This window comes from Mesorhizobium sp. M0184, from assembly GCF_040322215.1.
Lineage (GTDB): Bacteria > Pseudomonadota > Alphaproteobacteria > Rhizobiales > Rhizobiaceae > Mesorhizobium.
The window spans coordinates 1-55,909 of record NZ_JAMYSZ010000015.1 but is presented as its reverse complement, the minus strand read 5'-3'; the positions used below and the strand labels follow the sequence as shown (position 1 = coordinate 55,909).

Below are 55,909 nucleotides of genomic sequence, written 5' to 3'. Positions count from 1 at the left end.
CTGCGGCAGGAAGTAGGCGGAGCCGCCGCCAAGGACGATTTCGGGCTTGACGACGAAGAACATGCCGACAATGTCAGCCTTGTCGGCGCGCAGGCGGGTATGGGCGACGACCGCCGCAGGGGTGGCGTCTTCCACCTCGGCGGTTGAGACAACGCCGATCGACTTGTTGCCGGTGCGCCGCAGCGCCTCTGCGATCGTCTCGACCCTGGGGTCGTCAAGGCTGGCCTTGGTGCGATCCGCATAGACGCCGAGCGCGTTGACAGCCGTCTTGTGGCCCGTCATGTAAGCCGACATCGTGTTGGCGCTATCGGTTGAGATCGCATTGGTCGCGGACGTGCCTATGAAGGCCATGTGATCGAGGTCGTCCATGTTGAGGCGCCCGTTGGCTTTGCCTTCCGTCATGCCCTTCGACATGATGCGGGCGCCGGTGCGATGCGCGACCGAAAGCCCGTCGCCGAGGAAGAAGATGACGTTCTTGGCCTTGGGCGTTGCCGGGGTGCCGAAAACCTGCCAGCTCACCGACTTCATTTCGTCGCCGGCCTTCGCCTCCAGCTTGTAGGTACCAGGCTGCGAAATGCTGGCTGCGCGGATCAACAGCGCCGAAGCGTCGAAACCTTCTTCCTTCTCGATGAATTCGAATTTCTTGCCCAACACGGTTTCCGCCGGCTGGCCGTTGATCGTAACCGTGACTTGGTCGGCGCTAACGACCTTGTCGAACTCGACCTTCACGTCGAAAGGCGACTGCGCCAGGATCGTGGCCCGATCAAGCGGGTAGACCGTCGCTGCCCCCGCAACGGTGTTCAAGCTTGTTGTTATTGCGAGTGCAGCGATAAGACGGTGCATGGCAGGCTCCCGGTGGGTTCACGGACAATGTTCGGCGATGTCCGTGTCAGGGATGTGACATGGCAGGAAACGCGCGCCGACCAAAAACGACGAATTTGCCACGTGTCGACGTCACAGACCACGAACAAGCGGTCATTATTGCGTCCGAGCGGTGACAATCGCGACCCATCTCGCGCGTTTCGAGGCGCATGGTGCGCAGCTCGTCTCGGGCTGTCTGTTCATCGGATCGTCGAAGAGCCGACGTTAGCCGGTGCGGGCCTGCAGATAGGAGAGCATGAGGAACTGTGGGGCGGTCACGCAGCTTTGCTGCGCTGATCGGGTCTTGGATTGTCGTTTGCCATGCCCGGATACCATTCCGCGAAGACTGCTTTGAGACTTCCGTCGAGTGTCCGGGTGCGGCCATTGCTTCGCCCGTTGCCTCGTGGGCGCTCAACGCGAGGTGCAGTCGTGATCCAAAAGGCGCTCGGCCGCTGAGCTTTCCCAATTGGTCAGGATGTAAAATCCCGGTCTTGCGCCGGCGAGTTCGGCGCCAACGACGACGACATTTACGTGATGCATGGCGCGCCGGGCCTGCGGCAGGCCGGAAGCGATGATGCCGACTACGTTGGTCGTTTCCAAATCCGGCTTGTCGACTGCCTTGATCCAATAGCGTTTCCCCATCAGAGCCAAAGGGAGAAGCTGCCACGGACCTTCCACCTTCGGCCCCTTCAGGACAAGTTTCTTTTCCACCGACACCGCAACGCAATCGATATGGATGTGGAACTGATCCTGGGATCGCTCAGTCCTGGAATTCACAGCCATGGCGATGGCCGTTCGTGGAAGGTGACGTCCGAGGCTCGCCGAGACCTTGCTTCGTGCTTTCCACGCCCGATTCCAGAGTTGGGAACTGCCCTGCCAACGGACAGACGGGCTTTCAAGGCCGGCAACAGCCGTAAGTGGCGTCAACAGAAACTCGGTCCGGTATCGGGGTGATTTAATGAGAGCTGATCCAGGCACGCCCTGCCTGGGCAGGATCACTTCCTCGCAGGGGAAAGCGCTGCCAAGATGCGCTGCGGCAAGAGCGCAGGTCTGCACAACCTGCCAGAGCGCGTTGCGATGCGCTGAAGCGGAGCCGACGTCGGTGACCGCCGCAGTCAGCAACGCGATTGTCAAACAGAGCACGGCTGCAGCACGGCAGTGGTGGAACAATGGTAACCTGTGAAGGGATTTTACAGCGAGGGGAATGCCCGAGATGAGGTTTTGAGTCCCGGCGCGCAGTCGGCGAAACCGAAACGGTGAAGGTGGAGCGGCTGGGAGCCTCGCGATGGTTCCGATGGGCGACTGCTCTTCTGCCCGATCACTGGTTTGATGACGTTTCGGCATTAAACCTCGCATCCTTGGCCGTGACCGACGTCAGTTCAGATTCTGCGCCCCGCTCAGCGGCCGGATCGAGATTGCTGTCCTTCCCTACTATGGCCTTGTCAGCGCTTCGCGGCACGTCCTCCATCGCATTCTGAAGCATCGAGCGGGTTTCCTGCAGGTCGAGTTCCTTCTCGGCTTGACGTACGGCGTCGTCAAACTGCTTTCGAAAATCGCCCGCAATCCGATTGAATGTCTTCATCATTGCCCCCGCCGATCGCATGACTTTTGGAAGCTCCTCCGGGCCGAAAACAACCAGCGCCACCACGAAGATAACCAACAGGTGGGTCATGCCAAGTCCGAACATCGGTACGTCCTCTCGCGCATATCGCCGGCAGCGACAACCTCTCCGCGGTTTGCGGCGACCGATCCGGTTGAATGCCTCGACCTACGGCGCCAAATCCAACCATCATAGCCTCTCGCCTGAGCCATTCCAGTATGCGGCCGCGGGAATGTCGTTCATACTACGAGCCATGTGGCACCACTCGTCAACCCGAATATCAGGCGCACGTCTGGTAGGGATATTCGCAACCGTGCTCGCAGCAAGCGGACTCCTCGCTGGGGCCGATGGCACAGGGCCCAGAATATTTGAAGCAGGCGCCTACTCCTTTTCCGACGAACTCGGCGGATTCCGGATCATTGCCGCTTCGGGAGCCGGAACAAGGGCCGATCCCGTCGTGATCACCGAGGAACTCGAGTCGGCAAGCCCGGTAACCCTCACCATACGCGCCATCCGGCCGGTTCAGCCATTCGGTGCCTCCGGCAACTATGCCACCGGGTTCATTTCCCTAAGGATCGTTGCCCTCAACAACAGCGGTCACGCCTGGGTCGAATTCGAGTTCGAGTTGCAGGAGATTCTCAACCAGCCAAGCGATTCCAGCGACGGGCTTTCGTTCGACCAGGCGCGCCGCGAAACGGATGCAATTCGGTCCGATAGTTTCGCCGAATTCAGTCGTGAATTCGAACCTTATGACCATCTTCTGTTCCGGAAAGGCGAGGTCGATCCGCTGAGCACGGTTTCGTTCTCATTCCTGGTGACTGATTTCACGCCGACTGCGCGGCTCTATCTCGTTCAGGACCCGCGCATTCCCTCAACATGAACGTGTCGCGCATCATCGCGGCCGTTGGTTCGAACAACGCTGCTCGTCATGTATGCCGGCAGTTTGGCAGGTGTCGTTGGGCGCGGCATGCCGATGGATTTGCTGGTCATTTTGGTCGCTTGGCCGTGCCTTTGATTCGGGCCACAAAATAGGGACAACAGGGCAAAAACCGACGCGAACGACGATTGAGGATCGTGAGCGCCCGCGGTACGAGTTCTCCGCCGAGTTACTTGTGAAGCGTTCACACTAGCGACAGTTCCGGATCGTGCTATGATCTTGCGCATGAGGACGATCACGGCCTCTTACATTCTGGTTTTCGCGGCGCTCGCTGCAACGCCCGCGCGGGCCGAATGCCAGTGCCTCGCCAACGGCCACATTTTCCATCACGGCGAAATCGCTTGTCTGCAATTGCCGTCAGGTCCTGAACTCGCGCAGTGCGACATGGTTCTCAATATTTCGTCATGGAAAAAAATTCAGGATGGATGCCCCGAGGCGACGGCGCCGTTTGGCTTGCCTGTCAAAGGGGACGAGCAGAAACCAGGCGAAGGCGGAGATAAAGCCAACGATTTGGCTTTATCAACAGCAAACGCCCGGAGCTAAAGCGAAGCGCAGTTTGCGCGCATCCAACAGTGCGACGCAAGCCCAACGCATACCCTAGCGGTGTTCCAACACCGCTAGGAACCAGCCCTATGGATGAGCTTCCTGTTGAGATTCTGCTTTCCTGTCAGTCCTTCTTGTTCCGGTAGCTTTCAATGGCTTTGCCAACCATGTCGATGGCGACGTTGGCGCCACCAAAGCCGTTCAGCTCAACGGCCTTGCGGCCTTCAGGTAGCTGCTTGTAAACTCGAAAGAATGCCTCGATGCGCTGTCGTTCGATGGCCGGAAGATCATCGATGGTCTTGACCCCGTCATATTGCGGATCGATATCCGTAGCCGGCACAGCGATGATCTTGTCATCCGCTTCGCCGCCGTCGACCATGTTGAGCACGCCGATGGCGCGGACTTTGATCAGAGCACCGGGCACAACGGGTTCCCGGGTGAAGACAAGCGCATCCAACGGGTCGCCGTCGCCGCCCAACGAACTGGTAACGGAACCATAGTTGGCCGGATAGACGACCGGCATGGACTGATATCGATCGACGACGACATGGCCTGTCTCGGCATCGATCTCATATTTGGTGAAGCTTCCCGCCGGAATCTCGATAACCGTGTAAAATTCGCTGGTGTCTTTCGGCTGCGGAAAATCGAAAGCTGTGACGAATTCGGCGAAAGCGGGCTGCGTGCCCAGCAGGGCCGCAAGCGCCATGACAGTCGGCAACGCGCGCATGGTTGTCTCCAAAGGTTGGACGGGCAGGGCGCCCTGCATCCGCCTAGCCACCGTATGTGACGGCAGCATTACAGGGTTCCGTTATTGAAATTGGATGACCGTATTTGCACCGATCCTGCGGCGAGCAGAAATGGGCCGAGATAGAGCGCTGACGAGTGATGAGCGTCTATGGGCGTTTGCGTTTATGGGCGTTTAAGAGACGGTGGCCGCTTCAAATGTGCTATTTCAGGCGAGCCCATTTCCGGCAAGGGGATAGCTTGCGTCGTAACTCCTGCCAATCGGGCACGCTACACCCACAACACGCCGTTCGGCGAGAGCTGCCACGTAGACGCCTCGCGGCTCAGTGCGACGTTGTGTGGCAATCATCAAAAAGCAAGTGAAACTCCAACTTCAGTTGAAGTCCTTCGGAGACTACGCCACCTTGACCTTGAATCATTGCCAGGGTTCGAAATTCGTGAACGAAGAGACAACAACACCACGTCCGCTATACTCCACTGAAAGGGCTGCTTCATGTCGGGAATGTCGCGCAGGGGATTCTTGCTGGGCGGCACGGCAGCAGTAGCTGTCGGCGCTGCAGGCGGGCTGATTGCCGGCAGGGCCGTAGCAGCCGATCTGACCTTGCCGGTTTCAGCGATCAGTCGGTCGATTTTGCCCGGCACCGTCACCAAAGGGATGATGAGTTTCGGTGCGGGCGGGCCGCCGCCCACTCTGCGTTTATTGCGAGGTAGGCCGTTTTCCATAGACGTGGTCAATGATCTCGATGAAGCGACGAGTGTGCACTGGCATGGATTGCGCATCGCCAATGCCATGGACGGCGTGCCTTATCTCACCCAGCGTCCCATCGCGGCGGGCGAAAGCTTCCGTTACACGCTGACACCGCCGGATACCGGCACCTATTGGTATCATCCGCATTGCAACACGCTCGATCAGATGGCCCGCGGTCTGACAGGCATGCTTGTTGTCGAAGATGACGAAGATGCCGGTTTCGACCAGGATTTGCCGCTCAATATACGCGACTTCCGTCTCGGCGAAGACGGCCAGTTCATCGAATTGTTCAAGGCACGCAACGCTGCGCGCGGCGGCACGCTGGGTACGGTCTCGACAGTAAATTGGGAAGTCACCCCGATTTACGATCTGCCGGCGGGCAGCCTTGTGCGCCTGCGTTTGGCAGTCACGGATGTCACCCGTATCGGCACTTATGACCTCGATGGCGGAACGGCCAAAGTGATCGCTCTTGATGCCAACCCGCTGCCGCAGCCTGTTGCGCCTCGGGGCATTGTCATCGCGCCCGGCCAGCGCGCCGATATCGCCCTCCGCGTGCCTGATGGCGAAGACGAGATCGTCAGCCTGAATCTCAGAACAGCCAAGGGACCTCGCGTTCTCGTCCGATTCCGGCCTATCGGCGCCAGCGCGGGGCGGACGCTTGGCGAACTCAAGCCGCTGCGGCCGAATCGCGTACCGGAGCCGGATCTTACCGATCCCGAGACAATGGACTTCGTCTTTGGCTGGTCGCCCAATGGTGATGCGCCGGCGCCGGGTGTTTGCGGCACGCTCGGCTACACCTTCTGGTCGATCAACCGCGTCGCCTGGCGAGGGGACGCGCCGGGGCCAGTTGATCCGCTCGCGGCTCTAAAACGAGGCAAAAGCTATGTTCTGCGCCTTCGCAACGAAACGCCGAACGATCATCCGATCCATTTGCACGGTATGTCTTTCCGTCTGCTACGCTCCGACAAGCGCAAAATTGCGTCGCTTGTAACAGATACGGCCCTTCTTAAATCGCAAGAAGTGATGGAAGTGGCGTTGGTCGCTGACAATCCGGGTAATTGGGCATTCCATTGCCACGTCATTGAACATCAGAAGAGCGGCCTGACCGGTTATTTGCGTGTGGAATGACGCGGTCCTCATCCAGGGTTGCGTTGCCGAGGGCGTGAGAGGGTCGAAATTGGGCGAGGCGGAGCGTCCGAGTTCTCGCCGCGCTAATGGCGCTACTGCTCACGGGCGCCGGAGCGGCCGGCGACGGGTGCTGATCTGTGCATCTGATCGAGCCTCTGCTGAGTGGCCTCCCGGGCTCGCTCGCCAACGCCGGTTCCCATGCCACCGCGGTCGCGATTGCGTTCGTCATCATCACGGCGCTGTAGCTCATGCTGGGCGATCTGGCGCCCGCTCCGGATCGTGCTATGATTTCGCATGAGGACGTTCCATGCCTCTTGCATCCTGGTTTTCGCGGCGCTTGTTGCAACGCCCGCGCGGGCAGAATGTCAGTGCCTCGCCAACGGCCGGACGTTCCATCACGGTGAATTCGCCTGTCTGCAATTGCCGTCTGGACCGGAACTCGCGCAATGCGACATGGTTCTCAACATTTCGTCATGGAAAAAAATTCAGAGCGGCTGCCCGGAGGCGACAGCGCCATTGAGTGTGCTCGTCGAAGGGGGCGAGCAGCAATCAGGCGAAGCCGGACACAAAGCCTTAACAACGACGAACACTCCGACCTAAGACGAAGAGCAGGCTGCGCATCAGCCACAGAGATCTCTTTCGGCAAGGCGTCAACTTTGGGGTGAACTGTTACACTACCGTCACTTGATTGCGCTGACCAGCGGGTTGTCGCCATCGAGGGAGACCCAGCGCCCCGTGTCGGTGCCGGCTTGCCTCTTCAGGAAGCGGTAGCCGGTCTGGTCCCAGCGGCGCACCGTGTCGGTGAGGTTGTCGAGGATGAAGTCGCCCGTGTCGGTACGAACAGTCAGCACTGCATGACCCTCGCCGTCGGGCTTGCGAACAACCGTCATCAGCAGATCCGACACAGGAATGCCGCTGTTTATCAGACGGCGACGCTTTTCCAGCGCATAGTCTTCGCAATCGCCGAAACCACTGTCCGGATAAGCCCAGAATTCGTCCTGTCCGTACTGGTCGAGATCGCTCATCGGCTTGACGTTGTTGTTGACCGTCAGGTTAACGCTCGTAATCTGCCGCCAGAGTTTTCCGGTCATGTGCTCCGGACCATTGTCGCGTGAGCGGATCTCACATTCGGCCCGATGGGATTTGCAGAAATCGTAGTGACCGATCGGCTGCGAGGTAAAGCCACCGATCGGCATCGACTGTGAAGCCGTCGCCGCCGACCACGTGGATATTATCGCAATGATTGCAACGACCGCACCGCCGCCCAACCGTACGCACAACCGCACTCGTGAGGAACTCATCCGACCCGCCCAACCACCTTTGTTAAGAATGAGTTAAGGTCGATCCCGTGGGTTCTGTCAATCAGAGCGGGAGGAAGATCCTTCTGAATGGTTACTTGCGCCGTGTGCGTTGCTCGGCCGCTACACGTCTGCACGATTTCCGTTTCCTGCGCGGCAGGTCTTTGCCAGAGGGACCGATATGGTGAGATGTCAACCGTCGGTCACGCTTGGTGCGAATTGGAAAGTGATGAATGAGCCTCGATGAGGTCACGCAAGCGACGATCGCGTTTATCCGGACGCATGAAGCATGGGGTGTTCCGCTGGTGCTCGTGCTGGCCTTTGGGGAATCGCTGGCATTCATCTCTCTGTTGTTGCCTGCAACCGTGATCCTGATCGGTGTCGGTTTTCTCATCGGCGAAAGCGGTATCGCATTCTGGCCCCTGTGGCTTGCCGCCGCCATTGGGGCGGCATTGGGGGACTGGCTGTCCCGGCACGCGGTTGGGAAACGGGGTTTCGCACTATTGGCCCCTGTCACGTTATCCAAACCTCATTCCGCGCGGTCACCTGTTCTTCGAGCGATGGGGGGTGGCCGGGGTGTTCTTTGGGCGCTTCTTCGGTCCTTTGCGCGCATCCGTGCCATTGGCGGCGGGCATCTGTAAGATGCCCGCCTTGACGTTTCAGATTGCCAACATCACCTCAGCCTTCGTCTGGGCCACAGGTATTCTGGCTCCCGGCGCCTTCGGCCTCAAATGGCTGCAGGCGTGGATTTGATGGGCACCAAAGGCGGACCGTCATTGTCTGCCTCTGGCAAGGGCAGGAATCAATCGTAGGCGGCGCGAACGGGTATGCTCCCCAGTTCAGTTCGAGTTCGAATTTCGAAGGCGAAACAATCCGCAACTCAAGAGAATTAGGCACGGTTTCGTCTTGAACTCGTAGCTGGTTCCTTTGACGCCGCTGGCGCAACCGTAGGAGCCAACTTGCCGCCGCTACTCGAGGCCAGATTTGCAGATTTCTAGTGCGACAAAAGGACAGGCAGGCGCAGATCGCCCAGAACGCCCTTGGTTGCGCCACCCACGACAAAATCTCTCATCCGGGAATGGCCGTACGCACCCATGACAAGCAGATCGGCGCCCATGCCGACAGCGCGCTCCTGAAGCGTAACGCCAATGGGGCGATCTTCCGCATCGATTGAGACTCCCTCAGCGGGAAGGCCACGCATTCTCAGGCTTAAAGCAAGGCTTTCGCCAATATCGCGCAGCGGCTTTTCGATTGTCACCGTCAGTACGGTTATCTTTGCCGCACATTGCAGAAACTCATACGCGTCGGCAACGGCCCGGGCCGCAACGCGACTCCCATCCCAAGCGATGATAACATGATCGATTGCACCAACATTTGCGCTTTCCGGCAGAATTATGGTCGGTCGGCCCGAACCAAACACAACCGCGTCAACGGTCATGCGCGCAGTCTGGTTATTTGGCTCCAACCCAATCAAAGCAAAATCGAAATAGCGTGACTTCACTGCCGCAACATCGCTGACAGATGCCGGCTGAACAGCAATCTCCTCGGTTGTCAGGGACGATCCGACACGTGCCGCTTCAGCTTTCAATGCCTCCAGCAAATCGAGCCCGTGCTTGCGGCTGGTCGCTTCTGTCTCCCGGATCATTTCGGGAAGGTTGATCAAGTATCTCGACACCGGGTTGGAAATACCCGGGATATCGACATTGATCGTTAATGCGTGAAGCGCCGCGCCAATGTGCTTGACCACCGCGATTGCGTTTAAGGCGATTTTGGTGGAATTCGCTTCCGGATACGTCACCAGAGGAAGTAAGGCAATCTTATTCATCAAACCTCAGCTCCATGATTTCGGCCGCTGTCGAGCGACCAATGGCCCAACGCGTGTTACACACCTCAAGCCTCCTACTTCAGCCCGCCAAAAAACTCAGACGACCGAGGTTCGCTATCGCCTACCTCGATATTCCAAGGCGATCTTGCGCCGCATCGATTCCGTCCTGAACGGTCGTGGCTATAATGGCAGGCATCGATGACGAGAAATGTCAACAAAGATTAGCCCGTTTGTTGCCATGAGCGCAGTGGCGCCCGCAAGCATGGTTTTGACAGTAACGGCAGCCGAGGATGTGGCGGAAACTCCGCTGTTCACGATCCGCGCCGGGGACCATCGGGGTTTGACATCTGGGGATCCGCGTTCTGCGATCATCCTTCCTGAATCCGGATACCGGCCAAACCTGGATGCCTAGCGAAGCTGTAACGCAGCCTAGCGCAACCGACGCGCCAGTGTTGTGGTCCCTACATTATGTCCGGCAGGCTCCAAGCAGACACAAGAGCGGGAGGGGTTGAAGCTGTCGATCGCGCGCTTTCGATCCTCGGGTGCTTCACAGAGCGCGACGAAGGTTTAAGCTTGGCCGAGATTTCTTCTAGAACAGGCCTCTACAAAAGCACGATCCTTCGGTTAACGGAATCCCTTGTCCGGAGTGGCTACATTGTTCGCATGGCGGACAAGCGCTTTGCTGCCGGCCCTACGCCGATGATATTGGGCTCATTCTACCGTCGTCGTTTTAGAGGCCTTCGTTCGGCCTCTCCTTTTGAGCCTTGTTGAACAGGCGAATGAAAGCGCATCGTTTTTTTCGAAAGGAGGGAAATCGCAGCATTTGCCTGTTTCGTGCAGACTGTCGCCATTTGATCCGGGATCAAATCCGAGAGGGCGATGTGCTTTCGCTTGACCATCATGGTGCTTGCTCGGTTTAGTCTCGCTAAGCCTAGAATGCGAATAGCTCTTATGGCGAAGATTCCGTTTGTATCGCTCGGGGAGGGCGATTCTGAAACAGCGACGATGGCCGTACCGGTTTTTTCAGGCAGCGAGGGCTTGGCCGGAGCGCTGGCTGTTTCTGGACCGCTGACCAGATTTACACCGGAAAAGCTGGTCAACATGAGACCGCTTTTGCTGGAATTTGACGAACGCCTATCGACATCCCTTGCGAGTAGCCAATATTTACAAGCGCGCTCATAGAATGGTCGTCACTAGAGCGTGTGTGCCCAAGGGCACGGGAGCAGCAGTTGGGGCGGATTGTAGCCTTCTTGCCTTTGGAAGCGGTTAAGCGTGATGACAAGCGAGGCTCCAAATCGGCTACTCTGCTCGATTCATGGCAAGCGGCCCCGCCAAACATGATTGGAATCGACATCGGGCGCTTGAGGACATGACTGCCAGTGAGTGTCCGAGCAACAACGCGCACAATCAAAGCGATAGTGGCGATCTGATCCGCTGGGCGGTGGCTGCTTTCAATTCCGGTAATCACGACCAAGCGATGCATCTGTGCGCATTGGGCCTGGGGCAGCACCCGGGCGATCCAGCGCTTTGCCATCTTCTGGCGGCGGTCCTGTTCGCAAGGGCAGACATGCCGGGGGCTCGTGCGCGCATCGAAGCGAGCCTTGCCGTTCGCACCGCCGGGAAATTAATGCCTCCATCGTTGAACCGGTCGGAATCCACCAGGCCCGTCACCAGCCTGAAGGGCAGATCGTCGCGATTGACCGGATGCGTCGCGAACAGCGACCAGCCGTCCTCGACCTGTATGGTCCAGAAGCTGTTGAATTTGAGGGCGGCTTGACCGGGAGTGGCAAACGGGCTGCCTGCGAGTTGCCCCGGCGTGTGGAAGCTCAAAGGCGCTCGGGGGTGGTTCCCGGTGACCGGGTCCGGAATCTGCCAGTCCTAGGAAAAGGTCCCTTTGTCGGCGATGACGTCGCACGGCAGGAGGATCATGAAGCCACAGGTCATCGCATCGATAACGGGCGGGCACTGCTTGAGCGTGCGAATGTCGCGGCCGTGGATCGCCGAAAAGGAAGTAGCGGGCATTGTGCGCAGCCAATCCGGCAACGCGCCGCGCGCGAGGATCGGGCGTGGCAAATGCTCGACCAACATTGGATCACATCGGAAAATGACACGCATCGTCGCCTCCCGGCATTGCGATACCAGGATTGCCGATCACACTCCAAGCGGCGATAAGGCAAGGGCAATGCTCCGTTGACACTTTGGACAAGTTGGCGAGTTTTTTTAATACAGGCGAAACCCATCCGTCCGCTAGCCCAAGCCGTTCCAAAGGCCATCAGGGAAGGGAGCCACGCAGGCAACCAACTGCCGCGTCATCATGACTAACGGCAGAATCACCACCACGACTGCCGGGTTTGCGGGATAAAGGAAGGGCGCCGCCGAGCAACCACGCAAAAATGAAAATGACGACGCCTGTCTTGCAGGAATCCGGGCATTCTTACTCCGATGTTTCTTGCCGCCCCGTGGGAGAGTTCCTTCGTGCGAGCAGTTTGTCGATCCGCCGGCCATCCATGTCCACGATCTCGAAGTGCCAGCCGCCATAATCAAAATGTTCCCCGACCTCAGGCAGATGCCCTAGTCGAAACAGGGCAAATCCTGCGATCGTATGGAAGTCGCCTTCAGTTGGCCGTGCCCGAAAACCAAGGCGATCGAAGGCGTCCTGGGCCGACATCATACCATCCACGAGAAGGGAGCCGTCTTCACGCTCGACGATATCCGGCTCTTCGCCTTCGATGTTGGGCAGGTCGCCGGCGATGGCTTCGAGCAAATCGGTCTGGGTAACAATTCCTTCCAGACTTCCGTACTCGTCGAGGACCATTGCTATGCGGACGGGCGCCTTCCTGAACTGCTCCAGCACTTTGAAAATCGGCGTTGATTCATGAACGACGAGCGGCTCACGGATGATCGCCATCGGATCGAGAACCTGCCCGTCAAGAACCTGGTCGAGCATGTCCTTCTTCAGAACCATGCCGAGCAGTTCATCGATACCGCCCTTGCCGACAAGGAGCTGCTCATGGCGGCAATCGCGGATCGTACGAAGAATCTCGGTTCGGTCATCATTCACGTCGATCCAGTCGATATCCGGCCGAGGCGTCATGATGTCACTGATGCGGCGCTCGCCGATATTGAAGACCCGCTCGACCATCTCCCGCTGCGCCTGCTGCAACAGCCCGCCTTCCTGACTGGCCGAGATCAGAAGCTTCAGCTCGTCTGGCGAGTGCAATGAATCCTCACCGGTTCCCGGGCGCAGGCCGCAGAGTCGCAGAACGAGGTTGCCGAGACCATTCAGCATTAGAATCGCCGGCCTAAGCAGAAAGAGGAACAGACCGAGCGGACGCACGACCCAGAGCGCAGTGTCTTCGCTGCGCTGGAGCGCCAGACTCTTTGGTGCGAGCTCGCCAAGCACGATGTGAAGCGCGGTGATGATGATGAAAGCGATCGCGACGGCGACAGTGTGTGAGCCCGCAGTCGCCAACGACCCCAGCAGCCCGATCAAGAGAGGCTCGACGAGATGCGCGAGAGCAGGTTCGCCGATCCAGCCGAGCGCCAGCGATGAAATGGTGATGCCGAGCTGGGTCGCCGCCAGATTGGCATCGAGATTGTCGACGGCCCGCTGGAGCGCTGCCGCGTTCAGCCGCCCAGCCGCAGCGAGTTCGGCAACTCGGCTTCGGCGCACGGCGACCAGGGAAAACTCGGCGGCGACAAAGAAGCCGTTTGCGGCCACGAGTAGGAGAACCGATAAGATTCCAAGAATGTCGCTCAAACTGCCATCGCCTGTCGGCATGATATCCTCTTAATGACGCAATTGGATACGTCTCTGAAGCGCAAATGATGGCATTGCGCAATCGCTATCAGCATCACGATCGCCAGAAGCATAATCCCCTGATGGCGATGGTGGTGCATCTACTAGCGACTGATCACGGTGCGGTCGAACACGTTGAATGCGGCAAAGTGCGTGGTCCAGCCGTGGCTTGCAGCGCGGGTCATGTACCGACGCGCCCCGTTCTTGGCGTGGATGCGCAGATCACATGAAGGCAGACGCCATCACGCAGCCCGTCGATAAAGCTCAAATGATTGGACAGCTTGAACTGCTGACGGTAACAGGGCTGAAGCCAACGCGTGATCTGCAGATGATGTCAAGCGCCTCTCCGCAAAGAGGTGACGCTTGATAGGCGGCTGCTTCCGTGCAAATGCTCCGGCATGCGAATTGTCCTCGTCGAAGACACGCGCGACGTTGGCGAGGCTATCAGCCGCCGCTTCGAAACGATCGGCCACGCAGTCGATTGGGAGACGGACGGCCGTGCTGCCGCAGAGATCCTCGATTTCACCTGCTACGATCTCGTCATCCTCGACGTCATGCTGCCCAGCCTCGACGGGTTTGAAATCGTTCGACGGCTCCGGCAGGCAAGGAATACCACCCCGGTTCTGATGTTGACGGCCCGTTCCGAGATAGAGGACCGCGTTGGCGCGCTCGATCTCGGCGCCGACGACTATCTGGTCAAACCGTTCGATTTCCGGGAATTGGAAGCGCGCGCCCGTGTTCTGCTCCGGCGGAAAAGCGGCGAGGCGACCAACATCGTACAGTGTGGCGATGTCGTGCTCGACCGCGGCAGCCGCTCAGTCCGAGTAGGCAGGCGCGAGGTGCAATTGAAACGACGCGAGATGACGTTGCTTGAGATACTGGCGTCGCGGCCAGGCCGCGTCTTCAGCAAAGATGAACTTATCGATCAGCTTTTCGGGTTTGACGAGCCGGCCAATCAGAACGCGATCGAACTTTATGTCGGGCGGCTGCGCAAGAAGCTGGAAGGCGCCAAGGCGCAGATCGTTACCGTGCGGGGCGTGGGATATCAACTGGCTTCCGATGATACCGGCTGAGCCTTCCCTTTTCACGCGCCTGGCGGTCCGCATCTCGCTGGTGCTGGGCCTGGGTGCGGCTCTTCTGGTGAGTGCGGCGTCGTACTACGCACGTACCGCCGCCGATGACGCCTATGACCGGCTTCTGCTTGGTGCGGCCATCCAGATGGCAGACAGCCTTACGGTTGAATCCGGTTCGCTTATCATCAACCTGCCGGTATCAGCTTTTGAACTCCTGGGCCTCGCCAGCCGCGATCGCATCTTCTATCGCGTGATCGGCCCTTCCGGCGCGACGCTGACAGGTTATGCCGATCTGCAAACAGAAGTTGATCTGGCCGCAATACACGATGTCCCGGTATTGGAATCGGCGCATTATCGCGGCGAACCGGTTCGGATTGCGGTGGTGGCGCGCGCACTGTCCGATCCAGCCGTATCCGGTTGGGCGCATGTCATCGTTGGGCAGACCACGGAAGCCCGCCGCGCGCTCGCGGGTGAATTGACTCTCAGGGCGACCGTCCTCCTGGCGATCATGAGCATATTGGCATTGGCTGGAGCGATGATTGCTATTCGCTATTCTCTGCAACCGGTCAAGCATCTCGGAGCGACGCTCCGCCGTCGCGATCCACAAGACCTGACGCCGGTAACGGTCGTCGTACCGAGAGAATTGCGGCCCTTCGTTACTTCCATCAATTATTTCATGAGTCGGCTCGACGAGCGCGTGGAACTCCTGCAGCGCTTCATCGCCGACGCGGCGCACCAGATCAGAACGCCGCTGACGGCGCTAACGGCGCAGCTCGATCTGTTGAGTCAAGCCAAGCTGGACAAGTCGAGCCGCCAGCATCTCGATCGCGTACAGCAGCGCGCCAGCGAACTTGCGCGCCTGACCAACCAGTTGCTCAGCCACGCCATGGTCATCCATCGTGCCGATTCCGTGCAGCTTCAGCCGCACGATCTGGCAGATGTCGCACGGCGCGCTTTCCGTGCGGCGGTTCCGATAACTATCGATCCGGACATCATCGTCTCCTTCGAGGCGCCTGACGACGAGCCGGTCGTGCTTGCGGACGCCGTCAGCCTTCGCGAAGCGATCGTCAATATCATCGACAATGCCTTGCGCCATGGAGTGGTGTCGCGCCTTGAAGTCAGAGTACGCAGCGACGGTACACGTGCCCATCTCGAGGTCGAAGATGACGGACCGGGCATTCCGCGGGGCGAGTGGGAGCGGGTTACGCAGCGCTTCGAAACGTCCAAATCTCATGACGGCAGCGCAGGTCTTGGTTTCGCCATCGCGTCGGAGGTTGCGGCGGCTCACGGTGGCGCGCTGACCTTTCGCGAGACAAGCAAGGATGGCGGGAAGGGCACGCAAGGGTTCACCGTCACCTTGACGTTGCCCATCGCGACGGAGAAGACCGGATGATAACGGGAACATTGCCGACATTCGGTTTGATGGCTGCCGTCGTCTTATGCATCGGTCACGCGGCAAGAGCTGCTGAAGGAAGCAGCGCATTTTTCCCTTCGTCTCAGCCGGAGAAGAACCGACTGTCGATCCACGCCGCGACCGATCTGGCGGCAATGGAACCACTGATCCGGGATTTTCAGTCCGTTTTCCCCAACGTGGCAGTCGACTATGTTGAATATGTCACCAACGACTTGCAAAGGAGTGCCAGTGAAGCCTGTCGGACGGACGCGGTGCTGGGCGACATCTTGTTGTCTCCGTCGGTCGACCAACTTGTGAAGCTCGCCAATGACGGCTGCGCGGCGCCGCACGTGTCGGCCGAAACCGCGCATGTCGCCAATTGGGCAAACTGGCGCGACGAGGTATTCGGCTTTACCTACGAACCGGCCGTCTTCGTCTATAACGCCCGCCTCGTGCCGTCCGGCGACGTACCGCGCACCCACATCGAACTCGCCGATCTTCTCAGGCGGCGGATCGATTTTTATCGCGGACGGGTCGGAACGTTCGACATCCGACTTTCGGGCATCGGCTACCTATTGGCGTTCAGTGATGCGCGGCAGACGACGGCGGTCTACGGTCGGCTTCTGGAAAGCATGAGCCGAGCGGAAACTGTGGTGCGTTGTTGCACCGCGGAGACCCTTCAGGACGTTGCAAACGGGAGCCTATATATAGGCTACAATATGATCGGGTCATACGCCTACGCGGCGGCCAGGGGCAATTCCGACTTGAGGGTCGTTGTCCCGCGGGACTATGCGCTGATACTCAGTCGTGGCGCGCTCATTCCGAAGACGGCGCCGAATATGGACGTTGCCAAACGATTTCTCGACTACCTTCTGTCGGCCCGGGGACAGAAGGTTGCCAGGGATAGCGCCTTCTTCTTTGCCGAGAACGGGCAATTGCCTGAGGGAGCGGACGGCCCGGAAAAACTTGGGGAGTCTGGTATCGCGCGCGCCATACGCATCGGCCCTGCGTTACTTGCCGTACAAGACGAGGCGTTGCGCCGCCGCTTCATCGAGGATTGAAGCAAGTCCATGATCGATGCGCAGGGCCAGCGACCGTGACGCGTAGGATGCCGCCCCAAGATTTCAGCAATCCCGCAATACGTCGATGTGGCCGATCCCGCTGTCATCGACAATCTGATCACGACCCATCGGGCCTAGTCGGCTGAGCAAACCTCGACATCGCCGTGACAGGTTGGTGACAGGTCAGGATGATACTCGCCTTTTGTGCCTGGAGGAGGTACGATTTAGGCGAACTTGGAGGAGACCCTAATGAAAAATCGTCTTGCGACGATGATGGCCGCGTTTTCGCTGTCAGCCGCTTTTGTGACGCTTGCCGCCGCTGCCGAGATCCCCGCCGGGTATCCGGACAACTACAAGGATCTAGTGGCCGCCGCCACCGCGGAAGGACACCTCAGCATCTATTCGACGACCGATGCGGCGCTGGTCCAGCCCTTGCTCAAGGACTTCGAAGCAGCATTCCCCGGCATCGCCGTCGAATATTCCGACCTCAATTCCACCGAACTCTACAATCGCGTCATTGCCGAAACCGCTTCGGGCCAAGGCACGGCAGATGTCGCATGGTCTTCGGCTCCGGATCTGCAGATCAAACTTGCCGCAGACGGCTATGCGCAGGAATACAAATCCGTGGAGGCGGCCCACCTTCCGGCCTGGGCGTCCTACAAGGACATGGTCTATGGTACCACCGCCGACCCGGTGACTTTCGTCTACAACAAGCGTCTCGTGCCTGAAGGCGATGTTCCCGCAACCCACGCCGATCTTCTCAAGCTGATGACTGGGAAGACCGCAGAATATGATGGCAAGATCGCGTCCTACGATCCGGAAAAATCCGGTGTCGGCTTCTATTTCTACAACCAGGACGCCAAGAACTGGACCGATTCCTGGGCGCTTAACAAGGCTTTTGGCAAGGCCCATATCAAGCTCTACAGCTCCGCCGGCTCGATGATCGAGAAGGTCACGTCTGGCGAACATTCCATCGCCTATGGCATCTTCGGCTCATATGGCCTCGCCAAGCAGGCCAAGGACGAGAACCTCGGTGTGATAATCCCGAAGGACTATGTCCTGGTGACCACCCGCGCCACCGTCATTCCGGCGGAAGCCCAGGATCCCAATGCTGCGAAGCTATTCGTAGACTATCTGCTGTCGGCGCGCGCGCAGAAGCTGATCGCCGACGACATCAAGCTCTATGCCGTTCGTGATGACGTTGAAGGGGCAACCACGCTGGCGTCCATAAAGGCCGCCGCCGGTGAAAACGTTCACCCGATCGCGCTCGACGACAAGCTGCTCGAAGGTCTCGACGAGACGACACGGCTGGCGTTCCTCAACGAGTGGCAGAAAGCCATGAAGGGCGAGTAATCGCTTGATCGGGAGTGCCTCCACAGTCGGCTCTCTCACCCTTCTTGCTATTAAGAATCATCGGAACGGCGCGCTTGCGCTCTTGCTAGCGGACGGCCCCCGGCTTTGTTCGAGGCAATCATGCCCTTCCGTGTCTTTCGTGTCAGCACCAACCTCCTCGCCATCCTGGTGGTGCTGGCGCCGGTCACCCTGATCATTTATCAGAGTTTTCTGTCCGCGCCTTTCTTCCAGAAAACCGCGCATCTGTCGCTGAACGCCTACAGCTTCATCCTCGCGGACGCGGATTTCTGGCTAGCGCTGACGACTTCGCTCAAGCTCGCGGTGGGCATGACGGTGATCGCAGTTCCGGTGGGAATCCTGCTGGCGTTCATCATCGTGCGCACCGACGTGCCGGGCAAGCGCTGGCTGGAGCCGATCATCCTGATCCCGGTTTTCATGTCGGCGGTGGTGCTGGCCTTCGGCTATGTGATGACACTGGGACCAGTCGGCTTCGTCTCGCTGGCGGTCAAGTCGATGATCGGCTACGTGCCCTGGAATGTCTATTCGGTGACATCGATCGCGATCATTGCCGGGCTCACCCATGTCCCACATGTCTATCTCTATGCATCGGCGGCGCTCCGCAACGTTGGCGCCGACCTCGAAGAGGCGGCACGCACCGCCGGCGCTGGCCCTTGGCGCGTCGCCGCCAGTGTGTCGCTGCCCATGGTGATGCCGGTGGTGCTCTATGCGGCGGTTCTGGTGTTCTTCCTCGGTTTCGAACTTTTCGGCCTGCCGCTGGTGCTTGGCGATCCGGAAGGCGTGCTGGTTCTCGCCACCTATCTCTACAAGCTCACCAACAAGCTCGGTGTTCCTTCCTACCAGTTGATGGCCGTAGTGGTGGTGGCGATCATCATGATCGCGCTGCCGCTGGTCGTGCTGCAGCGCTACATGCTGCGCAACGCCAGCCGCTATGTGTCTGTCAAAGGCAAGGGCAGTCGGCACAACCCCATCCGGCTGGGCGCTCTTCGCTGGCCGGCCTTCGCGCTTGTGGTGGCCTGGTTCGCGGCCACCGTGATCATACCGGTGGGCGGCGTCGCAATTCGTTCACTGGTGACAAGCTGGGGCGTCGGGGTGAATATCTTCCAGGTGCTGACGTTGGATCACTATCGCGATCTCGCTGACTATCCGAATGTCATCAGCGCCATTATCAACACGGTCGGCGTCGCGGTGGTCGGCGGCGCGGCTTCGATCGCGGCCTATACTGCCGTGGCACTCGCCGGTCACCGCTCGAACGCACCCCTGACTAAAGTCGTCGATTACGTGGCCATGATACCGCGGGCGATGCCGGGCATTGTGGCTGGCCTGGCCATGCTGTGGATATTTCTCTTCTTCAAGCCGATCGCACCCCTGCGTGCCACGATGAGCTCGGTATGGCTCGCCTATACCATTGTCTGGTTCGCCTATGGCATGCGGCTGATTTCCGGAACGCTCCTGCAGATCGGCAAGGAGCTCGAGGAAGCCGGCCGGTCAGTTGGCGCCAGCGAGGGCCGGGTCGCCCGGGACATCACGCTGCCGCTCATCCGCGGCGGCATGTTCTCGGCCTGGCTGTTGATCTTCCTGATCTTCGCCCGTGAATATTCGACGGGCGTCTATCTGCTCGGACCGGGAACCGAAGTGATCGGCTCGCTCATGGTTTCCCTTTGGGGCACCGGCGCGATCGATCTGGTCTCGGCTCTCGCCGTCATCAACACCGTCATCATCGTGACCGGTCTTGCCCTCGCGATGCGCTTTGGAGTCCGCCTCAATGACTGACATCATCATAGACGGCCTGCGCCTCAGTTACGGCAACCTTGAAATCCTGAAAGGTGTGTCCTTCTCGGTCGAACCGGGTCAGATCGTCGCCTTGCTCGGCGCGTCCGGGTCCGGCAAGACGACGCTCTTGCGAGCGGTCGCCGGTCTGGAGACACCCAACAGCGGCAAGATACTGCTCGGTGACAAGCCGCTTTTCGATGCCGGGCAGAACATCAATCTGGCGCCGGAAACGCGCGGTCTCGGGCTGGTATTCCAGTCCTATGCGCTGTGGCCTCATCGGACGGTGTCCGAGAATGTGGGTTATCCCCTGAAGCTGCGCAAAGTGTCCCAGGCAGATGTTGCGAGCCGCGTCCAGAAGGCTTTGGACAGCATCGGCCTCGGCAAACTGGGCGAACGCTATCCGCATCAGCTCTCCGGCGGACAGCAGCAGCGCGTGGCGCTGGCCCGCGCGCTGGTCTATGAGCCGAACGTGATTCTGCTCGATGAGCCGCTGTCAAATCTGGACGCCAAGTTACGCGAAGAAGCGCGGATCTGGCTGCGCCGCCTCATCACCAATCTCGGGCTATCGGCGCTGTGCGTCACCCATGATCAGGTGGAAGCGATGGCGCTCGCCGACCGCATCCTGCTGCTCAACGGCGGCCAGATCGAACAGGACGGAACACCCAAGCAAATCTACAACAAGCCGAAGAGCCTGTTTGCAGCAGAGTTCATGGGTGCCAGCAATCGCCTTGACGGCGTGGTCACCGCCATCAACGGCAACCGTGCGGAAATTGTCGCCAACGGCATCCATCTTGTGGGCAGCGCCCAGCAGGAGCTGACCGTCGGCGCCAAAGTCACCGCACTCGTCCGGCTTGAGCGGGTGACGTGGTCCGGGGAGGACGGCCCTGGACGTATCGCCATGACCTGCGTCGAGAGCCTTTTCCTTGGCGATCGGCATGAAGTCATTTTCGAAAGCAATGACCTGACCATCCGGACCTATTCCCGGGACGCCCTTCCGTCCGGCCAATACCATGTCGAGTTCCCGTTCGAGGATCTGATGGTCTTCGCGGCGGAATGAACTCCGGCGTTCACCACGAAGAGGATCATTCTTGCCAACCGGCATAAACATCGTCGAGCGGCTGACCTGCCACGGGCAATTTCCTCCATCTGAGATTAGAGTCCGGCTCGATTGAAGGGCGGACTGATGAAAAGAAAGCGGTTTACGGAAGAGCTGATCATCGCGGTCCTGCGTGAGCATGAGGCGGGGCAAAAGCGGGCGACCTGGCGCGCAAGCATGGGACCTCCGAGGCGGTTAGCCTTACACACGTGTTGAACGCGTGTTCGCTTGCGCATCACCGGGTATCAAAGCTAATGAAACCCGGAGAGGACTTGGCTGCTTCTGCAGGTGAAAAGTGCTGATTTTCTCATGGTTCTATCTCGCGTCGTGCCTGCTTGCGCTTATAGCGCTCGTCGCCGTTCTCGAACTCGGGCTGCTTCCGGCACTGCTTTCGGGCCTTCTCGTGTTCAATCTCGTTCATTTCGCCGCACCGATGCTCCATCGAATCGGCGTTTCCAACAGCCTGACGAAAAGCCTTGCGCTGACCTTGGTGGCATTGATTTTCACGCTCCTGGTAGCCGCCGCTATCTTTAGCGGCATGTCGCAATTGACTGGCGGTTCGGAGAACGTCGTGACGCTCCTCAAGAAGATGGCCGAGATCATCGATACCGCGCGCGTCCATCTCCCGACCTGGGCGATGACCTATTTTCCGTCGAACATCGAGGAACTGGAAGTCTTCGCGGCCCGGTGGCTCCGCGAACATGCCGGCCAGCTTCAACTCGTCGGGCGGGATGTCGGCGTCCTGGTGGTCCACATTGTCGTCGGCATGGTGATCGGCGGCTTGATCGCGGTGAGCTCGGCGGCGCCATCGCGCGAGCCCGGCCCACTGGCGGTCGCGCTGGCGGATCGTGTCAACATTCTGAGCAAGGCCTTTCGCAACATCGTGTTCTCGCAAATCCGGATTTCGGCGTTGAATACGTTTCTGACGGCGGTCTATCTCGTCGTTGTTCTGCCGTCCTTCGGCATCGATCTGCCATTCATCAGGACAATGATAGCGCTGACTTTCGTCACCGGCCTTCTGCCGGTCATCGGCAATCTGATCTCCAACACGGTGATCGTGGTTGTCAGCCTCAGCATCTCCTTCCTTGCAGCACTCGGCTCGCTTGCCTTTCTCATCATCATTCACAAGCTCGAATACTTCGTAAACGCCAAGATCATCGGTTCGCGGATCAATGCGCGTGCCTGGGAGCTTCTTCTGGCGATGGTTTTCATGGAAGCCTGGTTCGGTATGCCGGGTCTTGTCGCCGCGCCGATCTATTATGCCTATCTGAAGGCTGAACTGACGATGCGCGGGCTAATCTAGTTTCCGTCCATAAACGGCAAACGATTGATTCTGTTGGATGAATCGCGGCTTTGCGCGAGCAAGGCCCGGCGGTTTCAGGTATCTTGGATCATGCCACTGATTCCAAAGCCTTGCCACCGCCGGAGCCGACAATGCGCCAAGAACGCACCGTCCAAGATGGGGTTGTTGTCTAATCGCAATGTTGACGTCAAGTATCTGCACGTCTTAAGACGCGTGTGCCGGGTGCAGGGTTGTCTTCGCGGTCAACATCGGTTGCCGCATGATGGAGCTTCGCGGGGAGAGCCTTCAATGTATTCGACGCACTCAGCTGAGCCAGCGGTGCGACCCCATCTAGCGGAATGGCTCTGTCCACGCCCCGGCAGGGACGTCTCGGCGCGCTCAGAGACTGAACGCGATCCTCAAAGCCGTCACGCTGTCGCGCCAGCGGTCCTGTCGAAGAACTCGCCGGTCTTGAGCATCGCATGCATTGTCACCGCCAGTTTGCGGGCTACGGCAACGGCGGCTCGTTTGAAGCCTATCCTCTCCCGGAGTTTTAGACCCCATGTTCGCAGGCTGCTGTCGGCGCAGCTGCGGGTCAGGATGACCGTCGCAGCTTCGTAGAGAAGCCCTCGCAAATGACGATCGCCCCGCCGGGATATGTGGCCATCATAGTCGACCTCTCCCGATTGGTATCGTCGGGTAGTCAGGCCAAGCCAGGCGCCGACGGAGCGAGATTTCTTGAAGTTGTCCGGCTCCTCAATGGCGGTCACGAACGAAGTCGCGGTGATTGCGCCGACACCGGGGATCGACACGAGTATTTGACACGCTCGGCTTTGACGCGCACCAGCGACAAGCTGACGCCCGAGTTCAGCGGCCCGAACGCGCATGCTGCGCCAGGCTTCCAGCATCGGCAGCACGATAGGAGTGAGCCCGTCCTGGTCGACAAGGAGATTGCGGACATTCCTCTCGAACGTGCTTCCTTTGCCGGCGGGAACAAGCAGTCCGAATGTCTTCATGAGCCCTCGGATCTGGTTTGAGAGTTCGGTCGTGATCCTGACCAGCCTGGTGCGTGCCGCCACGAGCGTGCGCGTCAGCATGCTGTCGAAGCCTTTCACTCGCACTTCACGAAAGAACCCTACTTCTGCAAGATGCGCCAAACCGTCGGCATCGTTCGCGTCGGTTTTGTTCGCGGCCATGTCGAGCGCTGCTTTGGCATGACGAGCATCGATGCAGATAGCCGGCAAACCCTCTGCGCGCAGCGCATGATAGAACCACACCGATAGAGGGCCGGTCTCGAACACGACGCGCTTTGCGGCCGGCGCCCGCTTGCGGACAAGCTCGGCAATGACCTTTGGATCAGAGGCGCACCTCCCACGCCAGACGCGCTTGCCTTCACGTCGAATGGAAACCGCTGTCTCTTTCATCGAAACATCGAGGCCGATATAGTCTTCCATGGCTGTTCTCCCTGAGATGCCTGGGCCCGGTGCGAATCGTGAGCCCGTATTCCATCCTGTCGGGGAACAGCCACCCACTTTCATAGCTAAGACTTGGGAAACTCGCTCCCGCGATTACCCCATGTATTCGGCTTGCGCCCCATCTTGGCGGAGCGGCATGGAGGTGCTGCGCTTCGAGCTGATGGTAGAACGTGGTCTGTCCGAAACAGCCACAAGCATCAGGAAAGGAAGCGCAGCATGAAACATTATGCAGGATTGGACGTCTCGGTGAAAGAGACGGCAGTGTGCATCGTCGACGAAACAGGCACGGTTTGCCGCGAGATGAAAGTTCCCAGCCATCCGGAGGATCTTGCGCGGGTGCTCAAGGATCCTGCCTGGAACTTTGAGCGGATCGGTCTTGAAGCCGGGCCCTTATCGCAATGGCTGTTCGAGGCCCTTGCCAAAGCCGGCCTGCCGTTGATCTGCATTGAGACGCGTCACACCAAGGCATTCCTGAAGGCGCAGGTGAACAAGTCCGATCGCATTGACGCCCGCGGCATTGCGCAGATGATGCGGGTCAATCTGTTTCGCCCGGTGCATGTGAAGACGCTGACGAGCCAGAAGCGCCGGGCGTTGCTGATGGCGCGCAAGCTCTTGCAGGAAAAGGCCATTGCCATCGAGAACGACATCCGCGGGCTGCTGCGCAACTTCGGGCTCAAGGTCGGCATCGTCGGTACGGGCAAATTCGAGCAACGCATCCACGAACTGGTTGAAGGCATGCCTGATCTGGCCGAAATCGTCGAACCGCTTCTCGACGCTCGCGGCAAGCTGCGCCAGCACTTTGCCACCCTTCACCGCAAGCTTTTGGCGATCGTCCGGGATGAGGAAGTTTGCCGCCGACTGATGACGACACCAGGTGTAGGCCCGGTCGTGGCTCTGGCCTATACCACCACCATCGACATTCCGGCCCGCTTCCGCAATTCGAAAGCGGTCGGACCGGTTTTGGGTCTGACACCTGTGCTCCATGAGTCGGGCGAAAGCCGCCGGGTCGGCCGGATCTCGTTATGCGGTGACGATATGATGCGAACGCTGCTCTACGAAGCCGCGCAGGTCCTACTGACGCGCGTGACGAAGTGGTCCTGGCTGAAGGCCTGGGCGATGAACGTCGCCAAGCGGCGTGGTCGGCAGAGGGCCATCGTTGCGCTCGCCCGTAGACTAGCGGTGATCATGCATCGCATGTGGAGCGATGGCACACGGTTCCGCTGGACAAAGGAAAGCACACCGGTCGCCGTCTGAACTGGGCCGTTAAGAAGGAGACAACAAAGTTCCACTTGCCGGTGGAAAAACGTCCTTCGCGGGACGAGGGATGAGGTGAGTTCGCTATGCTGGCGGTGCCAGCATATTCGATCTTTTCGCCACGCACGAGATCGGTCACGAGTTGAAGGCGATGTCGCAATGGCTGGATGAGCATCGCGACCTTCTTGGCTTGGTGGCGCGCGATTTGGTGCGGGTCGACGTCAAGGCCACCGGACGGCAGGGCCTGCCTGCCGAAGCGGTGTTGCGCTGCGCGATCCTCAAGCAATACCGGCAACTGAGCTACCAGGAGCTGGCGTTCCATCTTGAGGACTCCGCTTCGTTTCGCGCCTTTGCTCGCCTGCCTTTGTCATGGAGCCCGCACAAGTCGGTGCTGCAAAGGACCATCAGTGCGATCCGGTCCGAGACCTGGGAACAGGTCAATCGGGTACTGCTGTCGAGCGCTCGGCAGGCGAAGCTCGAAGATGGCGCAGTCGTGCGGCTGGACAGCACCGTGACCTCGGCACTCATGCACGAGCCGAGCGACAGCAGCCTGCTTTGGGATGCCGTGCGGGTCATGGTGCGCCTGCTGAAGCGGGCTGACGCCTTGGTCGGCGGTGCCGGCTCAGCATGGCGCGATCATTGCCGCGCAGCCAAGAAGCGGGCTCGCAAGATCCAGTTCACGCGCGGTCGACCCAATCGGGTCCAACTCTACCGCGAGCTGATCGCAATCGCCCGTGCGACCTTGACTTATCTGGAGCAGGCGAGCGAGCGATTGGTAGTGGCGAGCACACCGTCCATCGCACTGTGGCAGCTCCAGGTCCGTCACTATCGGCCGCTGGTCGAACGCATCACCAGACAGAGCGAGCGGCGGGTATTGGCCGGCGAGCCGGTGTCGGCCGGCGAGAAGCTGGTCAGCCTGTTCGAAGAGCATGCCGATATCATCGTCAAAGGCAGCCGCGACACCGAGTATAGCCACAAGCTCAACCTGACCACCGGCAAGAGTGGAATGATCCTCGATCTGGTGATCGAGAAAGGCAACCCGGCCGACAGCGACCGATTGCTGCCGATGCTGGAGCGTCACATAGGCATTTGGGGTCAGGCGCCACGGCAGGCAGCAGCCGATGGTGGCTTCGCCACGCGCGACAACCCTGGCCACGGCGAAGGCGTGGGGCGTCTCCGACATGGCCTTCCACAAGAAAGCCGGCCTCAAGATCGAGGATATGGTCAGAAGCAAGTGGGTCTATCGCAAGCTGCGCAACTTTCGCGCCGGCATCGAAGCTGGCATCTCGTGCCTCAAACGCGCTTACGGCCTGGCGCGCTGCACTTGGCGCGGCCTTGATCACTTCAAAACCTACGTCTGGTCCTCGGTCGCGGCCTACAACCTCGTCCTCTTCACCCGCCTCAGGCCGACCTGATATCAGCTCGGCATCGCAGCCGTCCCGCCGGCAGAGCCGCCGGCAATGGCGTGCGTCCGATCGTTGCCAAGCACTGCATTTTGTCGATCATCAACTATTCCTGACCTGTCCATGCCCGTCAACGGCGCTTCCGGTCGGATCCAAGCGATTGCAAATGCTGCGAAATACCGGCGTTTATGGACGGAAACTAATCTAGGGTTAGGGCAGGTGGCGATTTGACGACGCAAGCAAGGTTGCTGGGAAACCGCGCAAATTTGGCCACTCGCTGAACAGCACCATCTTGGTTAGTGAACCCTCAGGAGTTTCGTGACCGATTTGAAGGCCCCCGTTTAATAGCACACCCCCTGCAAAGACATTAGACAGCGCTAAAACGTAAATTGTCCGGAGGCATGTAATCTGCTACTGCTTAATCACCGACAAACGGCTCTGGAAAGCCGTGCGTCGGACATCATGCACAAGATCAACTCAAACCGGAGAACGGCCATGAAACGGCTTCTGACGGTCGCTGCCCTTTTGGCGGCAGGCAGTTTGGTTACGATGCAAGGCGCAGCCGCCGACGACGCTGCGATGATCAAGAGCGCTGAATCTGCTGCACCCCCTGCCGTGGCAAGCGGCGCTGCGGTCTACGCCGCGGATGAAAAGGGCGCCATGCGCACCTTGCGCGAGGGCAAGAACGGCTTCTGGTGCATGCCGGACAGCCCGTCCACGCCCGGCCCGGACCCAATGTGCGGCGATGCCAACGCGATGGAATGGGCGATGGCATGGATGGAAAAGAAGGAGCCGCCCAAGGGCAAGGTCGGCTTCATGTACATGCTGTCCGGCGGTACCGATGGCAGCAACACCGATCCCTATGCGACGAAGCCCGAGGAAGGCAACAATTGGATAGAGACCGGCCCGCATGTGATGATCGTCAACGCAATGGACATGATGCAGGGCTATCCGACGGACCCCAAGCCTGACACATCCAAGCCCTATGTGATGTGGCCGGGCACTCCATACGCACATCTCATGATCCCGGTTAAGTAGCTGAAATGGAGTCACGCGGGCGCAAACGCTTGTTTCGCCCGCGCTTGTCCTGATAATTACAAACGCTTGCGGCGTCCGTGACCTTCAATCGAGAGTCTCGGCGGTCGGTAGCGTGTTGGCCTGATCTCCCATCACTTTTCCGGCAAATGGAAAATTTCGTGACAGCTCGAACGGTGGCGGCCCTGCAACACCAACAAATTCGTATACTCGTCAGAAAGTGCATAGTCTTTGATGACCGTCGCCGCGGGAGGAGTTCGCGTTGAATCGGACTATCGGAATGATCGCCACACTTGCGCTGTGGAGCGTGCCATTATCGGGCCAGGCGCTTGCGCATGCTCGATTGGTCGAGGCTACTCCAGAGATCAATAGCACCATTGCCGCTCCGCCCACCGAGATTGGACTGCGGTTTAGCGAATCCATTGAGGCTCGATTCTCGGGCATCGATCTGTCGGGGCCGGATGGTGCGAAGATCACCACGGAGATCGCGGTGCGCGATAAGGACATGGTGGCACCTGTATCAAGGTCCCTTGCGCCGGGTGTTTATCAAGTTGATTGGCACGTGCTGTCAGCAGACGGGCACAAGGTGAAGGGCAATTTCAAATTTGAAGTCAGACCGTAGAAATGGACGTTGATGGCACTCTGGCCTTCGCCCGGTGGGTCTACTTCCTCTCAGTGATGATTCTATTCGGGTCGGCACTCTTCCCTTTCTATGCGCTAGACAGAACCGCGGCTCCCGCGCTTGCGCCTCTACCCCGTAACATCAATCCTGCCCTCGCACTTGCGGCCGCAATCTTCGCGGCAATTTGGCTGCTGTGCTTTACGGCCGGGCTCTCCGGACGCGAGGGTATGGTTGACACCTTGCGCGGCGTTCTCATGGAAAGCGACTTCGGAACTGTTTGGTTTGTTCGCCTTTCGCTCGTTCTCCTGCTCCTGGTGATCAGTTTCTCGGGGCGGCCCGAATTGATCGTCGGGCCGGCTTTCTTGCTACTGACCTGCGAGGGTTGGCAGGGCCACGCGGCGGCGTTGGGCCTTCTAGGCTCACTGACTCAAGCTCTCCATGTTGCAAGTGCCGGGGCGTGGATAGGTGGCCTCCTGCCCCTCGGCCTGCTTATCGCGGCAGCACAGCGGCATCCATCCGAAGTCGCAGGCGTGGAAACCGTCCTGTGGCGCTTCTCCCGCTTTGGTATGGTGGCGGTTGCGCTCATTTTTTTGACGGGTGCCATGAACACTTGGCTCGTGCTTGGCTCGTTCCCCGATCCGCGCAACAGCTACGGTCGAGTTCTCCTGTTCAAGATCAGCCTATTCGTCGCGATGGTCGGTTTGGCGGTCTACAACCGATACGCCCTGGTCAGCCGCATGAAGTCCGAACCGGCCAAAAGCTTGGGCACATTGTCTCGCAACGTTGCGCTGGAGCAGATCATCGGGTTTGGGGTGCTTATGGATGTAAGCGCGCTGGGGCTTATGGATCCGTACGCGTGACGCGCTGACTTTGCAATTATCCGCTGGCAACGTTTCTGCAATTCGCGATCGACACTCACCTCTATCCGCCTGGCGCACAGAGTGGCTGGCCGGTCTGGCTGCCGATCTTAACCAACGTCGGGACGTGTGGAGCGCGGATATATGCCTGCGACCTAGACACGATTCCATGCGTAAACGAGTAACTGCCAGCACCAGCCGGCCAGCGTTCATCGCTCCTTTGATCCCCACCCTGGTGGAGAAGCCTCCCGAGGGCCGAGGGATGGACACACAAGTTCGACGGCTATCGCGGGTCTTCAATGCGGACCGCGTCGGAGAATAACTGGCGAATGATACTACGGGGCGACGGCGCAGCCGCCGACAGTCGGATGCAGGTCGATCTCGTCGCAGCCGCTGGGCCCGCTAAATGGCACTCTTGACTAACGTGCCAGAGGGTCCATTTTTTGACCCTGCGGTGTGCTGATGTCGAAGCCCCTCTTTATCCCGGCGCTCGCTGCTATATGCCTGAGATCGCCGCTGGTGCGTGCCGATAATGTCGATCTGGCGTTGGAAGCTTTTCACGGTATTTGTCTTGCCCATGGACCTGACTTCGAACGAACCGTCCTGCGGCCAGGAGACGCGGATGGACTCCGTTGTCCGGCGACGCAGCACTTGCCCCCGTCGGTGACGTAGGCGCCTTCCAGGACTGGGAGGCGACCGGTGACGACCTCCCGGCCAAAACCATGATCGCGGTGACAAAAGCCACTTGAATGGCAAGTCCGTGCAACCTTGCTCCATAAAGCTATTCGATGTCGACGGCGCGCCATTCGAGGAGCGTTTCTTCGCCCGGACGGATGCCGAAACAATCGGCGAGGACAGAAACGGAATGCAAGTTTCCAAACTCTGCATATTGACAGTCGGCAATCGCAAGCACTTGTCCATTTGACGTTCCCGAGGTCCGGATCACATCGAACACGGTCATTGCAAGCTCGATCGCGACGACTAGGGCGGATCAGCTGGTGTTATCTGCACGGGACGCGGGGCTTTTTGCGTTTGCAAGGAACTCGCGATAAGAATGCTCTGAATCGATCAGGAGCAGGAAATTGAGCGATCGGCAAAAGATTATCTGGATGATAGTGCTGGCAATCCTTGCTGGTATCGCGGTGATCATGCTCAAACATTCGCTGAAGGGCGACCTTGGGTAGCTGCCTCCTTAAATGAGGCAACACAGCCCTGATCGATCAAGGTTGGTATGGGCTTTGGCCCGTCCCATTTCGGCCTGCTTGCAATGGCAGGTGTCCTGCCTGATGCGGAATCGACGAACGAAATGTGAGCGAAAAATGCAACTGACAGGCATGGTATCAGGCGCGGCGCTGTTGCTCGCTTCCGCCGCGGCAGCGAACGCCCATCCACATGTGTTTGCCGAAGCGACGCTGGACCTGACCGTCGGTCCAGACAGAACGCTCAAGTCGCTTCGGCATCTCTGGCGTTTCGACGACCTCTTTTCCAGCACCGTGCTGATGGAATTCGACAAGAATTCCGACCTTGTCCTTGATGCGAAGGAACTCGATGAAGTCGCTCTCATCGTCCATGCGTCGTTGGCCGAGTACAACTACTTTCAGATGGTGACCTTGAACGGCAAGGACGTGACGATGGCGCCACCGCCGAAGTTCAGCGTCAGCTATGAAAACGATCAACTCGTCGTCCAGTTCGAAACGCAGCCGAAGGACCCGCTGACCCTTGCTGGAAAAGTCAGCATCGGCGTCTACGACCCGACCTTCTACACGGCGATCGATTTTGCCGACGACGAAAAGATTGCTGTGACTGGCCTGCCTGAAGGCTGCTCACGCGCCGTCGTGCGTCCAGATCCGGACACGGCCATCGCGCAGAACCAGAAGAGCCTGACAGACGCGTTCTTCAGTGACCCGACGGGGACCGATCTCGGCAAGATTTTCGCGACGCGCCTTGAATTGACGTGCAGCTGACCCGGAGCCGGTTCGATGGCCATGTTCCAGACGCTGGTCGAGTTCCAACGCACGATCTACCTGGCGCTGGCCGAGCAGATCAAACTGCTTTCGGCCGGCGGCGGCTGGCTGGCGTTCATGGCCTTTCTGCCGATGGGCGTGCTGTTCGGTGCGGCGCATGCCCTGACGCCGGGTCACAGCAAAGCCGTCCTGGCCACGTATTTGGCCGGTTCGGATGCAAAGGTTTCGCGCGGTCTTCTGGTGTCGCTGACGCTTTCCTTCACGCATGTGACGATCGCGGTGCTGATCGCGGCGCTCTCGTTGCCGTTGGTGTCGATTGCCCTGGGCAGTGTTGGCCGTGCGCCTCTACTGGAAGACGTCAGCCGCGGGTTGCTTGGCCTGATCGGCGCCTGGATGCTCTGGCGCGCATTGAGCCACGGCCATCACCACAAGCATGAAGGCGAGGCTGTGGGTGTGATGGCCGGCTTGATCCCATGCCCGCTGACGCTTTTCGTGATGACCTTTGCGATATCCAGAGGCGTTCCGGTCGCCGGCATACTGTTTGCAATTACCATGATGGTCGGCGTGGCGCTGACCCTGTCCTGCGTGGCGGTGTTGTCGATCCTGTTTCGGGAGCGCCTGGTGCATTTCTTCGACAGCCGGCCACGCCTGTTCGATGCCATTTCCCGAGCCATTGAGGGCGCTGCCGGCTTGGCGCTTGCCGGCGTAGCCGTTTGGCAGATCACGTCGGGCTGAAATGCCGTGAATCAGATCGGGCGGTGGATCAAGACCCGTTTACCTGAAGGTCAGCCGTGTCTTCGTCGCGGCGCAAAGCTTCGACGCGCATCTGCGCTCGTCGGTGGAACAGACGGATAGGTGACGCCCGACGGTCGAAGTGGCGCCGGGCGACCCTGTATGCGCTAGATCATACGCTTGATGTCGATGTAGTCGCCTTCAGTCTGGATCGTCAAGGTCACGTCGCTGCCACCGCGGTTGCGCCAGAACCAACCGTGATTTCCATCGAAGGCGGCTTCAATGGCACCTTCGTCAGCTGGAACGCTGCGACCCTTTTCATAGCTGACGGACTGACTGCCGCCATCGCCGTGCGTCTCGAAGTTCACCACGCCACCGTCAGCTGTCCAGGAAAAGTTTGCCTTGGCGCCCTGCCGCATCACGAGCTTGACTTCGGCACCCTGGCCTGGCGCCAACGTGAAGGATAGCTCGTCTTGCCTTCCATCTGGCTGGATCGGGGCTTCCGAGGTTGCTTCGGTGGCAGGCGTTGTAGCAATGGCCGGAGCCTCGGCAGGAGCGATCTCTCCAACTGTCACATTGTCTTGGGCAACGGCCTCCCCAGTTGGCGACGGCTGCAAAGCAGGCCGTTCGGCGGTCAGGGCGACGAGGAGGTTTTCAATTCGGTCCATGCGCGCCATCAACTCGGCTGGAGGGACCATTTGCGTCATCCGCTCGGTTGGTGCCTTCGCGCTGGCCATTTCGTCGGCTGCCGCCTCGGCTGCCAGCTGTGTCTTGATTTCGCCCATTCTGGTGAGGCCGAGCAATCTGCCTGCTCCGGTCGGGTCGATCGCATACTCGGACGGCATGACGACCGTGATGAGCAATGCGAAAGCCGTCAGCGCGGCAATGAAGGTGGAGCGCTTGAGCTGCGCTGACGTCGGCAAATCGGCGCGGCTGGGAAGGTCGGTGTTGTACATGATTCGGTTCCTTATGCGGCGACGAACAGGCCGGTGAGCTGATATCCGATCAGCAGGAAACCAGCCGTCATCATGATGACGTTTGCGGTATAGGCGTGGCGCCAGAAACTTCGTGTCCGGCGCCAGTAGCCCATCACGATCAGGATGGCGCCAAGAGCCAAGAGCTGGCCGATCTCGACGCCGACATTGAAGGCCAAAAGGTTGGGCACCAGGCCGTCCGGCGAGATGTTGTATTCGATGATCTTCGTCGACAGGCCGAAACCATGGAAGAAGCCGAAGACCAGCGTCGCGATCTTGGTGTTCGGCTGGAAGCCGAGCCATCGCTGGAAAGAGCCCATATTGTCGAGCGCCTTGTAGACCACGGAAAGGCCGATGATCGCGTCGATGATGTAGCTGTTGATGCCGACGTTGAAATAGACGCCGAGCAGCATGGTCGTGGAGTGGCCGAGCGCGAACAGGCTGACATAGATGCCGATATGCTTCATCCGGTAGAGGAAGAAGATTACCCCGAACAGGAACAGGATGTGGTCGTATCCGGTCACCATGTGCTTGGCGCCGAGATAGATGAAGGGCAGCACGTTGATGCCCGAGATTTCCTGGATGTAGCCCTTGTCGCCGGCAGCGACAGCATGGGCAAAGGCCGCTCCGGTCAGCAGCGGCAGGGTCAGGAGAGCGATAAGCAGGGGAAGGACGGATCGCCCACACGTGCGACGCGCGCGTGGTCGGCCCCGGTCGAAGGGTCCTTGCATAAAATTTCCAATCTTCGTCGTTGAGGGTGGCCGCGTGAGCGGCCGCGATCATGCGGCGAGGAATGGCCTCGGCGGTCGCTCAAGCCGGAATGTCGTGCCCGGATCGAGGAAAGTCGGCGGATAATTCAGCCAGCTCCGTTCGACCTGCGGAAAGGTCGGTGCGAACCCGACAGGCGTGCTCGCCGTCTCGTGCGAATGGTCTGCCGCATCGTGCCCGTGAAAATGGCCAGCGCTCTGCTCGTCGGCAACGCCGTCATCGTGTGCGTGGTCATGATCTTCGATCTGCGCGGCGGCTCCGCCGTGACGTTCAACCGCGGTGGCAATCGCGATCGGATCGTGTGAGGTCGAATAGCCGAAAGGACGCAGCACGCCGAACATCATCGCTAAAGCGATGACCAGACAAAAAACTGTGCTGTGGATCCGATTCGGCATGAACGGCGATTATTCTCCAAAATCCTAACGAATGGTTGTTGACTGCACCGGAATCGAGGCCTCTTTGAGGCTTGTTGTATCCCCTCCAAGAGGATAGTATCAAGAGATGAGCGAGCAGCCTCATACCCACGAAACCCATCCCGATATCGTCAAGCGCCTGAAGCGGGCTGGCGGACATCTGAAGGGCGTGATCGAAATGATCGAAGCGGGCCGGCCCTGCCTCGATCTTGCCCAGCAGCTCCATGCTGTCGAGAGGGCCATCGCGCAAGCCAAGAAGACCCTGATCCAGGATCATCTCAACCATTGCCTTGAAGACGTCGTCGGGCCGCTGGCGCGCGAGCAGCGCCGCTCGATCGACGAGTTCAAGGATATCACCAAGTACCTGTGAGAGAACACCATAATGGATAAGATACGCGACTGGTTCGGCTTCGGTCCGATGACGCAGGGCTTCGGCGGCCATGGACATGATCATGGTGATGGTGATGGCGGCCATGGCCACACCCACGGCGTCATCGATCCGACGATCGCCACGACGACGCGCGGCATCTGGGCAATCAAATGGTCATTCGTCGTTCTGGCCGTCACGGCAGCGCTCCAGCTTGTGGTCGTGTTCCTCTCCGGCAGCGTGGCGCTGCTGGCCGACACCATCCACAATATCGGGGACGCGGTCACCGCCGTCCCGCTGTGGATCGCCTTCATGCTGGTCCGCCGCAAACCGAGCAAGGCGTTCACCTACGGCCTGGGCCGCGTCGAGGATCTGGCCGGGATCGTCATCGTTCTCATCATTCTTTTCAGCGCCATCGTCGCAGGCTATGAAGCGATCGACAGGCTGATCAATCCGCGTCCCATCGCATTTCTTGGCTGGGTCGCCATCGCCGGCCTCATAGGCTTCATCGGCAATGAAGCGGTGGCCGTATTTCGCATCCGCGTCGGCCGAGAGATCAACAGCGCGGCGCTGATCGCGGACGGCTACCATGCCCGCACCGACGGCTTCACCAGCCTGGCAGTCGTCCTTGGCGCTATCGGCGTGTGGCTGGGCTTTCCGCTTGCCGATCCGATCATCGGACTGCTGATCACCGCGGCGATCTTCGCCATCGTCTGGCAGTCGTCGAAAGCCGTGTTGACGCGCATGCTCGATGGTGTGGAGCCCGGCATCATCGATGAAATCCATCATGCCGCCGAACATGTGTCCGGCATCGAGCGCGTTGGAAGTGTGCAGGCGCGCTGGATCGGCCATCGCCTACATGCCGACGTGGCCATCAGTGTTCCGGATGCGGCGACGGCCAAAGACGTACTGGGCGTCAGCGAAGCCCTTAAGGAGGAACTGTTCGCCCACTTGCCGGCGTTGGCGGAGGCGAATGTCCGCCTCGAAAGCTCAGCCGGTTCGACCGCCAAGCGGGGGGAAACCTCTCATGCTCATCATCATGCACCGGAGCCGTTCAAGGTAGTCTGCGATCTGGCTGCAGGGACATTGGAAATCGTCGATACACCGGCTGGCGAGCGGATGCGGCTGACCATCGATCGCCACGCCGATGATTTGACAGCGACGGTGATTATCGACCGACCCGAAGGGCCAGAGACGCTTCGCCTCGAGCCCGCCGCTGACAACCATCATCGGCTTGAGAGCACCGTCGCCCCTGCCGAGCCGCATGAGTTCCAGGCGAGGTTGATCCTGGCCGCGAAGGGTCGCGAGCAGGTGCTGCCGTTCAAGATGGTCGAACCCGAAGGTCACCACCACTGAGACAGGCGGGCTGTTTGCGCTACGTTCCTGGCTCGACGAACCCCAATCCGCTGCAAGAACGCAAAATATGCTTCAGGTCCTGGCCAATCGCACCTACCGTCATCTCTTCCTGGCCCAGGTCATCGCCCTGATCGGCACTGGCCTTGCCACCGTAGCACTCGGGCTGCTGGCCTATGATCTTGCCGGCGCCGATGCCGGCGCGGTGCTCGGCACGGCGCTCGCTATCAAGATGATCGCCTATGTCGGCGTGGCGCCTGTCGCCGCTGCGTTCGCCGAGCGCCTGCCGCGCCGCACCATGCTGGTTTCGCTCGACCTCATCCGGGCTGCGGTCGCGGTGTTCCTGCCCTTCGTTACCGAAGTCTGGCAGGTATATGTTCTCATCTTCGTCCTGCAGTCGGCGTCGGCAGGCTTCACTCCGGCCTTCCAGGCCTCGATCCCTGACGTGCTGCCCGAGGAGAAGGACTACACGCGGGCCCTGTCGCTGTCGCGACTGGCCTATGACCTGGAAAGCGTCGTCAGTCCCATGCTGGCGGCGGCGCTGCTTTCCGTCATCAGCTTCCACAGCCTGTTCGCCGGTACGGTTATCGGCTTTCTCGCCTCGGCGGCGCTGGTGGTGTCGGTGGTCCTGCCGAGCCCTAAACCGTCGCAGCCGCGCGGCGTTTACGATCGTACCACGCGCGGAATCCGCATCTATCTGGCGACGCCGCGATTGCGCGGGCTGCTGGCCCTTAACGTTGCCGTCGCGGCGGCAAGCGCGATGGTGATCGTCAACACGGTCGTCCTGGTGCAGGCGCAGTTCGGCCTCTCGCAAAGCGACACGGCGCTGGCGCTCGCAGCGTTCGGCGGCGGATCGATGATTGCAGCCCTTGCCCTGCCGCGGCTGCTGGAGAACGTCCCGGACCGGGTTGCGATGCTCTCGGGCGCCGCGATCCTGGTCGCGGGCGTGCTGGTGGGACCGCTCGCCGGCAGCTATTATCTGCTGCTGCCGCTCTGGTTCGTGCTGGGGCTCGGCTATTCGCTGGCGCAGACGCCTTCGGGCCGATTGATCAGACGTTCTGCCGATGCCGTCGACCGGCCCGCTCTGTTTGCTGCCCAATTCGCGCTTTCGCATGCCTGCTGGCTGATGACCTATCCCATTGCCGGCCGCGTCGGTGCCGCGATGGGATTGCCCTTCACCTTCGTTCTGCTCGGCGTTATAGGCGCCGCTGCCCTGCTTGCCGCGATCTGGCTATGGCCGAAACACGATCCCGACGTGCTTGTGCATACGCATGTCGACCTGCCTGAGGACGACCGTCATATCGGGGACGCAGTATGGTCGGAAGCGGGCTATGAGCATTCGCATGGCTACGTCGTCGACGATCGGCACCCGAAATGGCCCAAGGCAAGCTGAGAGCTCGAAATGCCTGGCGAGCTCGCCATCTATGGCGGTCTTTTCCTGACCGCGTTCGCGGCGGCGACCATCCTGCCGATGCAATCGGAAGCAGCCCTTGCGGGGCTGCTCCTGACAGAAAGCTATGCTCCGGCTCTGCTCATCGCCTCCGCAAGCGCAGGCAATGTGCTCGGCTCGATCGTCAACTGGTGGCTCGGCTGGGGCGTCGATCGCTTTCGCAATCGCAAATGGTTCCCGGTGCGGCCCTCTGCGCTGACGCGCGCGACGCGATGGTATCAGCGCTATGGACGATGGTCGCTGCTGTTGAGCTGGCTTCCTCTCGTTGGCGATCCGCTGACGGTTGTGGCGGGAGCGCTGCGGGAGCCATTCTGGAGCTTCCTTGCGATCGTCACGATCGCGAAGGTCGGCCGCTACCTTGCGCTGGCGGCGATGACGCTGAGCTGGATTTAGCGCCTGTCGAGACCCGCGCCGGCATGGCGACATCACGCGAGACGGCGCTTTCCTTTGCCAAACGCAGCGCTGCGCGCCAACTTGGATTGGCGCCGAATATGTCTATACAAATGGGAATGCATGTGTACAATCGCTACCAATCAATCAAAAATGGGGAACTGAAATGATCACTCTCGACCGCCGCAATTTCCTTGTTTCCACCGCCGGCCTTGCCTTCGCCGCTGCGCTGCCACGCACCGCCTTTTCCGAAACCAACGACACGCTGAAGATTGCCATCGCCGCGGAGACCGGCGATCTCGACCTGCTGCAGAATGTTTCAACGCTGAGCACCTACACCATCGTCTTCGATGCGCTGATCCACTACGGCCAGAACGGCGCGCTTGAGCCGGGACTTGCCACCAAATGGACCATTGCCGACGATCAGCTTTCGATCGCTTTCGATCTGCGTGAAGGCGTGACCTTCAGCGACGGCACGCCGTTCGATTCCACTGCAGCCGAATGGAACCTCAAGCGATGGATGGGGGTGAGCGACTTCTCCTGGATTGGCGTCTCCGATGCGTACGACAGCATCGTCACGGACGGACCAAACAAGCTGACGGTCAAGCTGAAGCGACCGGTGCCGGCCGCACTCCTCGAACTCACCATCGTCCGCCCAGTTCGTTTCCTGTCGCCCAAGGCAGTCGACAAGGATGGCAAGCAGACGGCGCCGATCGGAACCGGTCCATGGATCGTCGAAAAATACGATTCGAGCGGCACCAGCCTCGTTCGCAACGACAAATACTGGGGCGAGAAGCCGCTTTTCAGCCGCATGGAACTGAAGGTGGTTCCCGATGAACTCGCTCGTGCCAACGGCCTCCGCTCAGGCGACCTCGATGTCATCGGTGGCGACTGGGTGGCGACGCTATCGCCGCGCCGCGCCCGTGCGCTGGAAAGCGACGGCATGAAGGTTGTTGCCGAGCCGGGCACCGCGACGATGCTGCTCGGCTATTCGCCGACGTCGAAGATCATCGCCGACAAGGCCGTTCGCGATGCCGTCTATGCATCGGTCGACCGGGCGGCGATCGCCAAGGTCCTGTTCGAGGGCTTTGCCGACCCGGCCGCCGATCTGTTCCCGGCGAACGTGCCGTCGTCGGGCAAGCGGCATGACGTGCCGGTGCGTGACGTGGCGGCGGCCAAGAAGATACTTGCCGACGGGGGCTGGGCAGAGAGCGGCGGCGCCTGGACCAAGGCTGGCTCTCCTCTGACCATCGACTTTCTGGTTTCCGAAGAGTCCCTGCCGGGATCGCGGCGAATCGCCGAAATGATCCAGGGTCAATTGTCCGAGGTCGGTTTCCAGGTCCAAGTCTCCTCGGTGGACAATGCCACCATGCATGAACGGCGTCCGGCCTTCGACTATGATCTCGCTTTCTTCACCACCTATGGCGCTCCCTATGACCCTCACGGGACCCTTGGCAATGCCTTCGTCTCGACGGCGGACAGCGGGCCTGACGGCAAGATCTATGTCTCGGACGCGCTCGACGGCGTAGTCAAGGCTGCGCTCGAGGCGAGCGGCGCCGAACGCGACCTGAAGATGCAGGCTCTCTACGATTGGCTGCACGACAACACCGCCATCTGTCCGCTTGTCGTCAGCCAGCGGCTGTGGGCTCACAATCCGCGCGCAGAGAACTTCTCGCTTCCGGCGACTGACTACGACTTGCCGTTCAAGGCGATCACGCTGAAGGCCTGAAGACTTCGAGCCCGAGTGAGGCCTGACGATGAAACGCACGATCCTGCGACGGATGCTGCTTGCCTGCCTTTTAATCCTGGCGGCATCCGCGCTGACATTCGCCCTGGTTGCGGCGGCTCCGGGCAATGTTGCGGCGCTCATTGCCGAGCGTGCGGCAGGTCCTGGTGCTGACGCGCAAATGATCGCCAAGATCGGCAACGAGCTCGGTCTCTACGACCCGTTGCCGATCCGCTACGGACGCTGGCTTTCCGGCGCGCTGGCCGGGGATTTCGGCATCTCACTGCGAACGGGAAAGCCGATCTCGTCGGAGTTTGCCGCCCGCATCCCGATGACGGCGGCTCTGCTTGCCGGCGGCGGCGTTCTCGCCTTCATTTTCTCGATCACGCTCGGCATTGCCGGCGCCGTCAGCAACGGCGGCATGATGGACAGGTTCCTGCATGCATTTTCGCTGATCGGCGCGTCGACCCCGAACTTCTTCGTGGCGGCGCTGCTGGTCATCGCGTTTTCGGTGATGCTCGGCTGGGTGCCCACCTTCGGCACCAGCGGCTTCACCTCATGGCTTCTGCCGTGGGTGACGATCGCGCTGTTCCCGGCCTCCGTTCTCAGCCGCGTCGTTAGGGTCAACCTCCAGGAAGCGATGTCGCGGCCGTTTGCGACAACGGGCTTCGCAAAAGGCTTTACCAGAACGCAGGTGCTGCTGCGCGAGGCGCTGCCCAACATCGCCATTCCGTTCCTGACGACATTCGGGGCGCAATTCACGCTGATGATCATCGGGTCGATCGTCGTCGAGACGGTATTTGCATTGCGCGGCGTCGGTGCCTTTTTCATCGAGGCGATACGCTTCCGCGACTTCATCGGCATGCAGTCGGTGCTGCTGCTGTTTGTCGTCTTCTTCGTCATGGTCAATTTCATCGTCGACATGATCTGCATCGTCGCGGATCCGCGAATGCGCCGGGCGCGGGGAGCATGAGGCGATGAACATTTCCGCTATCAGGGACATCAAGGGCTGGCCGTGGCTGGTGCTGCTCCCCGTAATCGGCTTTGTGCTGATCGGCATCTTCGCTCCTGTGATCATGCCTTACGATCCAAGTGCGCAGGACTATTCGGCGACACTGGAGGGCATGAGCTGGAGCCATTGGCTCGGCACCGACTATCTCGGCCGAGACGTCTTCAGCCGCATCGTCGGTGGCGCCCGCATTTCCCTGGTGGCGATGGTGATCGTGCTTGTCGCCGCCTTGGCGATCGGGGTCACGATCGGCTCCTTCGCCGGCTATGTCGGCGGCCGTGTCGAGCTCGTCCTTATCAGCATCATCGATATTGCGCTGGCACTTCCCAGCCTGGTGATCGCGCTGGCGTTGATCGGCATTCTGGGCACCGGCTACTGGTCGATGATCACGGCGCTCACCCTGGCGTGGTGGGCGAACTATGCCCGCATGAGCCGCGCAGTCGTGACCGCCGAGCTGCAGCAGCCCTATATCGAGGCGGCCCGCGTGATGGGCGCCGGTCATCTCTGGATTTTTGCCCGCCATATCCTGCCGCATGTGCTTGCCCTCGTCGTGGTCTACGCAAGCGCCGACGCCGGCGCGCTTGTGCTGGCCATCGCGACGCTCAGCTTTCTCGGACTTGGCGTCGCGCCGCCGACACCGGAATGGGGCCAGATGCTGGTCGACGGCATGAGCTACATCGAGGAGGTGCCGCGCCTCGTCGTGCTGCCCGGGCTGGCACTGACGCTGGTCGTGGTCAGCTTCAACCTTCTGGGCGAAGCCTTCGCATTGCAAAAGGTGCCGCGGCCGGTTCGCGGCGCGACATTGCGCAGACGCCGAAGGGCGCGTGCTCGCGAAGAAGCGGAGCGCAACGCCGTCGAAACGGGAACGACTTCAGCATGAGCGACGGTCAGCCGATCTATTCGATCGAAGATTTGGTCATCGACCTCTACGCCACCACCGTTTCGGTGCGGGCGGTGGACGGGGTGTCGTTCAACGTCCGTCCCGGAGAAACGGTCGCGGTCGTCGGCGAAAGCGGTTCGGGAAAGACCGTAATGACGCTCGGGCCGCTCGGTCTGCTGCCCGAGGGCGTGACCGTGGACATGAAGGGATCGGCGCGAGCCGACGGAAGCGAACTGCTCAGCATCGGTTCCCGGCAATTGTCGGACCTGCGCGGGCGCTATTTCGGCGTGATTTTCCAGGACCCGATGAGCGCGTTGAACCCGATGCTGAAAATCGGCCCGCAGCTGGCCCGCCAGGCGCGCCGCTTCGCCGGCCTGTCGCATGAGGCCGCGCGCAAGGAAGCGGTCTCGCTTCTGGCACGCTCCGGCATTCCGGACCCTGAGGATCGCTACAACCGCTATCCGCACGAAATGTCGGGCGGCATGCTGCAGCGCGCGATGATCGCGCTGGCGCTGGCGGCCCGGCCGCGCGTGCTGATCGCAGACGAGCCGACCACGGCGCTGGACGCCACGGTCCAGGCGCAAATCCTGGAGCTCATCCGTCAGATCCAGCGCGAGGATGGCATCGCGGTCGTGCTGATCACGCACGACATCGGCGTGGTCGCTTCCGTCGCCGACCGCGTCATGGTGCTTTACGCCGGCCAAGTGGCGGAGGAGGGGACGGCGATGGATGTGCTGACCCGGCCGGTCCATCCCTATACGCGCGGGCTGCTCGCATCGGTGCCGGATTTTCGCGCCGACGAACGCGCGGCGACCCGCGAGATACCGGGCCTGCCGCCAAACCAGATCCGGCTGGAACCGGGTTGCCGGTTTGCCGAGCGCTGCGAATTGGTCGAAGCCGGTTGCCGGCAGCACCGGCCGCCGTTGCAGACGATATCCGCGTCGACAAGCCCGCACCGCGTGGCTTGCCCGGTCGTGCTGAAACGAGAGGGGATCGCCGTCCATGTCTGATGCCGCAGCGATCGAGGTCAGGGGATTGAAGGTGCATTTCGCCAACCGTTCGGGTGTCGGCGCGGTGCGGGCGGTCGATGGCATAAACCTGACGGTCACGCGCGGCGCGTTCCACGGCATCGTCGGCGAGTCCGGCTGCGGCAAGACCACGCTGGCGCGCACCATCGTCGGTTTGCAGAAGGAGAGCGAAGGCACTGTCCTGATTGGGGGAAGGGATCGCACCGAATGGCTGAAATCGGACAGGAAGTCGTTCAGCCGCGAAGTCCAGTTCGTCTTCCAGGATCCGTTGGGGTCGATGAGCCGCCGCCAGTCCGTCTACCAGACACTGGAGGAGCCGCTGCAGATCCATCGCTTCGGTTCATCAGTCGAGCGCCGGCGCCGCATCGCCGAGCTTCTGGATCTGGTTGCGCTGCCTGAGACGGTGCTCGACCGTTTGCCAAGGTCGCTCTCCGGTGGCCAGCGGCAGCGCGTTTCGATTGCGCGCGCGCTCGCGCTGAAGCCGTCCATACTGGTCTGCGATGAGCCACTTAGCGCGCTCGACGTTTCGATCCGGGCGCAGATCGTCAACCTGTTCACGTCGCTGCAGAAACAGCTTGGCCTGACCATTGTCATTGTCGCGCATGATCTGGCGATCGTGCGCGAGGTCTGCTCGAACGTGACGGTGATGTATCTCGGCCGCATCTCGGAAGCCGGCCTGACCCGCCCGCTGTTTCGCGAGCCGGCCCATCCCTACAGCCAGGCGCTGCTGTCGGCTGTTCCTTCTCCCGATCCTCGCATCGAAGCCGGGCGCCGCCGGATCATTCTCGCCGGCGATCCGCCAAGTCCCAGCGCGCCGCCTCCGGGGTGCCGGTTCAACACGCGCTGTCCGGTGGCGATCGATGTCTGCCGGGTCGAGGAACCGATGCTGCGATCGGTGCCGCATGGCGGCGTTGCAGCCTGTCATCTGGCCGATAGCGCGGGTCGCCCTGTTATCTGAAAGATGTCGTTTCTGCGCCTGAACGTTTCGCGAAGCTGACCGTGGTCTCGGCGTCCTGCGCGAGCCTTTCAGGGTCTTCCTGCTGCTTGTCGCCGTCGCCAAGGTCGGCCGCTATCTGGTTCTTGCCGCCGTGACCCTGAGCGTGATCTAATCTCACGAAGCTTCTCGAAGCTGAGCTGGTTAGGTCGGCTGGTTCGAAGAGCCCTGTATGATGCGCGCGGACGGGAAGCGCTAGCTCTTTTTGACGGCGACCTTGTCGAGGGCTGCGCGCAGGCCTTTTGCCAGCTTCTGCGTATCGCGCGACCGGCAAACCAAGCTACGGCGCAACGCTCCAGCCAACAGCGACATTGTCAAGACATTCCTGCGGCCGCGCGCCAGGCCTGCACAACGAAGCTGTGCTGGTTCCAGATCATCAGCGCTCCACTCACAGCCATGAGCGCGACCAATAGGCGGCGGAACTGTTGTCCACTCAGGTGTTCGAGCCAGGGCTTGGCCAGCAGATTGGCAAGCGCGGCGCCCAAACCCGCGGCTAAGCCGTATATAGCCGCCTGACCACCGAGCGCGCCGAGTCCGGTGAATACCGCGATCTTGACGACATCGGTCACAAACGAGTTCACCGATTTCGTGGCGACCAACGTCTCCTTCTCCGAACCGTAGTTCAGATAGAGCGAATTCAAGACGGGTCCCACCGTGCCCATCAGCGCCGACAACAGCGCGACGATCAGGCCGGCCGGGAGGAACCACCAGCGGCGGCCTCGGTAGCTCCGCTCGCGCGCGCCGCCGCGAAATTCCCAGACTGCACTGATCAGATAGATCCCTATGAGTATCTGGAGCCATTCCGCCCGACTGTTAGCGAACAGCCAGGAGCCCGCCGCGGCGCCGGCGATGGCGCCGGGCAGGTACCAACGGACCAGGCTCCAATCGATGTTGCGCCGAAACGCCAGGGCGCGGATGGGATTGCCGATGAGCTCGGTCAAGGTGATGACCGGCGCAACCGCCGCGCTCGCTGTGATGAAAGTCACGGCGGGGATCAGCAATGGACCTCCGCCTCCGGCCGAGAGGGTGTTCAGCGCCCAGGTGAGGAACCCCGCCAACGCCAGGAGGCCTAGTCTAATCCAGTCCATCGGATCAGAACGAAGCGGGCCTTCGATCGTTCCGAACGCATCGGTTCGCAAAAACCCGGCCCGCCTCTTGAGTCTCGTCTGCGATGGAAATAATCACCCGTACCGGGCCAAACGCGGGCACCCGGAAGACCGGACTCCGGCGCACCGTACCGCCGATAGCTTTGAAAGCTGGTTGAAAGCGTACCGCTTAACCGGCCGGAGTTACGGTGAAGTCATCAAAATACACGTGACTGTCGGCCTTCGACCACAAGCCAATACGACCGGTCACGGGCTCAGGTAGCGTGTCCTGAAGGTAGAGCTTGCCGTCGACATAGCCTTCAACTTTGGCGCCGGCGATGCGCACCTTGAGGTCGTGCCATTTATGGGTTGGGGTCGGCGTGTTCTTTACCCAGGTCACCGACGAGCGTTTGCCTTTCTCGAACTTCCACAAGACAAGATTGTTCTCCAAAGGGTTGGCGCGAATGGTGAGATAGTCGCCATTGGGCTTCAGGTTGAACAATATTCCGGCACCCTGGTCGATACGGCCGGAAATGCCCTCGAAGCGGACGCTGATCTCTCCATCGCGGAAATCCGGCACGCCCTCAAGAACAGCATAGGGGAAGTATGCATAGGCCTGGACGCGGTCGAGGAACTCGGCGTACCGCTCCCCATAGAGAGCCCGCGCCTTGTCTGCGAGACCAGCGGAAGTCTGTCCCTCCTTCCATTGGCGCCCGTCGACGGCCAACACCTTGTTGTCGCCTTCCATTTCGATCCGCCAAATGCCTACCACGCCGGGCATCGCCTTCGAATCTGTGCCAACTTCCTCGTCCGAAAAATTGACGATGTCCGGCGAGCCCGCCGAAGCGGGCAGCAGCAAGGCCACCAAGCCGACACCTGCCGAGGCAACTGTCTTGAGGCTATGTAAGATGTTCACGGCTGATCTCCTTCTGGCTTGAAGTGTATTTGATGGCCGGTGCGCGGCGGCTCCGCCACCAAGCAACCCAGACGAGCAGCGGCAGGCCGCCGACGAACCAGGGAAGCGCGATCCACGGAGCCGCGATGAGCGGATAGCCGGGATAATCGCCGGCCCGGTCGCCGGCACGGGCAGGGGTACATTTGCGAGCCCATAAAGGAGCGGCAGTACCTCCTCGGTGCCGGTCGATCGACTGACGGCCGACCGGCCGCCATAGCTGTACTCGACTTCGCCATACGACTCATCGCTTGCGCTGCCGACAACACTCTGCTGGTCGCCTGCAAAACGGATGACAATCCGTGGAATGACCCGCTCGAGCTTCGATAGGACGCTTGTTCGCAAATCGGCGTACCGGGGGTCTTCGGGCGCCAGGTGAACGGTGACGGTCAACTGATCGCTGAGTTGCGCCAGGGCCTGTTGGTCGGCAAGCGAGAAAGAGTTCCGCCGGTCCTCGGTCGCATCGGCCGACCATCTGATCTGGGTAGCCGCGACCATCACAAGACAGGTCGCCACGAGGCAGATGAGCGAACGGACAAGCTTGATGCGCACGGTAGCGCCCATGGGGAGCCAGATGGCAGCGAGTGCGGCAAATCCAAGAATCGCCGCAAGCACCCCGACGACCAGACTGAGCGACAACAATCCGAGCTCAAAGGTGTGCAGCGTTTGCGTGAGCGACAGCCGCGACGACCAGCCAAGGAGGTCGGGTTGGCTGGCCGCCGCGAAGTCGATGACCCACGATCCGAGTGTGAAGCCGAGTGTGACAATCGCCGCGGTTGCCGCGCTCTCGGTAAGCGCAGCTGCGAATAACGCGATGGCGCCGACCAGCAGGCCGTAGAGGAGATGTCCGAGAACAAGATTCAGGGTCTCGGCGACGAACAGGTGTCCGCCTACGAACTCCCAAATCGCGAGCGCAGAGAGCGCAGGGATACTGGCAATGAGCCAAGCTGCGAGGACGGCGACCAGCTTGGCGCCAATCAAAGTCGGCGGTCGATAGGGCAGCTGGATCAGGAGCCGCAAGGCGCCGGACTCCTTTTCGTTGTCGAGCACGCGTATGGCAACAAAGGGAAACAGCAGCGTAACGGCGACGTAGAAGCCGCCGAACGTCGGAACCAGTACGCCGTCCAGCGGGGATAGTGCGCTCGCGAGCCCAGGCGAGGTGAGGGCAGTAGCGCTCGTTTCGCCGTAGAGCGACACGGCCTGAAAGAAGCTGAAGCCGATGAGAGGGCAGAGCATCAGCAGCATTGTCCAGAGCGGCCGGCCGCTCGCCATTTCCCGCAGCTCCTTGGCCAGCAAGGGGCCGAAGGGAGCGTCGAGCGGTACCGCTGCCTCAGGTGAGCGCAAGGAAAACCTCCTCCAACCCACCGGAGAGGATCCCCGCACGCTCCCGCAAGTCGCCCAAGGTCCCGACGCCGCGCACGTGGCCTTCTGCGAGCAAGACGAAACGGTCGCATATGCGGTCGGCATCGAGCAGCTGGTGTATGGCGAGGACGAGGCTGCGCCCCTGCGCCGCAACCTTGCGCAGCACGTCCATGATCTCGCGGGTCTGTCGCAAGTCGAAGCCGTCGAAGGGCTCGTCCATCAGCAGCAGTGGATGCGGCGTAATCAGGGCAAGCGCCAACATCAGTCGACGGGCATACCCTTTGGACAATGCAAGCACCCGCTTGTTCAGCACCGGTGCAAGTCCGACCGCCCTAACTGTGTCCGCGACGTCGAGGTCCGATGTCCGGTAAACACCGGCGAAGAACGCGAGCAACCGTTCGACATACTGGTCGCGCCAGGGCCGGAGGCCGTCGGGGAGGTAGAAGATCGATCTCCGGCGCAATGCGGGTGGCAGAGGGGCGCCGTGCCAGAAAATCGTCCCCGAGTCGGCGGGAAGAACGCCGGCAACTGCTTCGAGCAACGTGGTTTTGCCGGCTCCGTTCGGTCCGATGAGACCGAGAACTTCGCCGGCTTCGACCGTGAAGGCAACGTCCGCCAACGCTGTTTGCGGGCCGTAGCGCTTTGTCAAGGCGTCGACCCGAAGGGCGACTCCGCTCGCTGGCGGTGTTGCGATTTGCGCCTTGTCAGGCATCCGGCTTCGCATCAACATCGGCTGATTCCCTCCCGGCGTGCGATTGGGCATTGCCCGGCCGAACTCTGCCGTTGGACGCGCGCGCGGACGCCCAATCTAGCTCTTTTTGACGGCGACCTTGTCGAGGGCTGCGCGCAGTCCTTTCGCCAGCTTCTGCACATCGTCGTTCGCCCAGAAATGCATGAAGAAGAGCCGCGGCTGCTCATCGAGCATGTGGCTATGCAGTGCGGTGATCTCGATGCCGTTGCCTTGCAACGCCCTGATAACCGGATTGACCTCCTTTGCAGTCAGCACAAAGTCACCTGTGATCGCCGTTTTGCCGCCGCCAGTCGACTGGAAGTTGATCGCTATGGCGGAGCCCAGGGCGGCCGGCACTTCCATTCCGTTTTCCTCGACCGGCTCAGCGCGCGGGATCGTGAACTGGTAGACCGCGCCGTTGGCCTTGCCTTTGTAGCCAATAGCTTGGTCGACACCCGCCGTGTCGAACTCGATCTTCGAAGTGGCCGCCGCCTGCGAACCGGCGGATGCAGCCATCGGCGTCTTCGTCAGAGCCAAGCCGGCATGAAGCGCTGTGGCGAGTGCTACGGGATCACCCTGGCCGAAGATGTGCATGTAGAGTGTCATCGGCTCCGCGCGCAGCAGGTGGTTGTGCACCGCAGTGATCTCGATCCCACCTTCTTCAAGCTTCTTCATGACCGGGTTCACCTCGTCCTGCGTCAGAACGATGTCGCCCATGACCATGGCCTGTTTCCCCATGGGATCGAAGGCGATCCAGCCTCCGAGCGCAAAGCCTGGCTTCAGGGAGATGCCGTCGAGCGATACCTTCAGGTCGGTTCGTGGCAAGCCAACTCTATAGACGCCGCCAGGCGTTTCCGCCTGCCGAGTGCCTGCCCGACTATTTGCCAATCGGGTGCCGGTGATGCTGGTTGGAGAAGCGCCGACATCGTCATCAGCATTGCACCGGTCATGAGTTTTGCACGCATGGGATTTCTCCTTGTGATCTGCCCCAATATGCCCAATGACTTTCACTCCGAGACGCTAGTCGCGTGCAGAGGGCTTCTGCAGCACGCCCTCCAGGAAGAACGTCCCATCCGGGTCACGAAGCTGTACTGCGGTATCTGAGATCCATACCTGATAGCAGGTCTCTTCGCGTTCAACGGAAATGCAGAGCTGCCCCTTCTCGACGCGCCACTTGCCGGCGTTCTTCTTGCCCATGTCGTAGCGCACGATCCGTCCGTCGCGGCCGAACGCATCCGCCCAATGAACGTCGTCCGTGAAATCCATTCCGGCGAACTTGGCCTTGATCTCCTTGCCCTTGAGGTGCCGGAACGTGTCCGCCGCGTCCGCGGCATTCACAGCAATCAGGCTGAAGCCAAAGGCGATGGCGGCCATCAGCCGCCGACCAACCGTAGCAGTTCCCGGGCTGTTTCTTTCGAGGGTAATCATCTTTCAGGCCGCCGCCGTAGGCTTCATGGCAGGTGGCCAGCTGTGCGTCTCCGCCTTGCGGCGCGAAGCCCAGGCATAAAGCGCGTCGTAGATGACGAAGCCGTGCTTCAGCACTTCCTGGTCGTCGGGCGTCAAATCCCTGAGCCCCATGGAGATCGCGAGCAGTCCCGCCGACTGTGGCGTCAAATCGTGCCGATCGGTGTCGGCGCCGCGCACGATCGAGGCGATCGTCACGATCGCCGGATCGCGCTCGAGGCCGTATTTCGAGACGAAGGTATCGAAGCTGCAGCCGTCACCCACATGCGTGAACTCGACACCGGGCACGTCATAGGGTGTAGCGCCCGTCTCCTGGGCAACCGGGATCACCCGATCCGGCGGCACGAACAGGAATTCTGGCTCCTTGTCGATGAAGCGGGCGATCAGCCAGGGACATGCTATACGATCGATCACCGGACGTTCGCGGGTAACCCATTTCATGGCCTTGTCTCCCTTTTGGTTGGCGCCACTCAGCGCGGCCTACCTGCTGCGAGACCAACAACGCTACGCCTGGATGAAGAATGATACAAGTGTTACATATCGTTTTGCCCCGTGATACGGTTCATTTATGAGTGATGGCGAACCGAATGGAACAGCGCTGGCTGCTCCTAATCCATCAGCCCATCAGCTGCCGAGCAAGCCGGCCTTTCCGGGTGAAGATCTGATGGCGCGCACCGAAATCTTGCGGGCCAAGACGGGACATGTTCTGGACATCGGCGCAGCGCTGGCGGTTATCCTGCTCGGCGTTTGGCCGCTGATCCGGAGATAGGTTTTCGATCTTGGCCCACCCCGCCGCACATCCATGTTTGGGGTCCGCCGTGACATCGACTGGATCGATGCCAACGGCTGTCCCGAAGAGATGTGCCGTTCGGCCCTGCCAGCATCGACGAATATGGCAACTTCGACGGAACCGCCACCCAGGCCGACCTTCCACCGCCGTCGCGCCGCCTACCCGAGCGCGCTGCGCCGAAGTTCTTGGCTTTCGACACATTTCCGCTGCCATTATATCGCGAGCGCGCGGCGGTCGCATGACTCCTGTGGCGACTGCGACCGGCTATTGCTGCGTGTTGAGTGCCCGCCTCAAGCTCTGTGCCAACGCCTGAGCATTGCCGATGCCCCAGTAGTGCAAGAAGATGATCCGCGGGTCTTCAAAGAACATGTGATTGTGCACCGCGATCACTTCAATCGCTCCAGCTTGCAGTTCACGGATGACCGAACGGACTTCATTTTCCAGCATCGCAAAGTCGCCGCAGACCGCGGCGCGCTCGTCCGTACCCTGAAAGGCTAGCCATGTGTTGTAGCCCATTGCCGCATCAATATTGAGCTCGCCACAGCGTGTGCAGACGACGGGCACGGATGGGCGCCCCAGGACAAACTTGAGCACGCCGTCCTTGCTCTCGCCCTTGTGCTCGACAATCGCCTCAAGCGGCGGCGCGTCCAAGCTACTATTCACTTTCTTGATGGCGGGCTCGACAGGATGCTTCTGGCGCACGATCTTTATCGCTTCAAAAATCCTATGCGCTCCTGTCGCCAACGCAATTTCATCAGCCGTACCCTCGACATGCATAAACATCACGCGCGGCTGCTCGCGGACGAAATGATTGTGTAGGGCTGTTACGTACAGGTCCGCCTGGATCGCTGCGGCCATCGCGTCCTCGATTTCATCTTCGAGCACGACGATGTCGCCCATCAACGTGGCATGATGTGCCCCCTGTTTAAAACCGACCCAGGATGTGAGGCCCATAAACGGAATGATCTCAAAGCCGTCCAGGGTCACTCTCACTTCACTGCGCGGGACCGACAACTTGAGCACGTCACCGGTGGTCTGTCCCTTCAGTCCGGTAAGGGATTCAATAGCTTGAGTATTGAGCATCTTAGACCTCCTCGTTTCATCTAGCACTAGCCGAACCAAATTTCGGTTGGCGCCGCACAATGAATCGAGTGCCGAACGCCACCGCGAGCGTCACCATTCCAAGTATAAGGTGCAGGAGTGGTATGAAAAAGAGTAGTATGAAGCAGCCAGCCAGGCCGAACCAAGCGAAGAAGCGCGAGAACAGGCGCTGCTCCGTGCTTAAGTGCAGCGCCGCGTAGTGGGTAATGGCAAACCAAACCAGCAGGTAAAAGCGACTGGCTAGCCCGACCCGAACCTGTCATTTCGGCACCTCCTGTCGGGCGTCAGCGGGACAGTCTGCGAGACCGCCAACGCTACGCCTGAATAAAACGATACAAGTGTTGCATTTGCTTTCCTCAGTGATACGGTCTGGTGATGAGCGAAGGGGAACTTGGGACCGAGCAGCGCTGGCTGCTCTTGATCCATCAGCTGCCGACCAAACCAGCCTATTTCCGGGTAAAGATCTGGCGGCGGCTGCAGGGTATCGGTGCAGTTGCGGTCAAAAGCACAGTCTATGCGCTGCCCGCCGATGCAGAAACGCAGGAGGATTTCGAATGGCTCCTGAAGGAAATTATCGACGGTGGCGGTGAGGCGATGGTGTGTGAGGCGCGTCTGATCGACGGCCTGACGGACGCACAGGTTCGGGCGCTGTTCGATGCCGCGCGGGACACCGACTATGCAGAGATCGCCAAGGCAGCGCGCGATCTAACGGCGGCTATCGACTCCGACAAGACCGAGGATCGGCGCGCGGACGCCCGCGCGCAACTCGGTCGAATGCGCAAGCGGCTCGCCGACGTCGTGACGATCGATTTTTTCGGCGCCAGCGGACGCCTTGCTGTCGAGGGACTGATCGCCGAGCTCGAGGCACAGCTCATAGAGGACAAGGCCATGACCAAGGAACCGAAGAAGGTGGCCGAGCCGGGTGAGCTCAAGGGCCGGACCTGGGTCACGCGCCGGGACGTGCATGTCGACCGCATCGCCTGCAGCTGGCTGATCCGTCGCTTCATCGATGCCGATGCAACAATCCGCTTCGTCGCTGGCAAGGGATACGTGCCAAAGGAGGGCGAATTGCGCTTCGACATGTTCGAGGGCGAAATCACCCATGAGGGAGACCGCTGCAGCTTCGAGGTGCTGCTGGCCCGCGCTGGCATAACCGATCCGGCACTTCAAGCCATCTCCGAGGTCGTACACGATATCGATCTCAAGGACGGCAAGTTCGGTCGCGAGGAAACAACGGGCATCGCCAGCCTTATCGCTGGCATCGCCATGGCGAATGCGGGCGACGAGCAACGGATCGCCGAGGGCGCTTCGGTGTTCGACAACCTCTATCGATATTTCCGTTCGAAACGCGGGTGAAGGGGAACCAATGACCAGCGTTCGTGCCGTCCATCCGAATGCGCTTGGGGATGAACCTTCGCATGGCATCCCCTTCCGCGAAGCGGTGCGGGTCTGGGCGCGAGTCGCTGCGTTGAGTTTTGGTGGCCCGGCCGGCCAGATCGCGGTAATGCATCGCATCCTCGTTGAGGAGAAGCGCTGGATCGGTGAGACGCGGTTCCTGCATGCGCTGAACTACTGCATGCTGCTGCCAGGACCGGAAGCCCAGCAGCTCGCCGTCTACATCGGGTGGCTCCTGCACAAGACTCGAGGCGGGCTCGTGGCCGGCACGCTGTTCGTACTGCCCGGCGTCATCGCCATCATGGCGTTGAGCTGGATCTATGCGATCTTCGGCAATGTCGGCGCGGTGCAGGCGCTTTTCTTCGGCCTGAAGGCCGCTGTCCTCGCCATCGTGCTCGAGGCGGTTATCCGGGTCGGCAAGCGGGCGCTCAAGAACAAAGTCATGATAGGCCTCGCTGCCGCCGCCTTCATCGGGCTCTTCCTGTTCCATGTCCCATTCCCGCTCATTGTCCTGACGGCCGGAGTGATCGGATACGTCGGCGGGCGGGCCGGGCTGGCACCTTTCATGGCGGGCAACGGCCATGGCAAGGTCGGCGGCAAGCAGGTCGCCGATGCGGAATCGGCGCTCGGCGAAGGCATTCCTGCTCATGCTCGCCCGCCGGTCAGCTGGTCGTTGAAGATCGGCGGTGTGTTTCTGGTGCTATGGCTGGCACCTGTCCTCGGCCTTTTCGTGCTGTTTGGGTCCGGCAATGTCTTCGCCGATATCGCGGTGTTTTTCTCGAAGATGGCGGTCGTGACCTTCGGAGGCGCCTACGCCGTCCTCGCTTACGTGGCGCAGCAGGCTGTCGATACATATGGCTGGCTGAAGCCAGGCGAGATGCTGGACGGCCTTGGCATGGCGGAGACGACGCCTGGCCCCTTGATCATGGTGACCCAGTTCGTTGGCTTCATGGGCGCGTATCGAGCGCCGGGATCGCTTAATCCGCTGCTCGCTGGAACGTTGGGCGGCCTGCTCACCACCTGGGTCACCTTCACACCTTGCTTCCTCTGGATATTTGTCGGTGCGCCGTTCGTGGAAACGCTGCGCAGCAACAAGGCCTTGTCCGCCGCGCTGGCGACCATCACGGCGGCCGTGGTGGGCGTGATCCTGAACCTGGCGGTGTGGTTCGCCCTTCACGTTCTGTTTGGAGCACTGCGCGAGGTCAAAGGGTTCGGCATGACGGTCGATGTGCCCGCATTCAGCTCCGTCAATATCCCGTCGCTCGTCCTGACATTGAGTGCGCTGCTGGCGGTGTTCCGTTTCAAGATCGGCATGCTCCCGGTGCTCGCCGGCTGTTCGATCCTCGGGCTGCTCTACGGGATGGCGACGGGAGCGATCTAACCCCGTGCAGCCAGCGCCCTGACCCGTGGGGTGAGGAGGTGGAGGCATCGTTGACGTTACAGTGGCTGGCACATGGCTTGCGCAAAGCTATTTCGAAGCAACGGTTCAGGCTCCTTCCTGCGGGTGCCGGGCCGACGGCCGCGAACCTGCTGACATCCAGGGGACTCCGGGCGTTCGGTGACGGTCTGGTCAGCATCCTGCTTCCCGCCTATTTGGCCACGCTCGGCTTCGACGCCTTCGAGATCGGAACCCTGTCGACGGCGACGCGGGTTCAGCCGCTCTCACCCTGGCTGTTGGGATCGTCGCGCATCGCTTCTCCCGTCGCGCGCTGCTGACCGCAGCGGCCGTCCTGATGATAGCCACGGGGATCGTCTTCGCTGTGGTTCACGATTTCTGGCCGCTGCTTCTCATCGCGTTCGTCGGCACGCTGAACCCATCTTCAGGGGACGTCAGCGTGTTTCTACCGCTCGAACATGCGCAGCTTGCGCAGAGCGTCACCGACCGCGACCGCACGGCGCTCTTTGCGCGCTACAGCCTCATCGGCTCTCTCGCCGGCGCCGTCGGAGCGCTGGCCGCAGGAGCGCCCGACTTTCTCCGCGACGCCATCGGCCTGGAAATGAAACAGGCCCTCCAGGCAGCTTTTCTATTTTATGCCTCGCTTGGGTTGGCGGCGGTGCTCCTCTATCGGCGGCTGCCGAGTGACGCGCCTGACGCAAACAGAGTGTCGGCACAGCCATTGCGCAGGTCTCGCTCCATCGTTCTAACGCTCGCCGCACTCTTCAGCCTCGATGCTTTCGCAGGCGGCTTCGTCGTCCAGTCGTTGTTGGCCCTTTGGCTCTTTCAACGGTTCGGCCTGTCGCTCGCCGCGACCGGCGCAATCTTTTTCTGGACGGGTGTCCTTTCGGCTGCGTCCTATTTGGTCGCTGTGCGAATTTCCCAGCAGATCGGACTCATAAACACCATGGTGTTTACGCACCTTCCGTCGAGCCTCTGTCTGGTGCTCATCCCGTTCATGCCGAGCGTCGCTCCGGCTATCGCTCTTCTGCTGATTAGAAGCGCGCTGTCGCAGATGGACGTGCCGACCCGCACATCGTACGTCATGGCCGTGGTGACGCCCGAAGAGCGGGCTGCCGCGGCGAGCATCACCGCCGTCCCCCGCAGCCTCGCGGCGGCCGCCAGTCCAGTCCTCGCAGGGGCTCTCCTTGCCGTCTCCAGCTTCGGCTGGCCCCTGATCATCGCCGGTGGGCTGAAAATTATCTACGACCTTCTGCTGCTCGCGACATTTCGCAGTGTTCGCCCTCCAGAGGAGCACGGGGGCGGGAGGAATGACATGTCAGTCGGCCATGATCGAACTGGCAACGACGCGCGGGTTTCCTGGTGGCGTTGAAGGCAGGACCACCAGCCGGACAAATTGCTTACGTCCGCCGGCAACGAGGATGTAGAGACGCGAGAACTCCTCCGTATCGCGATCTTCGGCAATCTTCTCGGCATCCGTACGGGTGAAGAAACTCTTCCGAAATGCCTCTTGATCGATATCGGGAAATGCCAGCGTACACGTCTGCACCGGTTTGCCGCTCATCGTTGCCTTGGTGGTGCCGATGATGGTTCCTGCTGGCAATCCTTCCTCCGCTTCGGCCACCAGCCATGCCTCCACTGAGGTTGGATTAGCGATTGGCGCGAGTTCGGCGAAGCCTGCTTCGGCAATAAGTGTCCACCTGCGTTCGTGCGCGGTCTCTATCATGCGCTCGAAATTGGGACCCTCGGCCAGACAGGTACGGTGAAATTGTTCGACAGCCTGATCCGCATCACTGGCGGCCTGCGCCGGCGACATCGTCAGACCCAAGATGGTCCCTGCCAAGGTTAGAAATCGGAACATGTCTATCTCGCGTAGCTGATTGTGGACGAACCACTTATCCTGAACGGGCTACGACACTCGTTGTTCCGGACTGTCGGCGCCTGCATGGCCGGTATCTTGATGGAGGCGCGAAGCGCCTGCGCAGTTGATGCAATGTTCAGTCATCTGGCAACTGATGGAACCATGCCGCGCTGGGTTTCGATGACGGACCCTGCTACAGACCCACTCACACCGCCGGGCGGGACCATTTGATCTCGTGCTGAGTTCCTGGAGACATCTCCCGGCGCTCGCCGAGGAACCTGCATGTCGTGCTCGCCGGCAACCAGCCCCGGTGGTTTTTCGGGCACTTGGCCTATGTCTCAGTCCACTATGGAAACGGTTCCGTCGCAAACTCCAGCTGAGGTCGGGCAGGTTGAGCGTCACGCGGCGCTCATGCGGCGAGCATTTCGAACTGCTTGGCAATGGAGGGCGTGGGATTGTAGCCAAACCTGGCCTGTCGTTTGCGCATCATATGAACCATCTCGATGCCCGAGAGGATAATTTTGGCGGTTGTCGTTGACTTGAAGCC

Annotated in this window: 55 protein-coding genes and 5 pseudogenes (1 of these 60 cut by a window edge); 38 read left to right on the top strand and 22 right to left on the bottom strand. The window is 60.5% G+C overall.

The window, feature by feature from the left end; genetic code table 11:
* From NKJ23_RS19310 to tatB, 3 genes are all read right to left on the bottom strand, one after another.
* On the bottom strand, positions 1-843 hold the 5' end (the start) of the coding sequence (locus NKJ23_RS19310) for an alkaline phosphatase (protein ID WP_352495677.1). Its footprint begins 900 nt before the window's first position; 843 of the gene's 1,743 nt are visible here — the first part of the coding sequence; it begins with the start codon at positions 841-843; its stop codon lies off the left edge, out of view.
* Positions 844-1,272: 429 nt separating this feature from the next.
* Positions 1,273-2,205, bottom strand: a complete 933-nt coding sequence (locus tag NKJ23_RS19305; RefSeq protein WP_352495678.1) for a CDP-diacylglycerol diphosphatase — start codon at positions 2,203-2,205, stop codon at positions 1,273-1,275.
* On the bottom strand, positions 2,180-2,548 hold the full coding sequence (tatB, locus tag NKJ23_RS19300) for a Sec-independent protein translocase protein TatB (protein ID WP_023680209.1): 369 nt from the start codon (positions 2,546-2,548) through the stop codon (positions 2,180-2,182). Before tatB ends, NKJ23_RS19305 begins: the two co-directional genes overlap by 26 nt.
* Positions 2,549-2,774: 226 nt before the next feature.
* Between tatB and NKJ23_RS19295 the strand changes: the two genes are divergently transcribed.
* Both NKJ23_RS19295 and NKJ23_RS19290 read left to right on the top strand, forming a co-directional pair.
* Positions 2,775-3,341 carry a hypothetical protein gene (locus NKJ23_RS19295; RefSeq protein ID WP_352495679.1) on the top strand — a complete coding sequence of 189 codons (567 nt, stop codon included), beginning with the start codon at positions 2,775-2,777 and terminating at the stop codon, positions 3,339-3,341.
* A gap of 282 nt (positions 3,342-3,623) precedes the next feature.
* Complete coding sequence (locus tag NKJ23_RS19290) at positions 3,624-3,941, top strand: hypothetical protein (protein WP_352495680.1); 318 nt, start codon at positions 3,624-3,626, stop codon at positions 3,939-3,941.
* Positions 3,942-4,065: 124 nt separating this feature from the next.
* On the opposite strand, the gene NKJ23_RS19285 is transcribed toward NKJ23_RS19290, so the two are convergent.
* The gene (locus NKJ23_RS19285) at positions 4,066-4,707 is read right to left on the bottom strand and encodes an inorganic diphosphatase (protein ID WP_352495681.1); all 642 of its coding nucleotides are present in this window, start codon (positions 4,705-4,707) and stop codon (positions 4,066-4,068) included.
* A 471-nt stretch (positions 4,708-5,178) separates the two neighbouring features.
* On the opposite strand from NKJ23_RS19285, the gene NKJ23_RS19280 reads away from it, so the two are divergent.
* Entirely contained in the window at positions 5,179-6,561 is a 1,383-nt protein-coding gene (locus NKJ23_RS19280; protein ID WP_352495682.1) for a multicopper oxidase family protein, read from the top strand.
* 294 nt (positions 6,562-6,855) lie between these two features.
* Entirely contained in the window at positions 6,856-7,161 is a 306-nt protein-coding gene (locus tag NKJ23_RS19275; protein WP_352495683.1) for a hypothetical protein, read from the top strand.
* A gap of 80 nt (positions 7,162-7,241) precedes the next feature.
* Here the strand turns inward: NKJ23_RS19275 and NKJ23_RS19270 are convergent, their stop codons facing one another.
* Positions 7,242-7,862 carry a transglutaminase-like cysteine peptidase gene (locus tag NKJ23_RS19270; protein ID WP_352495684.1) on the bottom strand — a complete coding sequence of 207 codons (621 nt, stop codon included), beginning with the start codon at positions 7,860-7,862 and terminating at the stop codon, positions 7,242-7,244.
* A gap of 230 nt (positions 7,863-8,092) precedes the next feature.
* Between NKJ23_RS19270 and NKJ23_RS19265 the strand changes: the two are divergent.
* A pseudogene (locus tag NKJ23_RS19265) lies at positions 8,093-8,612 on the top strand (DedA family protein).
* A 241-nt stretch (positions 8,613-8,853) separates the two neighbouring features.
* Here NKJ23_RS19265 and NKJ23_RS19260 read toward each other — a convergent pair.
* Positions 8,854-9,684: a universal stress protein gene (locus tag NKJ23_RS19260; protein ID WP_352495685.1), complete on the bottom strand. Its 831-nt coding sequence runs from the start codon at positions 9,682-9,684 to the stop codon at positions 8,854-8,856.
* A 468-nt stretch (positions 9,685-10,152) separates the two neighbouring features.
* Between NKJ23_RS19260 and NKJ23_RS19255 the strand changes: the two genes are divergently transcribed.
* The 3 genes from NKJ23_RS19255 (at position 10,153) to NKJ23_RS19245 (ending at position 11,461) form a co-directional block, all read left to right on the top strand.
* Positions 10,153-10,455 (top strand): helix-turn-helix domain-containing protein, encoded by a 303-nt coding sequence (locus NKJ23_RS19255; RefSeq protein ID WP_352495686.1) that lies wholly within the window; start codon positions 10,153-10,155, stop codon positions 10,453-10,455.
* Positions 10,456-10,635: 180 nt separating this feature from the next.
* Positions 10,636-10,866 (top strand): IclR family transcriptional regulator, encoded by a 231-nt coding sequence (locus NKJ23_RS19250; RefSeq protein WP_352508350.1) that lies wholly within the window; start codon positions 10,636-10,638, stop codon positions 10,864-10,866.
* Positions 10,867-11,053: 187 nt separating this feature from the next.
* The gene (locus NKJ23_RS19245) at positions 11,054-11,461 is read left to right on the top strand and encodes a tetratricopeptide repeat protein (protein WP_352495687.1); all 408 of its coding nucleotides are present in this window, start codon (positions 11,054-11,056) and stop codon (positions 11,459-11,461) included.
* Positions 11,462-11,562: 101 nt separating this feature from the next.
* Here NKJ23_RS19245 and NKJ23_RS19240 read toward each other — a convergent pair whose 3' ends face one another.
* Together NKJ23_RS19240 and NKJ23_RS19235 are read right to left on the bottom strand one after the other, a co-directional pair.
* The gene (locus NKJ23_RS19240; protein ID WP_352681727.1) at positions 11,563-11,799 is read right to left on the bottom strand and encodes a hypothetical protein; all 237 of its coding nucleotides are present in this window, start codon (positions 11,797-11,799) and stop codon (positions 11,563-11,565) included.
* Positions 11,800-12,118: 319 nt separating this feature from the next.
* Entirely contained in the window at positions 12,119-13,465 is a 1,347-nt protein-coding gene (locus tag NKJ23_RS19235; RefSeq protein WP_023680195.1) for a hemolysin family protein, read from the bottom strand.
* A 44-nt stretch (positions 13,466-13,509) separates the two neighbouring features.
* On the opposite strand from NKJ23_RS19235, the gene NKJ23_RS19230 reads away from it, so the two are divergent.
* The 9 genes and pseudogenes from NKJ23_RS19230 (at position 13,510) to NKJ23_RS19190 (ending at position 22,553) form a co-directional block, all read left to right on the top strand.
* Positions 13,510-13,713, top strand: a complete 204-nt coding sequence (locus NKJ23_RS19230; RefSeq protein WP_352495689.1) for a hypothetical protein — start codon at positions 13,510-13,512, stop codon at positions 13,711-13,713.
* Between the two features lie 168 nt (positions 13,714-13,881).
* The gene (locus tag NKJ23_RS19225; protein ID WP_352495690.1) at positions 13,882-14,556 is read left to right on the top strand and encodes a response regulator transcription factor; all 675 of its coding nucleotides are present in this window, start codon (positions 13,882-13,884) and stop codon (positions 14,554-14,556) included.
* Positions 14,557-14,596: 40 nt separating this feature from the next.
* Positions 14,597-15,949 (top strand): sensor histidine kinase, encoded by a 1,353-nt coding sequence (locus NKJ23_RS19220; RefSeq protein ID WP_348633256.1) that lies wholly within the window; start codon positions 14,597-14,599, stop codon positions 15,947-15,949.
* Positions 15,946-17,010 carry an ABC transporter substrate-binding protein gene (locus NKJ23_RS19215; RefSeq protein ID WP_352681725.1) on the top strand — a complete coding sequence of 355 codons (1,065 nt, stop codon included), beginning with the start codon at positions 15,946-15,948 and terminating at the stop codon, positions 17,008-17,010. Before NKJ23_RS19220 ends, NKJ23_RS19215 begins: the two co-directional genes overlap by 4 nt.
* A gap of 249 nt (positions 17,011-17,259) precedes the next feature.
* Positions 17,260-18,363, top strand: coding sequence for an ABC transporter substrate-binding protein (locus tag NKJ23_RS19210; RefSeq protein ID WP_023722101.1), 1,104 nt, complete (start codon positions 17,260-17,262; stop codon positions 18,361-18,363).
* 120 nt (positions 18,364-18,483) lie between these two features.
* Entirely contained in the window at positions 18,484-20,154 is a 1,671-nt protein-coding gene (locus NKJ23_RS19205) for an ABC transporter permease (RefSeq protein ID WP_352495692.1), read from the top strand.
* On the top strand, positions 20,147-21,211 hold the full coding sequence (locus NKJ23_RS19200; protein ID WP_023722103.1) for an ABC transporter ATP-binding protein: 1,065 nt from the start codon (positions 20,147-20,149) through the stop codon (positions 21,209-21,211). Before NKJ23_RS19205 ends, NKJ23_RS19200 begins: the two co-directional genes overlap by 8 nt.
* A 126-nt stretch (positions 21,212-21,337) precedes the next feature.
* A pseudogene (locus NKJ23_RS19195) lies at positions 21,338-21,444 on the top strand (transposase); the annotation flags it as partial.
* Between the two features lie 101 nt (positions 21,445-21,545).
* Entirely contained in the window at positions 21,546-22,553 is a 1,008-nt protein-coding gene (locus NKJ23_RS19190; protein ID WP_023722104.1) for an AI-2E family transporter, read from the top strand.
* A gap of 407 nt (positions 22,554-22,960) precedes the next feature.
* On the opposite strand, the gene NKJ23_RS19185 is transcribed toward NKJ23_RS19190, so the two are convergent.
* The gene (locus NKJ23_RS19185) at positions 22,961-23,986 is read right to left on the bottom strand and encodes an IS110 family RNA-guided transposase (protein ID WP_352495693.1); all 1,026 of its coding nucleotides are present in this window, start codon (positions 23,984-23,986) and stop codon (positions 22,961-22,963) included.
* A 237-nt stretch (positions 23,987-24,223) separates the two neighbouring features.
* Here NKJ23_RS19185 and NKJ23_RS19180 point away from each other — a divergent pair, with 237 nt between their 5' ends.
* From NKJ23_RS19180 to copD, 6 genes are all read left to right on the top strand, one after another.
* Complete coding sequence (locus tag NKJ23_RS19180; RefSeq protein ID WP_352495694.1) at positions 24,224-25,261, top strand: IS110 family RNA-guided transposase; 1,038 nt, start codon at positions 24,224-24,226, stop codon at positions 25,259-25,261.
* Positions 25,262-25,412: 151 nt separating this feature from the next.
* Entirely contained in the window at positions 25,413-26,600 is a 1,188-nt protein-coding gene (locus tag NKJ23_RS19175; RefSeq protein WP_502902551.1) for an ISNCY family transposase, read from the top strand.
* Positions 26,533-26,676, top strand: a complete 144-nt coding sequence (locus NKJ23_RS34675; protein ID WP_502897232.1) for a hypothetical protein — start codon at positions 26,533-26,535, stop codon at positions 26,674-26,676. Before NKJ23_RS19175 ends, NKJ23_RS34675 begins: the two co-directional genes overlap by 68 nt.
* Positions 26,677-27,159: 483 nt before the next feature.
* Positions 27,160-27,702 (top strand): hypothetical protein, encoded by a 543-nt coding sequence (locus tag NKJ23_RS19170; RefSeq protein WP_352452020.1) that lies wholly within the window; start codon positions 27,160-27,162, stop codon positions 27,700-27,702.
* A 277-nt stretch (positions 27,703-27,979) separates the two neighbouring features.
* The gene (gene copC / locus NKJ23_RS19165; protein WP_023722111.1) at positions 27,980-28,321 is read left to right on the top strand and encodes a copper homeostasis periplasmic binding protein CopC; all 342 of its coding nucleotides are present in this window, start codon (positions 27,980-27,982) and stop codon (positions 28,319-28,321) included.
* A 2-nt stretch (positions 28,322-28,323) separates the two neighbouring features.
* Positions 28,324-29,181, top strand: coding sequence for a copper homeostasis membrane protein CopD (gene copD / locus NKJ23_RS19160; protein ID WP_023722112.1), 858 nt, complete (start codon positions 28,324-28,326; stop codon positions 29,179-29,181).
* Positions 29,182-29,959: 778 nt separating this feature from the next.
* Here copD and NKJ23_RS19155 read toward each other — a convergent pair.
* Complete coding sequence (locus tag NKJ23_RS19155; protein ID WP_352466309.1) at positions 29,960-30,139, bottom strand: hypothetical protein; 180 nt, start codon at positions 30,137-30,139, stop codon at positions 29,960-29,962.
* Positions 30,140-30,497: 358 nt separating this feature from the next.
* Here NKJ23_RS19155 and NKJ23_RS19150 point away from each other — a divergent pair, with 358 nt between their 5' ends.
* Positions 30,498-31,142 carry a DUF1007 family protein gene (locus tag NKJ23_RS19150; protein ID WP_502902548.1) on the top strand — a complete coding sequence of 215 codons (645 nt, stop codon included), beginning with the start codon at positions 30,498-30,500 and terminating at the stop codon, positions 31,140-31,142.
* 21 nt (positions 31,143-31,163) lie between these two features.
* Positions 31,164-31,877 (top strand): HoxN/HupN/NixA family nickel/cobalt transporter, encoded by a 714-nt coding sequence (locus NKJ23_RS19145; RefSeq protein WP_352495722.1) that lies wholly within the window; start codon positions 31,164-31,166, stop codon positions 31,875-31,877.
* Between the two features lie 164 nt (positions 31,878-32,041).
* On the opposite strand, the gene NKJ23_RS19140 is transcribed toward NKJ23_RS19145, so the two are convergent.
* From NKJ23_RS19140 to NKJ23_RS19130, 3 genes are read right to left on the bottom strand one after another with little or no spacing between them, the layout of a single operon-like run.
* On the bottom strand, positions 32,042-32,830 hold the full coding sequence (locus tag NKJ23_RS19140; RefSeq protein WP_352495695.1) for a hypothetical protein: 789 nt from the start codon (positions 32,828-32,830) through the stop codon (positions 32,042-32,044).
* A gap of 11 nt (positions 32,831-32,841) precedes the next feature.
* The gene (locus NKJ23_RS19135; RefSeq protein ID WP_352495696.1) at positions 32,842-33,579 is read right to left on the bottom strand and encodes a HupE/UreJ family protein; all 738 of its coding nucleotides are present in this window, start codon (positions 33,577-33,579) and stop codon (positions 32,842-32,844) included.
* A 48-nt stretch (positions 33,580-33,627) separates the two neighbouring features.
* Complete coding sequence (locus NKJ23_RS19130) at positions 33,628-33,948, bottom strand: hypothetical protein (protein ID WP_352681722.1); 321 nt, start codon at positions 33,946-33,948, stop codon at positions 33,628-33,630.
* Positions 33,949-34,117: 169 nt separating this feature from the next.
* On the opposite strand from NKJ23_RS19130, the gene NKJ23_RS19125 reads away from it, so the two are divergent.
* The 10 genes and pseudogenes from NKJ23_RS19125 to NKJ23_RS19080 all read left to right on the top strand — a co-directional run.
* Positions 34,118-34,399, top strand: a complete 282-nt coding sequence (locus tag NKJ23_RS19125) for a metal-sensing transcriptional repressor (RefSeq protein WP_352495699.1) — start codon at positions 34,118-34,120, stop codon at positions 34,397-34,399.
* Between the two features lie 9 nt (positions 34,400-34,408).
* The gene (locus NKJ23_RS19120; protein ID WP_352495723.1) at positions 34,409-35,752 is read left to right on the top strand and encodes a cation diffusion facilitator family transporter; all 1,344 of its coding nucleotides are present in this window, start codon (positions 34,409-34,411) and stop codon (positions 35,750-35,752) included.
* A gap of 67 nt (positions 35,753-35,819) precedes the next feature.
* The gene (locus tag NKJ23_RS19115) at positions 35,820-37,142 is read left to right on the top strand and encodes an MFS transporter (protein ID WP_352466314.1); all 1,323 of its coding nucleotides are present in this window, start codon (positions 35,820-35,822) and stop codon (positions 37,140-37,142) included.
* Between the two features lie 9 nt (positions 37,143-37,151).
* The gene (locus NKJ23_RS19110) at positions 37,152-37,592 is read left to right on the top strand and encodes a YqaA family protein (RefSeq protein ID WP_352495700.1); all 441 of its coding nucleotides are present in this window, start codon (positions 37,152-37,154) and stop codon (positions 37,590-37,592) included.
* Positions 37,593-37,755: 163 nt separating this feature from the next.
* Positions 37,756-39,318: an ABC transporter substrate-binding protein gene (locus tag NKJ23_RS19105; RefSeq protein WP_352495701.1), complete on the top strand. Its 1,563-nt coding sequence runs from the start codon at positions 37,756-37,758 to the stop codon at positions 39,316-39,318.
* Positions 39,319-39,346: 28 nt separating this feature from the next.
* Positions 39,347-40,288: an ABC transporter permease gene (locus tag NKJ23_RS19100; RefSeq protein WP_352466317.1), complete on the top strand. Its 942-nt coding sequence runs from the start codon at positions 39,347-39,349 to the stop codon at positions 40,286-40,288.
* A gap of 4 nt (positions 40,289-40,292) precedes the next feature.
* Positions 40,293-41,204: an ABC transporter permease gene (locus NKJ23_RS19095; protein WP_352495702.1), complete on the top strand. Its 912-nt coding sequence runs from the start codon at positions 40,293-40,295 to the stop codon at positions 41,202-41,204.
* Positions 41,201-42,214: an ABC transporter ATP-binding protein gene (locus tag NKJ23_RS19090; protein WP_352495703.1), complete on the top strand. Its 1,014-nt coding sequence runs from the start codon at positions 41,201-41,203 to the stop codon at positions 42,212-42,214. Before NKJ23_RS19095 ends, NKJ23_RS19090 begins: the two co-directional genes overlap by 4 nt.
* Complete coding sequence (locus tag NKJ23_RS19085) at positions 42,207-43,190, top strand: oligopeptide/dipeptide ABC transporter ATP-binding protein (RefSeq protein ID WP_352495704.1); 984 nt, start codon at positions 42,207-42,209, stop codon at positions 43,188-43,190. Before NKJ23_RS19090 ends, NKJ23_RS19085 begins: the two co-directional genes overlap by 8 nt.
* Positions 43,191-43,239: 49 nt before the next feature.
* Positions 43,240-43,341: pseudogene (locus NKJ23_RS19080) on the top strand (YqaA family protein); the annotation flags it as partial.
* A gap of 199 nt (positions 43,342-43,540) precedes the next feature.
* On the opposite strand, the gene NKJ23_RS19075 reads toward NKJ23_RS19080, so the two are convergent.
* From NKJ23_RS19075 to NKJ23_RS19045, 7 genes are all read right to left on the bottom strand, one after another.
* The gene (locus NKJ23_RS19075; protein WP_352495724.1) at positions 43,541-44,314 is read right to left on the bottom strand and encodes a sulfite exporter TauE/SafE family protein; all 774 of its coding nucleotides are present in this window, start codon (positions 44,312-44,314) and stop codon (positions 43,541-43,543) included.
* 187 nt (positions 44,315-44,501) lie between these two features.
* Complete coding sequence (locus NKJ23_RS19070; RefSeq protein WP_352495705.1) at positions 44,502-46,607, bottom strand: ABC transporter permease subunit; 2,106 nt, start codon at positions 46,605-46,607, stop codon at positions 44,502-44,504.
* Complete coding sequence (locus NKJ23_RS19065; RefSeq protein ID WP_352495706.1) at positions 46,594-47,337, bottom strand: ABC transporter ATP-binding protein; 744 nt, start codon at positions 47,335-47,337, stop codon at positions 46,594-46,596. The genes NKJ23_RS19070 and NKJ23_RS19065 overlap by 14 nt, the downstream gene beginning before the upstream one ends.
* 96 nt (positions 47,338-47,433) lie before the next feature.
* A complete protein-coding gene (locus tag NKJ23_RS19060) occupies positions 47,434-48,366 on the bottom strand; it encodes a DUF1259 domain-containing protein (protein WP_352495707.1) in 933 nt (310 codons plus the stop codon).
* 9 nt (positions 48,367-48,375) lie between these two features.
* On the bottom strand, positions 48,376-48,729 hold the full coding sequence (locus tag NKJ23_RS19055) for a hypothetical protein (RefSeq protein ID WP_352495708.1): 354 nt from the start codon (positions 48,727-48,729) through the stop codon (positions 48,376-48,378).
* Between the two features lie 57 nt (positions 48,730-48,786).
* Positions 48,787-49,260 (bottom strand): chromate resistance protein ChrB domain-containing protein, encoded by a 474-nt coding sequence (locus tag NKJ23_RS19050; protein WP_352495709.1) that lies wholly within the window; start codon positions 49,258-49,260, stop codon positions 48,787-48,789.
* Between the two features lie 613 nt (positions 49,261-49,873).
* Positions 49,874-50,692, bottom strand: coding sequence for a DUF1259 domain-containing protein (locus tag NKJ23_RS19045; protein WP_352495710.1), 819 nt, complete (start codon positions 50,690-50,692; stop codon positions 49,874-49,876).
* 393 nt (positions 50,693-51,085) lie between these two features.
* On the opposite strand from NKJ23_RS19045, the gene NKJ23_RS19040 reads away from it, so the two are divergent.
* The 3 genes and pseudogenes from NKJ23_RS19040 to NKJ23_RS19030 all read left to right on the top strand — a co-directional run.
* Positions 51,086-52,066, top strand: coding sequence for a chromate resistance protein ChrB domain-containing protein (locus NKJ23_RS19040; protein WP_352495711.1), 981 nt, complete (start codon positions 51,086-51,088; stop codon positions 52,064-52,066).
* A gap of 10 nt (positions 52,067-52,076) precedes the next feature.
* Positions 52,077-53,486: a chromate efflux transporter gene (gene chrA / locus NKJ23_RS19035; protein ID WP_352495712.1), complete on the top strand. Its 1,410-nt coding sequence runs from the start codon at positions 52,077-52,079 to the stop codon at positions 53,484-53,486.
* An 89-nt stretch (positions 53,487-53,575) separates the two neighbouring features.
* Positions 53,576-54,798, top strand: a pseudogene (locus NKJ23_RS19030) (MFS transporter); the annotation flags it as partial.
* Positions 54,799-54,819: 21 nt separating this feature from the next.
* On the opposite strand, the gene NKJ23_RS19025 reads toward NKJ23_RS19030, so the two are convergent.
* Together NKJ23_RS19025 and NKJ23_RS19020 are read right to left on the bottom strand one after the other, a co-directional pair.
* Positions 54,820-55,362: a hypothetical protein gene (locus NKJ23_RS19025; RefSeq protein WP_352495713.1), complete on the bottom strand. Its 543-nt coding sequence runs from the start codon at positions 55,360-55,362 to the stop codon at positions 54,820-54,822.
* Between the two features lie 409 nt (positions 55,363-55,771).
* Positions 55,772-55,909: pseudogene (locus tag NKJ23_RS19020) on the bottom strand (IS6 family transposase); the annotation flags it as partial.

Excerpts from the sequence above, each read along its gene's own strand:
- NKJ23_RS19170 (WP_352452020.1), top strand. The coding sequence starts at position 27,160 with ATGAAACGGCTTCTGACGGTCGCTGCCCTTTTGGCGGCAGGCAGTTTG.
- NKJ23_RS19245 (WP_352495687.1), top strand. The coding sequence starts at position 11,054 with ATGACTGCCAGTGAGTGTCCGAGCAACAACGCGCACAATCAAAGCGAT.
- NKJ23_RS19260 (WP_352495685.1), bottom strand. The coding sequence starts at position 9,684 with ATGAATAAGATTGCCTTACTTCCTCTGGTGACGTATCCGGAAGCGAAT.
- NKJ23_RS19180 (WP_352495694.1), top strand. The coding sequence starts at position 24,224 with ATGAAACATTATGCAGGATTGGACGTCTCGGTGAAAGAGACGGCAGTG.
- NKJ23_RS19235 (WP_023680195.1), bottom strand. The coding sequence starts at position 13,465 with ATGCCGACAGGCGATGGCAGTTTGAGCGACATTCTTGGAATCTTATCG.
- NKJ23_RS19185 (WP_352495693.1), bottom strand. The coding sequence starts at position 23,986 with ATGGAAGACTATATCGGCCTCGATGTTTCGATGAAAGAGACAGCGGTT.
- NKJ23_RS19115 (WP_352466314.1), top strand. The coding sequence starts at position 35,820 with ATGCTTCAGGTCCTGGCCAATCGCACCTACCGTCATCTCTTCCTGGCC.
- NKJ23_RS19125 (WP_352495699.1), top strand. The coding sequence starts at position 34,118 with ATGAGCGAGCAGCCTCATACCCACGAAACCCATCCCGATATCGTCAAG.
- NKJ23_RS19095 (WP_352495702.1), top strand. The coding sequence starts at position 40,293 with ATGAACATTTCCGCTATCAGGGACATCAAGGGCTGGCCGTGGCTGGTG.
- NKJ23_RS19280 (WP_352495682.1), top strand. The coding sequence starts at position 5,179 with ATGTCGGGAATGTCGCGCAGGGGATTCTTGCTGGGCGGCACGGCAGCA.
- NKJ23_RS19150 (WP_502902548.1), top strand. The coding sequence starts at position 30,498 with ATGCAACTGACAGGCATGGTATCAGGCGCGGCGCTGTTGCTCGCTTCC.
- NKJ23_RS19230 (WP_352495689.1), top strand. The coding sequence starts at position 13,510 with ATGATGGCATTGCGCAATCGCTATCAGCATCACGATCGCCAGAAGCAT.
- NKJ23_RS19055 (WP_352495708.1), bottom strand. The coding sequence starts at position 48,729 with ATGGCCGCCATCGCCTTTGGCTTCAGCCTGATTGCTGTGAATGCCGCG.
- NKJ23_RS19255 (WP_352495686.1), top strand. The coding sequence starts at position 10,153 with ATGTCCGGCAGGCTCCAAGCAGACACAAGAGCGGGAGGGGTTGAAGCT.
- NKJ23_RS19225 (WP_352495690.1), top strand. The coding sequence starts at position 13,882 with ATGCGAATTGTCCTCGTCGAAGACACGCGCGACGTTGGCGAGGCTATC.
- NKJ23_RS19155 (WP_352466309.1), bottom strand. The coding sequence starts at position 30,139 with ATGACCGTGTTCGATGTGATCCGGACCTCGGGAACGTCAAATGGACAA.
- NKJ23_RS19140 (WP_352495695.1), bottom strand. The coding sequence starts at position 32,830 with ATGTACAACACCGACCTTCCCAGCCGCGCCGATTTGCCGACGTCAGCG.
- NKJ23_RS19210 (WP_023722101.1), top strand. The coding sequence starts at position 17,260 with ATGAAAAATCGTCTTGCGACGATGATGGCCGCGTTTTCGCTGTCAGCC.
- NKJ23_RS19240 (WP_352681727.1), bottom strand. The coding sequence starts at position 11,799 with ATGCGTGTCATTTTCCGATGTGATCCAATGTTGGTCGAGCATTTGCCA.
- chrA (WP_352495712.1), top strand. The coding sequence starts at position 52,077 with ATGACCAGCGTTCGTGCCGTCCATCCGAATGCGCTTGGGGATGAACCT.
- NKJ23_RS19175 (WP_502902551.1), top strand. The coding sequence starts at position 25,413 with ATGTCGCAATGGCTGGATGAGCATCGCGACCTTCTTGGCTTGGTGGCG.
- NKJ23_RS19110 (WP_352495700.1), top strand. The coding sequence starts at position 37,152 with ATGCCTGGCGAGCTCGCCATCTATGGCGGTCTTTTCCTGACCGCGTTC.
- NKJ23_RS19105 (WP_352495701.1), top strand. The coding sequence starts at position 37,756 with ATGATCACTCTCGACCGCCGCAATTTCCTTGTTTCCACCGCCGGCCTT.
- NKJ23_RS19205 (WP_352495692.1), top strand. The coding sequence starts at position 18,484 with ATGCCCTTCCGTGTCTTTCGTGTCAGCACCAACCTCCTCGCCATCCTG.
- NKJ23_RS19305 (WP_352495678.1), bottom strand. The coding sequence starts at position 2,205 with ATGCCGAAACGTCATCAAACCAGTGATCGGGCAGAAGAGCAGTCGCCC.
- NKJ23_RS19285 (WP_352495681.1), bottom strand. The coding sequence starts at position 4,707 with ATGCAGGGCGCCCTGCCCGTCCAACCTTTGGAGACAACCATGCGCGCG.
- NKJ23_RS19050 (WP_352495709.1), bottom strand. The coding sequence starts at position 49,260 with ATGAAATGGGTTACCCGCGAACGTCCGGTGATCGATCGTATAGCATGT.
- NKJ23_RS19275 (WP_352495683.1), top strand. The coding sequence starts at position 6,856 with ATGAGGACGTTCCATGCCTCTTGCATCCTGGTTTTCGCGGCGCTTGTT.
- NKJ23_RS19200 (WP_023722103.1), top strand. The coding sequence starts at position 20,147 with ATGACTGACATCATCATAGACGGCCTGCGCCTCAGTTACGGCAACCTT.
- NKJ23_RS19085 (WP_352495704.1), top strand. The coding sequence starts at position 42,207 with ATGTCTGATGCCGCAGCGATCGAGGTCAGGGGATTGAAGGTGCATTTC.
- NKJ23_RS19290 (WP_352495680.1), top strand. The coding sequence starts at position 3,624 with ATGAGGACGATCACGGCCTCTTACATTCTGGTTTTCGCGGCGCTCGCT.
- copC (WP_023722111.1), top strand. The coding sequence starts at position 27,980 with ATGATCGCCACACTTGCGCTGTGGAGCGTGCCATTATCGGGCCAGGCG.
- NKJ23_RS19250 (WP_352508350.1), top strand. The coding sequence starts at position 10,636 with ATGGCGAAGATTCCGTTTGTATCGCTCGGGGAGGGCGATTCTGAAACA.
- NKJ23_RS19215 (WP_352681725.1), top strand. The coding sequence starts at position 15,946 with ATGATAACGGGAACATTGCCGACATTCGGTTTGATGGCTGCCGTCGTC.
- copD (WP_023722112.1), top strand. The coding sequence starts at position 28,324 with ATGGACGTTGATGGCACTCTGGCCTTCGCCCGGTGGGTCTACTTCCTC.
- NKJ23_RS19040 (WP_352495711.1), top strand. The coding sequence starts at position 51,086 with ATGAGCGAAGGGGAACTTGGGACCGAGCAGCGCTGGCTGCTCTTGATC.
- NKJ23_RS19025 (WP_352495713.1), bottom strand. The coding sequence starts at position 55,362 with ATGTTCCGATTTCTAACCTTGGCAGGGACCATCTTGGGTCTGACGATG.
- NKJ23_RS19100 (WP_352466317.1), top strand. The coding sequence starts at position 39,347 with ATGAAACGCACGATCCTGCGACGGATGCTGCTTGCCTGCCTTTTAATC.
- NKJ23_RS19135 (WP_352495696.1), bottom strand. The coding sequence starts at position 33,579 with ATGCAAGGACCCTTCGACCGGGGCCGACCACGCGCGCGTCGCACGTGT.
- NKJ23_RS19065 (WP_352495706.1), bottom strand. The coding sequence starts at position 47,337 with ATGCCTGACAAGGCGCAAATCGCAACACCGCCAGCGAGCGGAGTCGCC.
- NKJ23_RS19145 (WP_352495722.1), top strand. The coding sequence starts at position 31,164 with ATGTTCCAGACGCTGGTCGAGTTCCAACGCACGATCTACCTGGCGCTG.
- NKJ23_RS19270 (WP_352495684.1), bottom strand. The coding sequence starts at position 7,862 with ATGAGTTCCTCACGAGTGCGGTTGTGCGTACGGTTGGGCGGCGGTGCG.
- NKJ23_RS19075 (WP_352495724.1), bottom strand. The coding sequence starts at position 44,314 with ATGGACTGGATTAGACTAGGCCTCCTGGCGTTGGCGGGGTTCCTCACC.
- NKJ23_RS19045 (WP_352495710.1), bottom strand. The coding sequence starts at position 50,692 with ATGCTCAATACTCAAGCTATTGAATCCCTTACCGGACTGAAGGGACAG.
- tatB (WP_023680209.1), bottom strand. The coding sequence starts at position 2,548 with ATGTTCGGACTTGGCATGACCCACCTGTTGGTTATCTTCGTGGTGGCG.
- NKJ23_RS19090 (WP_352495703.1), top strand. The coding sequence starts at position 41,201 with ATGAGCGACGGTCAGCCGATCTATTCGATCGAAGATTTGGTCATCGAC.